A 55,640-nucleotide genomic window follows, 5' to 3' on the forward strand; every position below is an offset into this window, starting at 1 on the left:
ACTTTTTCCTGAATTGCGGATTAGTACGCATAAAAAGTATTATGCGAATGCGGTTGATAAACTCATTGCGACTATTGAAGACACTCAATTTGTCGAAGGACCTTCTCCTTTTAAAACGTGTAAGCACAAAAAAGGGTACGATAAAAGCTGTCTGTATCAACCTCTTGGTTTTTGGAAGGTCGAAGCCAATGCGCATTTTCCTTCTCTTGGAGAACGGGATATCTTAACTGAAACAGGTACGCTACAATGTGTAATAGGCGGTATAATCTCCATTCATCACCATGGTCAAGTTATTACGGCGGAGGAAGACCAAGAGCAACAAGAAACAGAAACAGCAGAAGAAGAAAACACTTGTGATGATTTAATTGAAGAAAAAGTTGGTGAAGCTAGTAGTCTTCAAACGCTCCGCTATGTTTCCAATGTCGATAGTATAACGTTAGTGAATTTAGACGAACTCCATTGGGGTGCGCTTAGTCCAGAAAATCCTCGTGCTTTGCGTGTGGGCCTTGGAGAAGAAATGATATTTAGAGCGAGTACACCTTTAGGAGAAGACAAGCAGTACATCAGCTGGAGCGTCACACAGTCTTGTGGTGATTCGAGCCTTTTCGAAGCAGGAAAAACGGGTCAGACTTTTCACGTTCAAACAACGGCAGAAAACGTCAATTACCAAGCACATCCCACCACCCATCGTGCTTTTAGCTGGGAACCTACTCAGACGGGTGTTTATCTTATATCTGCTGCACGAACGCCAAAAGAAGAGGCGACAAAAACATATTACGGCACTTTTTACTACTATATCGAAGTGGTCAATCAGGCCGTTCTTACCTTGTTGGAATTGAATCAACCCCCAACATTAACGCGCGTTGTTGGAGATCAAGTAAAGATTACACTGCATAGTACCATTCGCTTGTCACAGGAACGAGTCGATCAACTGCGAATCAAAGTTCGCGTAAAAGAAGGAGATTCACATACCCAAACCGCTGTTGTTTTCTGCTCAGCAGGTAAGCATCCATTTACTCAAGTCGGTACTGTCATTCAAGCAGTGTATACCTGCACCAATACCCATACCTATCAAGTGGAGGTTTGGGAAAATTCAAAGCGCAGCTTTGCAATCCCGCCTCAATATTTTCAGATATACGCCAATGCAGTACTCTCGATTTCTCCACAGGTAGAACGGATTCGCTTTGGTAGTCGGATTACATTTACAGCTGAGCTTCAAAACAAGCAAACTATCAATCCAACACAGGTTAAATGGTTGATACAATCTCCAGGTAGTAAGCAATTTCAACAGCATTTTATACGTCATACAACAGTGACTCTAGATTTTACTGCGGAAGGTACCTATGTTATTGCGTGTGTATATGGCAATTTTTGGACAGGAAAAGACAAAGCGACACAAACCATTCAAGTCATGGCTAATCAACTCGAACAGTTGACACTAAGCCCAAGCCATGCCTCTTCGACAACTGTTCAAAAGACTCAAAACCAAGTTTATCGAGTTTACCGTCAAGCTATTGTGACGCTTACTTTGGAAACAACTTTAGGGTATCAATCTCCAACAGCAGATGTATATGTGGAAGCTCATGAGTTACACCAACCAAATGTGTTTCAACGATTGCTTCACTATGTGTTCCCTGAAAAAGAAAATCAACCAGCTTCTATTATTCACGCCAATGTTGACGGTGAAATACGCTATATGCTAACTTATGTCAAAGGGCCTAAAAAGCAGGCGGGTTTTGACTTGTCTATGTATTATGCCAATCCAAAACTTCAACAAGCCATTCAGCGCGATTTGAAGGAACTGCAAGCAACTGAATCAGCAGATACGCTTGCCAATCAATCCTTAGAAGCGATTGAAATCTATCCTATTCACACCCAAACCGAGGGTATTGTATTGCAGTCTAACCTAGCTACGCTGGATCTTCAATTGGAAGAAGTTGGTTTGTACCGCTTGGAGGTGCTATTCAATAACCAAACGTATACTCATGAAATTGAGTGTATAGAAGGAAAAGTGAACCGCTGGGAATTTGTCAATGCGTTGGATCAACATCAGCCTACTTTAAGTTTCAATGAAGACTTTGCTATTGCATTGGAAATTACAGGTTTTGAGGATCAATCAGCGACAATTTGTTATTGGTATGATTCTCGCAATCGAGAACGAGATGTATTAGAATTGTTTCGCGATACGGTTGATTTTGACAGCCAAGGGAAAGGTACGCATGTGGTAAAAAGCTTCTCTGATTTTTGGAAGACTTTCGCTTGTCAGGTTCCAGAAGGTCAAGGGGAAGAATACGCGATCTTTTTTACCCTTTCAGAAGAAATTGGACTATCGAATGTCAAAAGGGAATTATTCGATAAAAAGGAAGCCCTTTTTGGTCATGTTTTTCCAGTGGATACGGTGAATACTTATGCGTATATTCTGAAGAAATACCGTATTGAAGCCTATTTTAACACGGCTAATCACCGCCGTTTGATTCGCCCCATACTGTACAAAGAACCCATTGAAATTGAAGTAGTACGCATACTGGGGCGCTATGATCAGGATGAAATCTTACCTGATACCTTGACGGTAACCCTATATGAAAATACCAATCAAAGCTTTTTAAAGTTGGAATTTAAAGATCGAAAGGCTACCTCATTTTCTCTTGCTTTTCCCAAAGGGCAACATACAATTTATCATCCCTTAGATACGGGGGATGAATTGATCTACAAAGGGAATACTCATAAAAAAGACAAGGGATTGGCAAGTACCCCTCGTGTGTTTTATTTAGGAATTAGCTATGAAGCCAAAACCAAAGGACCGTTGTATAACCAAAACCCATATACCGTAAAGAAAACAGCTGTGGAGGTATTATTTCCTAAAGGATATGAGCGAAATCGAGCTAATGATCACTTACTGATGCAGCCCTTTCAACCGGAAATAGAAGAAGGATTGCCTCGTACAGAGGCTCAAAAACGAGCGAAAGAAAATCTTCTTCGCCTAGCGACCTATCACAAGGACAATAAATTGGGCTACCTCTACCTGCATCAGCTTAAACTGGTTGAAAAATTTGTGTTTAGCCAAACTTTTAAGGAACACAGTATACCAATTGTCGTGGAGCGTAGACCGCAGGATAAAAAGGAGGTTGTACCTGATTCCCATTCCGATTGTCCAAGATGTAAGGCTCCTGTAACAAGCGCCCAATTGCTCCAGATATTTCCAGGATCAGATGCAGCTGTCCTGGAAGCCATTGCAAAAGCCTATACTGATTATATGACGGTTTTTGAAATGAATACTTGTTGGAATAAAGCGCATTTTTTTGCACAAGCGGTTGTAGAATCAGGTCGAAAAATAAATATCAAAAAAGGAGAATCCTTTGCTTACGACTTCAGTACAGCAGCTAAAAGGAGATATTTCTTGGATGTATTTTGTTCTGTTTTTTTTAAAGGAAAAAAAATAAAAAACAAATGGGTTTCTGAGAGGGATCCTCAAGCCTTATTCAAAGACGAAGACAATAGAGTATTTAAATCTGAAGCAGTGTATAATACATATGAAAAGATTCGAATAGCTACCAATGGAGCAAACAGAGAAAAAGAACAGCTAATTGCCAATTTTGTCTATGATGATCGATTGGGTAATAAGAAAGATATCTCAGGAGAAGGATGGCGATTTAAAGGTAGAGGGCTTTGTCAAATTACAGGTAGAGCCAATCATAGTGATGCGTATGATCACATCAAGGATCATCCTGCATTTAAAGGATTGCAATTGAATGTTCAAGAAGAAGCAGATGAAATTGTTGCTCTTTTAGATTCTAATCCTTATCTCATTACGGCGTTTTCTATGGCACATTGGAAAAATGTAGTATTAAATCATCGATCAAATGGAGAGGAACATACGGATAAAATATCTCCTTTTATTGGTGTTGATGTCGCTTGGGATGAAAAGAAAAAAGTCTTCAATACTGAAACTTCTATGCTATTTGAAACCAGCAACTGCACCTTTACTTACTTTCCTGATTATGGAGATGGCGTATTGGAAATGATGAAACGATATGTAGAGGAAGGATGGACCTATAGTCAACGAGGCTCTCGGAAAGGAATAAAGTACGACGATATTTTTGAAGTTGATTGTTCTGAAGTTGTAGCCTTGTATCTCTACCATTTAGGCGTCGTTCAAGAACCCATACAATTACATACCGGTGTGATGACTACAGAAAAAGATTTTCAAAAGGCTATCGGTAATACCAATATTGAACATGTTATAGGAAGTGAAAAAGCAGATTTTATTCCAGAACGAGGGGATATATTCGTGTGGAGACATAACGGAGAAGGGCATACGGGTATTGTATATGCATATAATCAAGTCACGAAAATAGTTACCATATTAGAAGCTATAGGCAAAAGTGGTAGCCAAGATGATGAGTCCTATCTAAAGCAATTAGGGTATAAAAAAATCACAAAAAAAGATCGAAAACAATATAGCAATAAAACTCGATTAGCTTATTATCAATCAGAAGGAAAAGCATTGCAAACACACGATGGATGGAAGGGATATTTTCGTCCTAGAGGATACAATAAAAGGTTATAAAAGTTATGAAAAGAATACTATTATTTTTATTTATGGGATTTAGTTTACTTACTTGTAAAAGAGATCTAAAAGAGAAAGAACAACAAATTGATGAACAACAAAATAACAAAAAAGAAAAAATACATTGGTATAATAAACCCAAATACATAGATGATACTGAACCAGATGTTAGAGAAGTTTTGGAAATGAGAACAAAAAAAAATCAAGAAAAAATAGCTATGCTTTGGAAGGCATTTAGTAGAATCGAAAAAAAAGATTCTACTGAAGATTATCTCACTATGGAAGAAATTAATCTAACCAATGATCTTTATTACGAAGCGTTAAAATCTAGAGGTTTTCGATTTCCTAGTGAAGAAGTTTTTTCAAAGCAAATAAAAAAAATATTTAACGTTGATATTTATGCAGACTATGCTGATAATCCAAGAATTGTTCGCAAAGGAGATTTTCTAATTTTATGCTCAAAGATTTATTTACCAGAATACCGACAAAGGGTTCCAACATTAGATTTTGCTGATAATACTTTCATTTTTGATTTAAAAAGAAGATTTCTAACAGAAATAGATACTATTAATGGTATAGTTAGTGCAGAAGTAGATGATTATAGAGAGGAATACAATATTTATTGGAGTAATTCACTTGCTATAAGTTATAATAACTATATATTTTATAATAGCAAGACAGCATTGAATGATGCCTATGATTATTTACCTTCAGACCTTGTTGATATTGGCTATGAAGATTTCCCTCCAAATTATCCAGATGTTTACAAAAGAATTCAAATCAAATGCATGGATGAATACAAAAAAATGAGCAAGCTTTCACGCGAGGGTTGGGATTACCGCATGTATGATCGTTTGTTTTTTTCTCGTGGGTTTGATGGAAAGCTGATTGTCAAGAAAAAAATGTTAGCTGCTGCTGTAGAATTAGCCAAAGAAGATGAAGCCTATATTCGTGTGCCTTTGGATTACTATTTTATTCAAATGACAACACCGTATGTGGCCAACGAATATGCTGCTGATTACAGCGAAGTAGACAATTACTTTACCCAACGAGAGCCGTACTATACCCCTGAAGAGCGTGCCATGATTTGGGTGTATACTTCTCTTTTGGAGTTACATCTCCCCCCGAGTGAAAAACTACCAGCGCCCTATATGTTTATTGGATTAACACTAAATTATCCTGAATTAGCTAAAGTGGCAGAAGAGCATAATTACTTTGGAGAAGATATGGAAGAAGTACTAAATATTATAGATAGAACCAACGGTTGGTGGTAAATCATGACCAAATATACTACAACGCTCTATTTTAATATTAAAAAAGAGCGTTGTAGTTTACTGTGATATAAAGGAAGGCTTGTTCCTATTTCTTAACTATTTTCTCTGTTGTTTTGATTCCATTAGCAAATGCAATAGAAAAAAGATACGTTCCTGAAGGCAGTGCTTTGCAATCAATAGTTGCTGTATTATTAGTCTCTAATACCTTACTACCACTCATATCATAAACGGTTACGACCTTCACTTCTTCTGGTGAATGAATCGCAACAACGTCAGAGGTAGGATTTGGATAAATCTGATAGCTTACTTTTTCAAACTTTTCTGTCGCTAATACGCCGTTAATTCCCTTTGCAAAAAAGAAAAGAGACAAGGGAAAATCCCCCTGACCATCTACAAAACGGGCATCAGGAACCGTAACTTTAAACTCATGTGTTCCCTTTTGCAGGTTTGCTATTTTGAAAATTCGATTGGGAATTACATCGCCAGGACACCAGTTATTCCAACTGGTCCAATCTGCTTCCGTTCTCGGTCGCGAGCCATAAATACCATTGCCCTGAGTATTATATTGGCGATACGGTTCACATGATTTTCCGCCAGGTTTGTACGTTTCAATCAAATCTCCATCCAAATACACTTGATGTGTACGACGAACATACTCCTCTCCTCCTTGGTTTGCGCCGTGATTAGACGTAATCAAATGGAAATACGATTCACGAATCGCATCATCTAACGTAAACTGGTAAATTTTTGTTGTTGTACCTGCAACATCTGTTGCGTTGTAATTATTAAAAGAATCTCTACTAGCCAAAGGCAGTAAAAAGAACGTATCATAGGCATTTCCGGTATCTTGTGATTTTATTTTCAATGTTCCTTCGAATACATCACTTCTACCTGCACATCCTGAAACCTCATTATTAGCTGCATAGGGCACACCAAATACATTGAATTCAATCCAGAAATCATAAGCTGCAAAAGATTGATCTTTAAACATCGGAACCAAATGTTGCAAATCAAAAACATAAGGTACTTCTGTCGGTTGGCGGTTTTTATTCATAAAAGGAGTTATAAAACGGCCAATTTCTATGGTTTTTTTATTTTGATCTGTCATCGGTTGCCCTTGAGGAACCAAAGAAAGAAAAACACCACCAATACGATCGTAATTATCACAAAGAGCTCCGATGGTTACCTCTACTTCCATAGTAGACAGAATTGCCTGACGCTCTTCGTTGGTCATCTTTTTAGCATAAAGGGCATTGTTCAATCGCACAACACCTGGCGGAACAGCTTCTTCTGAGGTCGCTGCATAACCATCGTAAAAAACAATTTTATCAAAAATTGTAGTTGTACGGGTATTCTCTTGTGCAAAACCAAAGTGACCAAATAAACAAGTAGCCACCAAGCTCAGCAAGGGTAGTTTTTTTTTCATTACTGTATAAATTAATAGATTTGTTCCTGTTTAATCCTCCTTACTTCGGGGTTTACCTCCTAGTCAACGTGTCATTTCCCGCTCTCAGCTTCCGTTCTTCACCCCTACTATTTCAACATTTTAAGCCAAAAACAAATGAAAAATCAAACAAAAAGCAACGTTCCTATCAAAATAAAATCACCCCTCTAAGCAATTAACTTAAAATTATACTAAAATAAACAAATAACCAAATTTTACACCCCATTTATCTGTTCTATTGAACTTCCCACTTTACTTGAATTTCATCCAGCAAAAAGCCCACAAAAGCGATGGGCTTCTTGTGGGCTTTTTACTTATCTTATTTAGGTGCTATTCCTCTAAGGTATATTTCATCCAGACATTGGGCTCTATATAACGTCCTATTTTTTGTTCTAAATCAATTTCAATGGGATTCAAAGCAAAATCAATCACATAGGTACCTGAGCTTTGGAATGATCGGTTCGTCCAATGCTCCCATTCTTGGATACTGCCTTCTACATGCATGGCTTTAGCACATACACTGACAATAGTAGCTCCATTTTTGCAATGGGTGCGAATCCACGGATCAAAAGGCCATCCTTCTTCATTCGTCCATCTACTATACTCTTCCATGGACTGAAGTGGATATTGATGCTTTAAATTAGGGCGAATAGGCAAAATAAAATGTTCAAACCCTTGCTCTTTAGCAATCGCTTTCATGAAACGCACCAGTAAACCACTAATCCCCTGTCCTTGATAAACAGGATTCACCCCGATTTGCAAAGCACATAAGGTATTGGGTTTCTTTCCTGCTTGTTTATCCAAAAAAGCACGTTCCAATGCCCAATCCCATCCTTCTGCTGGAAGATGTTCTATTTCTTCTGCTGTTAAACTCAATGGGACACAATTTCCATTTCCTACGACTTCTTGTTTGTCCATCAGGAAAAATTGATACAAAGGAAACTCTACATATAAATCTTCCCAATACTTGATGTTTACTTTATCCTGAAGTATAAATTCAGGCCATACACTAAAAGCATCCACTTTTTCTAATAATACATCATATTGTGGTAAATAAGTTTTCGATGTTCGTATAAAAGAAAAGTGGCTTGTATCTCTGTCCATGATTTTAAAATTGCGTATTACTACTCCGATTTAAATTTAACGAGCCAAAGATACTCTTTCTTCTCAAATTCATCACTCATTTCCTTCTTTTATCCCCTAACGCAAGCACTTCCCTCTTTTCTATTTTTCTTAACTAAAGCTTAAAGCATTATCTTTTTCTATATTAAAATAATTCACTAATTTAGAAGAACTTAAATACTTTAGGCATTCTTTTTAAAGCACTAAGATGGCTCCTTTTAAAAAAAATCCACCTAATAGTATGCGTGCATATTATTTTTTTCTTATATTTGAGTTTAACCAACTTGAAATGAAGGACAAAACAATAGACTATACTTTAAGAGCAACTTGGCAGGCCGTAGCTAGGATGTACAACGAAGAAGCTGCCAAATACGACGCCACCATGTCTTTAGCTTTTGCTCTGTTGAGTATTGATAAGAATGGTACACCTTCTACTCTATTAGGCCCTAATATGGGAATGGAAGCGACGAGTTTAACTCGTACATTAAAGAAAATGGAGGAAAAAGGATTAATCACAAGAGAAAAAAACCCTCACGATGGTCGAGGGGTTATCATAAAACTTACTCCTCTAGGTCTTGAGAAAAGAGAGCTTTCCAAAGAAAAGGTCAAGCGGTTCAACGAGGCGATACGAAAACATCTTACAGAGGAGCAAATCGCTAATTTCATTGCAGTTACAGAAACGGTAAATCAACTGATTGCGGATAAAGCCATATTTGATACGAAAAAGTAACCCAATAAAACAATAGAATATATAGAATAAGTATTAACCATAGGAATTATATAAACATATGAAAAGACGAATTAAAAAAGTGGCTGTAATTGGTTCAGGTGTTATGGGATCAGCTATTGCATGCCATTTTGCCAATATTGGTGTTGAGGTATTGTTAATGGATATTGTTCCCAATGCTTTAACTCCAGAGGAAGAGAAAAAGGGGTTAACCTTAAATGATCGTGTAGTTCGAAATAAAATTGCACAAACTCATTTGACAAATGCACTAAAATCAAAACCCGCTCCTATTTATACGCCTCGCTTTGCAGATCGTATTACAGTAGGAAATCTTGAGGATGATTTATCGAAAATCAAAGAAGTAGATTGGATTATCGAAGTTGTTATTGAACGATTAGATATTAAAAAATCTGTTTTTGAAAATATCGAAAAATACAGAAAACCAGGCACTTTAATTACTTCTAATACATCTGGAATTCCTATGAAACTGCTCGTTGAAGGGCGCTCAGCCGATTTTCAACAGCATTTTTGCGGTACACACTTCTTCAATCCACCGCGCTATTTACCTTTATTTGAAATTATTCCTGGACCTCATACGTCTGCTGAAGTCATTTCATTTTTCCAAAACTACGCTCGTATCTACTTAGGTAAAACACCCGTTTTATGTAAGGATACACCTGGTTTCATCGGAAATAGAATTGGAGTATACTCTATGGCTATGGTGATGCAACTTACACAAGAAATTGGACTAACAATTGAAGAAGCTGATACCTTAACAGGGGCTTTCCTTGGTCGTCCAAAAACAGGAACCTTTAAATTAGGAGATTTGGTTGGTCTAGATACGGCGATTAACGTAACACTAGGATTAAAACAAAACTGTCCGGATGACACGATGATTCAAGAAGTAAAAGACAATCAAGCCTTGAATTTCTTACTTGAAAATAAATTCTTAGGAGATAAAACCAACAAAGGATTCTACTATAAAGAAGTAGATAAAGAAGGGAAAACGAATCGTTTTGCTTTGGATTTAAACACCTTAAGTTACCGACCTTTAGAGCGTGCTAAGATTGAAGCTATTGAAACGGCAAATCAAGCTGGAGGTACAAAGGCAAAATGGTCTGTACTATTAGCTGATCCAGGAAAGGCAGGAACCTTAATTCGCAAGCATTTTGCTTCTTTATTTGCGTATGTTTCACAACGCGTTCCTGAAATCACAGATACCTTATTCTCTATCGATGATGCCATGCGAACAGGATATGCTTGGAAGTATGGTCCATTTGAAACTTGGGATGTACTCGGTTTACAAAAGGGAATTGAATTAGTGGAAAAAGAAGGCTATCAAGTTGCTCAATGGGTAAAAGATTTAGCCGCTACGGGTGCTACAAGTTTTTATAAAATTGAAAATAGCAAAAAGCTATTTTACAATCAACAAACGCAAACTTTTGATGCAATTCCAGGACAGGATGCATTTATCATTCTAAATAACATTCGCAATACTAATAAAGTATGGGGCAACAGTGAAGCTACCCTACTCGACTTAGGTGATGGTATCGTAAACTTAGAGTTCCACTCTAAAATGAATACAATCGGTGGTGGTGTTTTAGCTGGATTAAATAAAGCTGTTGAGATTGCAGAACAAGATTTTGATGGTTTAGTTGTTGGAAATCAAGGTTCAAATTTCTCTGTTGGAGCAAATTTAATGATGATTTTCATGATGGCTGCTGAACAAGACTGGGATGAATTGAACATCGCTATCAAAATGTTCCAAGATACTATGATGAAAATGCGTTATTCTGCTATTCCTATAGTTGCTGCACCACATGGTATGACCTTTGGCGGTGGATGTGAGTTGAGCTTACATGCGGACAAAGTCGTTGCTGCTGCAGAAACCTATATTGGTTTAGTTGAGTTTGGTGTAGGATTAATCCCAGGTGGTGGTGGTTCAAAAGAAATGACCCTTCGCGCTTCTGATTTATACCGCAAAAACGATGTGGAATTAAATACCTTGCAAGAGCATTTCTTAACCATTGGAATGGCTAAGGTTGCTACATCTGCTGAAGAAGCTTTTGATTATAATATTCTACAACGAGGGAAAGATATCGTAGTCGTAAACAAAGATTTGCAAATCGCACAAGCCAAACGCGAAGCGTTAGTTATGGCTCAAGCAGGATATACACAGCCTGTGAAACGAAAAGATATCAAAGTATTAGGTCGTCAAGCATTGGGTATGTTCTATGTAGGAACAGACAGCATGATGGCAGGAAAGTATATTTCAGAACACGATCACAAAATTGCAAATAAACTTGCTTATGTGATGGCTGGGGGAGATTTATCTGAGGCTACTTTGGTCTCTGAACAGTACTTACTTGACTTAGAAAGAGAGGCTTTCCTATCGCTATGTGGAGAACGCAAAACGTTAGAGCGTATTCAACACATGCTTAAAACAGGTAAACCTTTGAGAAACTAATTAACCAACTAATTACAGAAACATGAAAACTGCATATATAGTAAAAGGATATAGAACAGCTGTAGGTAAAGCTCCTCGCGGTGTTTTTCGATTTAAAAGACCCGATGAGTTAGCAGCAGAAACCATAGAATACTTAATGAATGCACTTCCTGAATTTGACAAAACACGCATTGATGATGTCATGGTAGGAAATGCAATGCCCGAAGCTGAACAAGGGCTTAATATGGGGCGTTTAATCTCCTTGATGGGATTAAAAGTAGATGATGTACCTGGGGTTACCGTAAACCGATACTGTGCTTCTGGTATTGAAACCATTGGAATGGCCGTTGCAAAAATACAAGCCGGAATGGCTGATTGTATTATTGCTGGTGGAGCAGAAAGCATGAGTTATATTCCTATGGGAGGATATAAACCCTCTCCAGATTATGGAGTAGCAAAAGCGGGACATGAAGATTATTACTGGGGAATGGGACTTACTGCTGAAGCAGTAGCCAATGACTATAAAGTATCTCGAGCCGATCAAGATGAATTCGCTTACCAATCGCATATGAAAGCCTTAAAAGCTATTGCTGATGGAAAATTTGCAGATCAAATTGTACCGATCACTGTAGACGAGGTTTTTGTCAACGAAAAGGGAAAAAGAGAAAGCAAATCATACACGGTTACACAAGATGAAGGACCTCGTATGGGAACTTCTGTTGAGGCTTTGTCTAAATTGAGACCTGTATTTGCTGCTGATGGATCGGTTACAGCAGGAAACTCATCTCAAATGAGTGATGGTGCAGCTTTTGTAATGGTCATGTCGGAAGAAATGGTCAAAGAGCTTAATATCGAACCTATTGCGCGCATGGTCAATTATGCTGCAGCTGGTGTTGAACCGCGAATTATGGGAATTGGTCCAATTAAAGCTATTCCTAAAGCACTGAAGCAAGCTGGATTACAATTAAAAGACATTGATTTAATTGAATTAAATGAGGCTTTTGCTTCTCAATCGCTAGCTGTTATTAGAGAATTGGGAATTAATCCTGATATCGTTAATGTCAATGGTGGAGCAATTGCCCTAGGACATCCCCTAGGATGTACAGGAGCAAAATTATCTGTTCAACTATTTGATGAAATGAAACGCAGAGGCTCTAAATATGGTATGGTAACCATGTGTGTGGGAACTGGTCAAGGAGCTGCTGGAATTTACGAATTGCTATAATCTACTATTAACCATAAAAAAAATTAACCATGAATACAGCTATAACAAGAGGAGGTCAATACTTAATAAAAGAAACAAAAAGTGAGCATATCTTTACTCCAGAAGATTTCTCAGAAGAGCAACTCATGATGCGTGATTCGGTAAAGGAATTTATCGATAAAGAGATATGGCCAAACAAAAATCGCTTTGAAAATAAAGATTATGCTTTCACTAAAGAATGCATGCAAAAAGCTGGGGAACTAGGCCTTTTAGGGGTTGCTGTTCCTGAAGCTTACGGAGGTTTGGAAATGGGATTTGTATCCACTATGCTTGTTTGTGATTATATATCAGGAGCAACAGGTTCTTTCTCTACTGCTTTTGGAGCGCATACAGGAATTGGAACAATGCCTATTACACTCTATGGAAATGAAGAACAAAAGAAAAAATACGTTCCTAAATTAGCTAGTGGTGAGTGGTTTGGAGCCTACTGTCTAACGGAACCAGATGCTGGTTCTGATGCAAACTCAGGTAAAACAAAAGCGGTATTATCTGAAGATGGTAAGTACTACAACATCACAGGACAAAAAATGTGGATTTCCAATGCTGGATTCTGTAATTTATTTATCGTATTCGCTCGTATTGAAGACGACAAAAATATTACTGGATTCATTGTAGAGCATGATCCATCTAATGGAATTTCTCTTGGTGAGGAAGAACACAAATTGGGAATTAGAGCCTCTTCTACTCGTCAGGTATTCTTTACTAACACGAAAGTACCTGTTGAAAATATGCTTTCTGAGCGTGGAAATGGGTTTAAAATTGCAATGAATGCCCTGAACGTGGGGCGTATCAAACTAGCTGCTGCTTGTTTAGATTCTCAACGTCGCTTAATTACAGAAGCAATTAAATATGCAAATGAACGCATCCAGTTCAAAGTACCTATTTCTTCTTTTGGTGCTATCCGCACAAAAATTGCTGAAATGGTAACAAATGCTTATGTAGGAGAATCTGCTTCATATCGTGCTGCTGGTAGTATTGAAAAGCGTATCAATCAACGTATTGAAGAAGGAAATACACACCAAGAAGCAGAGCTAAAAGGCGTAGAAGAATTTGCTATTGAATGTTCAATCCTAAAAGTAGCTGTTTCTGAAGATGTACAAGCTTGTACAGATGAAGGAATTCAAATTTTTGGTGGAATGGGATTCTCTGAAGATACTCCGATGGAAAGCGCTTGGAGAGATGCTCGTATTTCTCGTATTTACGAAGGGACAAATGAAATCAACCGCATGTTAGCTGTTGGGATGTTAATCAAAAAAGCAATGAAAGGTCATGTGGATTTACTTACTCCTGCTATGCAAGTTGCGGATGAATTGATGAGTATTCCAAGTTTTGATACACCAGATTATTCAGAACTGTTTACAGAAGAAAAAGAAATGATTGAAAAGCTTAAAAAAGCCTTTTTAATGGTTGCTGGTAGTGCAGTTCAAAAATTTGGTCCTGATTTAGAAAAACACCAAGCGTTAATGATGGCTGCTGCTGATATGATGATTGAAATCTACATGGCAGAAAGTGCAATTCTAAGAACTGAAAAATTAGCAAAAAGCAAAGGAGAGCAAAACATCAAAGAGGAAATCGCGATGGCTCAATTATATTTATACCATGCTGTTGACATTGTGGCTCAAAAAGGAAAAGAAGGTATTGCTTCTTTTGCAGAAGGAGATGAACAACGCATCATGTTAATGGGACTAAGAAGATTTACAAAATATGTAAATCTACCTAATGTAAATGCATTACGCGAATCTATTGCTAAAAAAGCAATAGAGGCTAACGAATATGTTTTCTAACGAAAACAAACGATTGGTTTAGTTTGTTAAAAAAAAGGCCGCTTCTTTCGTTCAATCGAAAGGGCGGTCTTTTTGATTTAGTATAATATGCATTTAAAAATACTTTACACTTATAGTAATCAAACAAACAATTCACATCATTATCCTTCATTCCGTATTGTTTTTATAAAAAAATACTAAAATAAATAATAAAATCATTTTTTATAAACAATAAATCTATCTTTATCTTATGATTTAAAATAGATAAAATGTATAATGGGAATTTAAATAAACTGGTATTATCTGATATCAGAGGAGAGAGAAGAGAGTTTATCGCCATGAAGTTGCAACACGCCTTACGGCTCGAAAATAGTTATACCATCCCCATGCAAAAGAATAACTTTTTTCAAATTATCCTCATCACAGCGGGAACAGGAATTCAATATATCGACTTACAAGCTTACGAAGTCAAAGCTGGGGATATTATTTTTATAAATACCTGGCAACAATACCGCTGGAGCTACAATGCCTCTACACAAGGTTATTTATTAAGTTTTACACCTAGTTTTATTACCCAATTCGTTTCTGACCACCTGTTTGTTCACGATCTTCCGTTCTTTAAGCGATTTACTAGCCATCATCTTGTAACCTTAGGAGATGAGTTAAAAGACACCTTATTGATTGCGATAGAACGTATACTGAAAGAATATGAAACTGAAGATGGTGAATACATTAATTTAATTCGAACCTACCTTTTAGAAATATTGCTCTTGTGTAAAAAAGAAATAGATCAAACATCGTTGACTAGTCTCAATTCTGTAAAATCCAACGAATTGATTAAATCATTTGAGTCCTTGATTGATAAACACTTTTATGAATATCGCTTTCCAAAAGAATACGCCAAGGTATTGCTGGTCACTCCCAACTACTTAAATGCGATGTGCCAGAAAGTAAAGCAAAAATCCGCTGGAGATATGATTCGCGATCGCATCTTAATTGAATGCAAACGACTACTCCTGCATACTAGCTTATCCGCTAGCGAAATTGCTTATCAATTGAATTTTAAAGATAATTCGTACTTCTCCAGGTTCTTTAAGAAGCACATTGGCATCGCACCCGATGAATTTAGACGAAGATAAGGTTAGTTGACAGTTTACGGTTGACGGTGAACGGGAAGAATAAACCGTTAACTATAAACCGTAAACTATAAACCGTAAACTATAAACCGTAAACCGTTAACTATAAGTCTCCCCATTCTATTGCTGGGTTGTACCACAGTTGACCGTCTTTGACCTCTAGTGGAGCTTCAAAATTATTGGTATACAAAGCCCCAGTTCCCAATCCTTGTGGCATTGGATTATGCAAGGTAAACGTCCATTGTGCAATTGCATTCAGTCCAATATTGCTTTCTAGTGCAGAAGTAATCCACCACTGAATTTGTAATTGTTCTGCGATATCAATCCACTCTTGACTTCCTTTAAAGCCACCAACTAAGCTGGGTTTTAAAATAATATACTGTGGGCGAATCGCTGTTAGCAAAGCAACTTTATCCGCATAGGTTGTTACGCCAATTAATTCCTCATCTAAAGCAATAGGCAAGGGCGTTGTTTGACACAGCGCCGCCATTTCCTTTATTTGATGTTGTTTGATGGGTTGCTCTATGCTGTGAATCTGCAGTTGCGCCAATTGTTTTAGTTTGGCTGGAGCATCAGCTACCGTAAACCCTCCATTGGCATCCACTCTCAATTCAATCTGATTTACGCTATAATGCTGTCGGATGTAGTGCAAGAGATTCACTTCTGCTTCAAAGTCAATCGCGCCAATTTTTAACTTTACACACGTAAATCCCTGCGCTAATTTTTCATCTATTTGCTCTTTCATAAAGGTTTCTTCCCCCATCCAAATCAAACCATTAATTGGAATAGCCTTATGTCCTTCCACAAAAGCAGAAGGAAAAAGAACAAAAGGATTAGTGCTTGCTAAAGATAAAAAGGCTTGCTCTACTCCGAATTGAATAGAGGGCCAATCGCGCAATGCTTCCCACAACCTTTCTTGTCCTAAATGGATATGTTCCACCACCCACTGTAATTTGGCTTCATAGTCGGGACGATCATCAAAACTAAGAGAGCGCAGTATCCCGCACTCTCCTATTCCGATTTTATCGTTTTCCTCTATTTTAAGCAACCAAGTTTCCTTTTCTGTCATAATACCTCTAGATGTTCCAGAAGGTCTCTTAAATTGAAGAATATGCTTGCTATATGTTGCTTTCATACTTTTATAGGGTTAAGCTCTCACCGATAGATAAAAGCATTAAATCTTTTCCTTTTTCAAAGAATTTGCGTTTTGCGTCTTCATGGTCAATTTCGATATAACCAAATGTATCAAAGTGATAGCCTAAGACTTTATCACATTGCACAAAATCTGCTGCAATTACAGCTTCATCAACTCCCATCGTAAAATTACTTCCAATAGGTAGGATGGCTAAATCTAATGCAGTAAACATCGGAATTAATTTCATATCCATCGTTAGTGACGTATCACCAGCGATATAGACATTCTTATTTTTACTCTCAATAACAAATCCTCCTGGTTGTCCTCCATAACTGCCGTCAGGGAAAGAACTAGAATGGATCGCTGGTGTATATTTTACTTTGCCAAAATCAAATTGCCAACTTCCTCCGTGATTCATGGGATGTGCATTAAATCCTTTAGCCTCATAATGCCCAGCAATCTCCGCATTAGAAACAATAATAACCTCTGGATTATTTTTCGCGATTAATTCCACGTCTGCAATGTGATCTCCATGTGCATGCGTTAATAGAATATAATCCGCTTTTATATCATTGACGTTAATTTCCTTTGCTGCTGGTAATGGATTGCCGGTAATAAAAGGATCAACCATCACATAAATATCTTCAATCTGGATACCTAAACAGGCATGTCCGTAGTACGTTATTTTCATAATTTTTATTTTATAAGATTAAAGCTAAGGAAAAAAGTACAGAAACCAAAAAAGTACTTAAGGCTACAATTTTCATTTGGCTATCTAGTTCTCTAGGATTGGTATTATTTTTAACAAAGACCAAGTGTTTCACAAAAGGAAAATAAGCCAGTACAAAAACAAAATTGATGAAAGGTTTTGCACTATAAACCGCATAGACAACAAATGCAATTAAGGCAAATGCAAGAATGAAGTAATGATAATACTTGGCATTTTGACGCCCTAATTTAACTGCTAGTGTATTTTTTCCCACCAATTTATCCGCATCTAAGTCGCGCATATTATTAATATTCAATACTGCGATACTCAAATTCCCTACTGCAACAGCCGGTAATATAATCCAAGGATTAAGCGTTTGTCCATACAAGTAAAAACTTCCTATTACACTGACTAAACCAAAGAAAATAAAAACAAACAAATCTCCAAGTCCTCGATACCCATAAGCTGACTGCCCCACGGTATATTTAATGGCTGCTGCCACACAGCTAATTCCCAAAACAAAAAAGAACAAAGAGGTAAAAAAATGATCTCGCCCAAAAGAAAGATAAATTAAAATCAAGGCAGAAACTAGAGATAAACCTGCAGTAAAAATGATTCCTCTTTTTAATTCCTCTTTTGTCAACAAACCACTTTGTAAAGCACGTTGAGGTCCTAGTCTATTTTCGTTATCCGTTCCTTTTACGCCATCTCCATAATCATTGGCAAAGTTGGATAATATTTGAAATAATAAAGTTGTGAGGATAGCAAAGAAAAAGATAAGGTAAAAATTTTCGTGGTTAGCATAGTAAGGAAATGCACAAGCAGTTCCGACAATAATTCCTGATATCGATAGAGGTAACGTGCGCAAGCGTGCAGCAGAAACCCATGTTTTTGTTTTAGACATACATATAAGCTTTCAACGGACAAATACCCTCATTTATCCACTTGCGCAAAATTAAGGATAAAACCAAGTAAATACAACTTCGTATTTAGTTTTGACACCTCCTTTATTTCTCTTTTTCAGCATCCCATTTTTTTTAAAAAAACTCGTCTAAAATTATCCTGACCAACCCTGAAATACAATAGTCTTCACGACCTCTTAAACAAACAAAATCCACTAGAATAAAACGACATTTTTCTCAGAATTAGTCCTAAATTATATTAAAGTTATCATTTAAGTAAAGACCCCTACTGTATTTTGACTAAATCAAAATCAGAAAAAACAAGCAAACCTCGTCTCTAGAAAACCACTTCAAGCAAGTTAGATTCAACGTAAAGTAAAGATGCAACACAAAATACACAATATATTAAAAACAAACGAATTACAACTAATTTTTACAACCCATAACAAAAAGTTATACATCAAATAAGTCTTAAAAACAGTCTAAAAGCCTTACTTCACCACTATATCACAATTTCTAAATCAGTAAAGTTACGCAAAAACAAAACTAAAACTAAAGGTTGCTAAATAAGGACAAATTACTTTTAACCCTTCTTGTTCCATCTGCTGTTTTAGTATGCTAAAAGGCAGCTACCCTCACCTTTTAATTCCCCTTGTTTTTTATTTTTAACCCTTGAATATTTTTCTTTTTTTCCCTATTTAGTACATCAAAAAAAGTTTTATTCTTTCTATTTTCTGCTTGTGATAAGCTAAAAAATACGCGATGACTTCCTTCTCATTCAGGCCTTTTTATAGCCCTATTGCTACCTTTTACCTTTCTGTTACTTTCTTATTTTTAAGCTTAGATTAACTCCTAAACCATCCAAATAAGCACAAAAAAAAAGGATGAGAATTCGATTCTCATCCTTTTAGATGTTAGATTTTTAGTCTGTCTTATTGTTTTTTCAAGCGATAATTTTCAGCTAAATTTCCTGTAATTTCATTTCCTTCTTGATCCAAAAGCAATAAACTTCCTTCGTGTACTGCTGCCTGTTTTTTACTTCCATCTTTCAATATAAGTGTAATTTTATTCCCTGTTGTATCCCATTCATACTTTCCTTCTTCTTCAAAATGTCCATCTTTTCTATCTTGATAATGGTCCACTAATTTGAAAGTTCCATCCTCGTTCAGTACGATTGTTTCATCGATTCCTGGACAATCTGCACATGGGATAGTTCCCTTATATGTACCTGCCCAATCTAATGAAGTTTTTGAATTATCAGCCATTACTTCTGTTGGAGTTACTTCTTCAACTGCCGTTGGTTCTGTTGTTTCTTTTACCTCTTTTTTACAGCTTGTAAGCGTTAAAACACTCATTGCTACTACTGTTAACACAGCTAAATTTCTTCTTTTCATCGTGAAATTTTTTTTAATAGTTTTATACATCAAATTTACAACTTATTTTCAATATTCGAACTCCATTTATCTTAATAAAAAGCAATTAATCCAAATTATTGTAAAACTACTGTTGATTTTCTATTCTTTTATATGTTAGTACCGTTTGATGATCTTCCGATTTCAATAGCAATAGATTATTATCGAATTGATATTCTTTTGTTTTCCAGAATGCTATTTTATAAGCCATAGATTCCACTTCCTCACAATACGTTTGAAATGGTGTAATTCCTGGCTCAAGATCAAGCGTTGAGGCTCCTAATGCTTTGATTGTTCCTTGTTGTAAATTACATCCATCTTCACCATAAATCTTGCTGTCTTTCAAATTAACAACAAAAAAAGGAGCTTTTAATGGAAACAAATCACTCACGGTTTCCCCCTTAGTTGTTGCCGTTTTAAAATCTATTAATTCCCAAGTTCCTTCTAATTGATGTATTGTACTTGCTTGTTCTTGTTTCAATACAATGGCGTCTTTTTGCCTAGTTTGACTTTTACATCCCACCGCTAAAACAACAAAAGTTATCCCGATAAGTTTAATTATTTTTTTCATGTGCATTGCTTTGTCGTCTATTCAATTCGCTCTAAATTCTCCTTATACAAGCCAACTAAAACGCTATTTCCATTTTGATCTACACGAAGTCCACCAAATTTAGCTTGTTCATATAACGTATCTTTTCCTTCTTGAAAAAAGTAGCTCTCTGCTCCAACAGCTAGACTAAATCCATCCCAATTGAAGTATTTTACGGCCACAATTGCTTCCTCCCCTTCTAGTTTAGGCAAAGCTGTACTAATGGCTTTAAAAGTACCTCTATTTTGCTCATCCAAGGTTAGAATCACATAACCGCGTTTGTGTATTTCATCTTTATTGCGGGTTGATTCACGCAATTCATTGTTGAGGGCGTAATTCAATTGCATATAATCGCCCTGTATTAAGGAACGCGGGTCAACTGGAGCTAAGGGCAATAATACGAATTTTCCTTCTTGAATGGTTTCTTCTTTTTGCAAGACAGCGCGTAGGAAAAACACAGCGAATACCACTAAGGTAACTGCAATGACACTATTTCTTTTATTTTTCACGGTTCCATTGATTATAAATTACAAATAGCCCTAAAAAGAACAGACCGCAGCCCATTAAGATTAGAGATTTAATAAGCAGGCTTACATTTAAATAGTAGTAGTATGCACCTAAAGAGAAAAGCAATGTACAAATAGCCAGTACGATTCCTTTGTAAAAGCGAAACTGAAAAGACCATACCAATAAGAAAAAACTAATCACTAAAGGCATACCAAAACCATGCATTAAAAAGGCCATTCCCAAGATTAAAACACTTGCTATTCCAGTGATAAGCATGGGTTTAGACAGAGTTACTCGTTGCCCAATTTGCTTCACTGTCCAATAGGTTAAAACAAGCAATACAATTCCGGCAAAACCTAAATAGATCTTGTGCCCCACTTCATGATAGTCAAAATATCTAGAACGGTTGATCCAATTGGCAGGATCAATCAAAGTGATATTATCCTGAATGATTTCAAAGAAAAAAATAAGGAATAAAGCATGTAGCATGGCACTATATCGCTGTGACCAGAACGAGTATTTTGTTTTCAGCTCGACTTCTTTATCAAACAAAACGTACAGACCAACTAAAAGCAGCCAAAACAACAGGAGTGCTCCATAGCCTAAATGTAGTAAGCCGAGGTAATATACCACACCATAATACAAGCCAATAATAGATAAGAACTGGATAATCTTGCTTTTGAATAACATAAATCCAGCAAAACTCAATATAATTACACAGAGAAGATTATTATTCTCGCTCCAACCAAAATCAATACAAGCCGCAATTACGCAAACAAATGCACTAATATACGTAGCAACAAATACCCCATCTCTCAAAGCGGGTTCTGTCTTTTTATTGCCAATAAAACTCAAAGCATAAAGCACTACTGCAAAGAGTAGAAAACTAATATATCCTAGTGAATCACCAATGGTAAGAAACAAAAAACCAAAGAAAAATCCCATGGCTAATAAACTTCCTAAAATAGCAACCACTTTCAAAAAGATATACTTCATGGAGTTTTCCTCCGCTATACGACTGGCTAATTGCTCCTCAACACGAACACCTTGTTCTTCTACTTGAAAAAGCAAGTCTTTCCACGAACTATTTTTCATCTTTCCACGCTTTTGATTTATTCGACACCAATTTAATAATGAAGAAGATTGCTCCTATAGCATACAACATGTAAACGAGCAGTCCTTCTGCTGCATCCTTAAATATTTTCATCCAAATCATTAATCCACAGCATACTGCTGCAATTAAAGCATAAGAAAACAAGAAAATCTGTTTTTGTATCCACCCCATTACTAGGCCACCGCCAATTAGTATTAGTGCAAGTACTAAGGCGATTACATTCCCCTCTAGCTCAGTTTCTCTATAATTTGCTTCATGACTGAAGAGCCACAAACTAAATCCGATAGTTGCTAATACGTAAATAGCGATGCATTGCACCTGTTTATATAAATTGCCAATTTGAAACTGTGGATGCAATCTTTTAATTTGCGGAAGCAGTAAAAGCGCGAAATTTATCAGGATTAAATAAATAACTCCCAAAAAAACAGAATCAACCTGTAGTACTTGTACTAAGGCTAATATCAATGTTGTATTGGCTAAAATGCTAAAAAACAACCATTGATACGTAGATTGACTTACAAGCGTTAGTGGAGTAACTACCATCAACCAGGTTAAAAATAAATCATAAGCATTGGCTCCTGTTTGATAGGTTTGCCCAAAAACAGCCAGTAATACCCCTATTAATACGGAAGTTGCTACGAGGCTAATTTTATTGATTGCCTCTTTGACACGCGTCGTTATCGCTCCATAGGCACTGATTAAGATACCCAATCCAATCAGAGCGAACTTAACACTCGCTGTCATCTGATCCCAATTAAAGGCAAAGAAGAACAGCATACCACTCACCAAAAAACCAATACCGCAAATGAGCAGGGCATAATACCCAAACTCCTTCCATTGTTGAGCAGAAGCTAAACCATAGGTTTGATACAGCGTTTTAAAGTGTTGTTCTTCTATTGATGAATGTTCTTGGAGTAAGAACAATTCATGCTTTGTTACTTTCTTTTCTTTTTCTTTCATATACAATTTATTATCCCCCAAAAAGTGTGTTTATACGCACTTTGTACTAGGATGCTAAGATTTGAGCAGCGTGATCTTTTGTTTTTACCTTGTCAATAATTTGACTAAGCACTCCCTCTTCATTGATTACAAAAGTCATACGGTGAATTCCATCATAGGTTCTACCCATAAACTTTTTAGGTCCCCAAACACCAAAGGCATGAAGTACTTCTTTGCTTTCGTCTGCTAGCAAAGGAAAAGGCAACTTATTTTTAGTTATAAACTTCTGCTGTCTTTCCGCAGAATCAGCACTCACGCCAAGTAATTCATAGCCTTGTGCTTTTAGTTCTTGATAATTGTCTCTCAAATTACACACCTCCCAAGTACATCCTGGGGTACTTGCTTTAGGGTAAAAAAAGACCACTAACTTCTTTCCTTTGTAATCACTTAATTGATGTTTTACTCCGGCTTGATCTATACCAACAAAATTTGGCGCTTGATCACCAACTTTTAAATGTGTCATTTTATTTTAATTTTTTGTGAATAGTAAAATTACTTTTTTTTTACTTAGGTCAATCATTTTCGATCGTCTCTTCTACTTTAACTTATTTTCAACGGGTATTTTTTCTTCTAGTCTTCTATTATTTCTTTCTTACAATCACTTACTCACATAAAAATCACCCCCTTATAAAAAAAATAAGTATTTAATTAAAATCATTCTAAATAATTCTATATTTGCGAACTATGTATTTTATTTTTAATAAGTCTAAATAATATTCTAAAAGACTTTTAATCGATCTTATTCTAGTTATGAATCGCATCTATCTCCTTATGCTGTCTTGTTCTAGTTTGTCCATGTTCGCACAAACCGAAGCGCAGTTAGACAGTTTATATCAAATCCTACCCACCGATCTTGGTGAAGTTTTTATCCGCGTCAACCAACCTGTTTTTCAACAGAAAGCGGATAAAATGGTATTTAATGTAGAAAATAGTAGCCTATCTGAAGGTAGTACTATTTTAGAAGTACTGGGTCGTGCGCCCGGCGTTGTTGTTTCTCAAGAAGGAGAATTGTCACTTCGTGGAAAAAAAGGAGTGAGTGTGATGATTAATGGTAAATTGAGTTCCTTGTCTTCCAAAGAATTAGCCAATTTACTACGCTCTACTAATTCAAGTGCAGTAAAAAATATTGAAATCATTGCCAATCCCTCGGCCAAATACGACGCAACGGGTAATGCGGGTATCATCAATATTGTATTGAAGAAAAGCGTGCTTGAGGGATTGAATGGCAGTGTTTATACTAGTGTTGGACGAGGAAGGAAAAACCGCATGAATACAGGGATGAACATCAACTACAACCACAAAGGTTGGAGTGTATTTGCGGATTACAGCTATACTTTTAGAGGCGAGGAAGAACGCAAAACCTTTGATCAAGATTTTTTTGATGCTTCTTCCCTACTTACTCGTCAAACCATGCAACACTACAAAACGAGTGAACCCTTGACATCCAATAATTTTAAATGGGGAACCGACTATCAATTCAACGCTAAAACATCTATAGGTATCTTGTTTGATGCTAAAATTGGGCGTTATGAAAACAAATCCAAAGGGATTAGCGATGTTTACACCCCTATTTCAACTCTGTATTCATCCATTGCCACAGATAATTACAACGACGAACATTGGTATGACTATACCTATAGCGTACATGGAACGCATCAATTTGCAGAAGAAGGAACGCGTTTAGATTTTGATATTGAATATGAACAATCTAAATTTAGGTCACTCCAAACGCAGCTCCAAGAAACGCGAGTAGCTACTGCGGATGCTTATCCCAACCGACGAGGAAAGATTCCTTCAACGTTGCGCGTTTTCAATGGAAAATTAGATTTTACAATTCCTCTTTGGGACAATCACACGTTAGAAACGGGTTGGAAATCGACGGTAAAAACCAACGACAATCCTTCTGTCTATGAAATAGAGGAAAACAACCAATGGGCAATTGATCCGATTACAACCAATCACTACGATTACAAGGAGCAAATTCACGCCCTATATGCCAATTATAAAGCCACTTGGGATCATTGGCAAATTCAAGTTGGGCTACGCAATGAATATACAGATCGCACCATCAACCAAAAAACGACAGCGGAGCACCATCAAATGGATTACAATAAATTATTTCCCAGTGCTTCCATTAAATATGAGACTGATCAGGCGCATAGCTACTATGCTTCCTATAGTAAACGCATCAACAGACCGAGTCATTTTGACTTGAATCCCTTCCGTTTTTACAACGATCCTTTCAATTATTGGCAAGGAAATGTAAACGTCAGACCCGAAATTACACATGCCACAGAGGTCGGATATAGCTGGAGTAAATATTTGATTGCTTCAATTTATTTTAGTCAGACCCATGATGTCATGACGCAAGTATATTCCTATGAACAGAATCAAACGATTATGGTTAAAACGCTAGAGAATCTGAGTAAATCTTACCATTATGGTGCTACTGTAACTGCCACTGCTAATCCCACAGATTTTTGGACCTTAAGCAGTATGTTTAACTTGTTTAACAACCAATACAAAGGAACCTATCAAGAAACGACCATTGACAGCAAGCAAGTTGCTTTTACACTGAATGCTCAAAATAGCTTTACTTTTTCAAAAGGAATAAAAGCCGAAATTAATGCACAGTATTTTTCTAAATCGAATATTGGCTTATACAAAAGAGATGCTTACTTTGATCTAACAATTGGAGCTTCTAAGAGTGTCTTCAAGGAGAAGGGTAGCATTAAACTAGCACTAACTGATGTATTAAAAACCAATAACTTCACAATTATTGGTGATAACTTCGATTCGAAGGTGAAACAGAAATACGACTTAGATAGTAGGATTGCAACTTTATCGTTTAATTATAAATGGTAAATTCAAAAACTACAGCAAAACTGTTTATTTTGTTAACAAATGTATTTTTGTTTTTTAAATTAATCAACATTTCATATACTTGTGTTAATCAATTTTAAAACTTTTTTATGAAAAAATTAACATTAGGATTAGCATTAATCTTATCTCTTGGCGTTTTTGCAAATAATGGTGAGATCAAAGGAGAAGATAAATCCGAACAAATTACATTTACACAAAAATGTTATCTCCTTAGCTTTGATGCTGTATATTACCAAAACTTCAAAGCTGTTAGTGGTTCTGCAGAACATCATGAAAAGTATTTTTATGGTACTTATGATGCTGCTGTAACAGAATCAGAAAACTTTAAAAATAGTTTCAATTACTATCCTCTTCTTAATTGGTCTAATGGGACAGGATGGAGTGTTCCTGTAAGCGAACCTCAAGAAATGTCAAGAACCAAATGTCTTGAAATAATACCCCTTAATTAATTTAGTACCTTAAATATAAATCGAGAATTGTAAAATACACGACTTACGATTTATCACGAAATGAAAAAGCCAACTCAATGAGTTGGCTTTTTTTACCATAAAATCTAGACGTGGCTACTTGTCTTATTTGATTTCCAACAGTATTGTTGTTTATTTTTAAGATCCCTTTTACACCCTTCTTGTTCGAAGGCGTCTTCTTGAAGTGGGGAACTTGCGTTTTATTTTGAGTTGCAAAGTAGTTCAAATAAACTGAATGTCAAAGTCTTAAAATAGTTTTACTAAAAAATATAAATAAAATAATATAAATCAAATTATAAACTTCACTTTAACACTATACCCATAAACTTTACTCAAAAAAGCACAATAATTAGTAGGAACGCTATAAAGGCAACAACAAAAATTGTTCTATTAATTGAATAAATGCACCATATTCTGTTTGGTTCTTCTTGACTAAACGTTCCCAAACGAGTACAGGTACTTCTATTTTTGTATTATTACTATCTGTATACACACGACTTCCAGATAAATTCTTCGTTAAGGTAGCTGACTTATTACTTCCTTTAAACGTCATATCTCCAGAAAAATCGGTTTGAATATCCCAGGACTTTTGCTCTCCTTCATTTTTTACTTGGAGGATTCCGAAAATATCTTCTTTCGCTGTTATTTTTTTTCCACGATTATCTTCAATCGTCAATTTTCCTAAAATATCAATACCATAGGTAGCTTCATACCCACTAATCTGCATATAATCCAGTATTAAATCTTGAAAAAACATAGATTTAACATCCAGCTCATTGTAATTAGGTCCCATCTTCTTTTCCAAATAGGCTTTATTAAATTTGAGGGTGTTATGATTTGAATCAGTAAAGGTCAAGTCATCAAAAATATTTCTCTTCAGTTTAGCGTTATACTGATCTGCTTTATAAACTAAATCATTAAAAATATCTTGTTGAATACGCTGTCCATAGGTCGCAAAAGAACAAAGGATAAAAGCAATACTCCATCCAAAACTAAAGCAGTGATTTATTTTATTCTTCATGATGTCCGTCTTTATTTTTGCGTTAACTTTTTTGCTTGTTCCCAATATACGTCCATTTCTTCCAAATTCATCTGAGACAAGGCTTTATTTTCTTCTTGGATCAGCTGTTCCATCGTTTGGAACCGCGTCAAAAACTTGTGGTTTGTCTGACTCAACGCATGTTCAGGATCTATACCTACAAAGCGAGCATAGTTAACTAAAGAAAATAAAATATCTCCGAATTCCTTTTCCATCAAAGCCTGATTACCCGCCGCTTCTTCTGCTTTGAATTCTTGTATTTCCTCTTCTACTTTCGCCCATACCTCCATTTTATCACTCCAATCAAAACCAATGCCACTTGCTTTCTCCTGCATACGCAATGCTTTGATTATCGCAGGTAAACTGGTGGGCACACCTTCTAATACTGATTTTCGTCCCGCTTTCAATTTAAGTTGCTCCCAATTTTGTAGCACTTCTTGTTCGTTTTCTACTTTGGTATCTCCGTATATATGAGGATGTCTATAAATAAGTTTCTCACAAATGCCATCCGCAATTGTTTTCACATCAAATAATCCTTGTTCACTTCCTATTTTAGCATAAAATACAATGTGCATCAACAAATCTCCTAACTCCCCTTGCATTTCTGTTGCGTCTCCAACCGAGATACTATCCGCTAATTCATAGACTTCTTCAATGGTCAAAGAACGCAACGACTCAAAGGTTTGTTTCTTATCCCATGGACATTCAACCCTTAACTCATCCATAATGGTTAACAAACGTCCAATAGCTTCTAATTTTTCTTGTTGTGTATGCATAGCGAATTGTATTATTTTCCTTGTAAAAATAAAAAAGCTCGTTGTATAACGAGCTTTTTATCTATTCTTTTTTCTTATTTGCTTTCTTCAACTGCTTCTTGAAAAGCCTCTTGAATTAATCCTCTTTTTTGTACGATATTATACCAGTTCAATACTTTTTTAATATCTGAATTGTAAACGCGCTCTGAATCATAGTTTGGCAATACTTCTTGGAAGTAAGCAACTAATTCTGGATCAGAAGCTTTGTGAGAAATAGCCTCTCCATTGTTTTCCTTTGTTGCGATATTTTTAAATACGTCAAAAAGTTTAATTTCTCCTTCGTGCGTATATATTGAGATTTCAGATAATAAACTAACGTTGTTTTTTAATCCTACTGTGCTTCTTTTCCCGTCAACTAATGATTCTGCAATAAATCCTGTGCGTGTTTGAACAATTAACTCAAATAATCCTGGCTTACCAGAAATAGCTAATACTTTTTCTAAACTCATTTTCTAAAATTTTTCTTTTGTAACAAATATCTTAATTACTTCTTAATTTCCAATTTTTTATCTACCTTTTTTAGCAGCAAATTTCATTTTATAGTCTGTAAACACTTTACCTTCCATAATATTCTTCAATCGCTTCGCAATTAATTTCTTTTTAAGGCTTGATAATTTATCTGTAAACAGAATTCCTTCAATGTGATCGTATTCATGTTGAATTACACGTGCTGCCAATCCATTGATTGTTTCTGTGTATTTCGTGAAATTTTCATCGCAGTATTCAATTGTAATCTGTTCTTTACGTACAACAAGTTCATGTACATCTGGAATACTTAAACATCCTTCATTAAATGCCCACTCTTCTCCTTCTTCCTTAATTATTTTAGCATTGATGAATGTTCTTTTATACTTCGTTAAAAACTCTTTCTCTTCTGGTGTATTATCTTCAATCTCTGCAAATGGAGCACAATCAACTACGAATAGACGAATAGGCAATCCCACTTGAGGAGCTGCTAATCCTACCCCACTAGCCGAATACATCGTATCGTACATATTAGCAATTAATTCATCTAGATTTGGATAATCTTTTGTTATGTCTTCTCCTACTTTGCGTAAAACAGGATCTCCATAACCAACAATAGATAGTATCATAGTTGTTCTTTTGTAACTTTATTGATTAAAACGATTGCAAAATTAGTCAAATTTATAGTATTCTAGCAGACTACAAAACTTTTTTCGATTTAACTTTCTACCTTATTGGCCTATCTTTTAGTCCTAAGAAGAGAAATAGTTTGGTATGAAACTATTGATATCTCAATTAATACACTGATTATTAATTTTTTAAAGGATCTATTATTGTATTTCCTTCTACATTTCATTTGCACTTCACTTGCTTTCCTCTTTTTTTCTAAAAAAATAAATCCTCCCTACTTTTCTCTCTCCGGGCCAAACTAAATCAGAAAAAGCTTTCCGCAATAGAAAGCTTTGGTATCAGTAGATGTTATAGTTCTTTGTCTTTTAGAAATGCGACAAGCTGACTTACCGCTTTTCCCCTGTGGCTTACTGCATTTTTTTCCTCTAGGGTTAATGCTGCAAAGGATTTTGTCATACCCGTAGCTTGAAACAAAGGATCGTAGCCAAAACCTCCTTCTCCTTGTTCTTCTTTTAGAATCTCACCTTCAACAATTCCTGTAAATAAGTGTTCTTCTCCATTGTAATGTAAGGCAATCACCGTTTTAAAATTTGCTTTTCTATTGGTTTTTCCTTCTAATTCACGTAGTAATTTTGCATTGTTTGCTTGATCATTTTTATCCTCTCCAGCATATCGTGCCGAATACACGCCTGGTGCACCTGCTAAAGCATCTACTTCTAATCCTGAGTCATCTGCAAAACAATTGAAGCCATAGTGTCTTTTGATGTAATTTGCCTTTAGTAAGGCATTCCCTTCTATGGTATCTGCCGTTTCTGGTATATCCACCATACAACCAATATCTTCTAGACTCAATATTTCTATTGAATCGGGTACTTGATTTTTAATTTCTTTGATTTTATTTTTATTGTTTGAAGCAAATATGAGTTTCATTGCACTTTATTTAAGTTGAGTAGCCAAAATTACAAAATGAAAAGGAGACTTTCTTCTTGAATGAGTACAAAAAAAAAGAACAAACTCATTACAAGTTTGTTCTCCTCATTCACCTTATCAATTACTAACCTAGTAAAAGAAAATTTTACATCTTATTTGATAAGAGATTCTGATAAAATTTTAACTCAACCATTTTATATCAAAAATAGAATCTCATACGTATAAATAAGCGTTTGTTGTTTCCCTTCACAAGTTTTAACCTGATACAATAGTACTTCTAAATCAGCGAATACTAGTCAAAAGAATACTCAAACGGATGAAATCAGAACTCAACCGTTGATAATGTTCACTCAATTGGTTATGGGTTAAGGGAATAAAAAAAGGAGTTGTATACAACTCCTTTTTTATTTATTATTCTCAATGGTGTGGTTGACAGAGTTAACAGTTAACAGTTGACAGTTCACTGTGAACCGTTTGTATAGTCCACATCTTTTCACCTTCTCCTCTCACCACCATCTATTACTTCTTATATTCTTTCACCACTTGATTGATACGACCGAAAATTGTTTTTCCTTCGTTGTCCATCATCTCAATTTCAATACGATCTCCGAATTGCATAAATGGCGTAGATGGTTTTCCGTCTTTAATCGTTTCTAAACATCTAACCTCAGCTAAACAACTTGATCCTGTTGGGCTTCCTTGATTTGCAACAGTTCCTGATCCAATTACAGTTCCCGCCATTAACGAACGTGTTTTTGCAGCATGTGCTACCAATTGTCCGAAATTAAATGTCATATCGATTCCTGCATTTGGTGAACCAACCAATACGCCGTTTAACGTAGAGTGTAAAGGTAAATGTACTTTTCCGTCTTTCCATACTCCCTCTAATTCATCGGGTGTAACAACTACTGGAGCGAAAGCTGTCCATGGTTTAGATTGATAGAATCCGAATTGTTTTCCTAATTCTGCTGGAATTAAATTTCGCAACGAAACGTCATTTAATATGGTGATCAATTTAATGTGTTTCAAGGCTTCATCCGCACTTACTCCTGGAGGAACGTCATCTGTAATAACCGCAACCTCTGATTCAAAGTCAATACCCCATGCTTCATTCTCGATTTCAATATCGTCTGTTGCTCCGATAAAAGCATCAGAAGCTCCCATATACATCAATGGATCTGTCCAGAAAGACTCTGGTAATTCTGCGTTTCTTGCTTTGCGCACTAATTCAACATGAGTTACATACGCACTTCCATCAGCCCAGTGATAAGCTCTTGGAATCGGTGCCATTACTTTAGCTGTTGTAAAATCAATGGTATTAGATAGTTTTCCTGCGTTTAAGTTGTCATATACTTCTTTTAAAAGTGCCTCTTTTGTTGCCCATTGATCTAATGCCGCTTGCATGGTTGTTACAATTTCACTTACGACCACTGCTTTTGTCAAATCTTTTGAAACAACGACTAATTGACCATCTCTTGTGCCATTGTTGATACTAGCTAATTTCATGAATTTATGTTTTTAGTTTTTATTGTTGGTTTACTCTTTTTCTTCTTTTACCTGCGGTTCAAAAAAGAAAAGCCGAAGGTATAAAAAAAATAGAGAATACTATAATTTCGTTTTGTTTCCCCTTTCTGAATGTGTCCTACTTCTATAACACCTGATTTACAAGGAGTTTGATTGTTCTTGCTACTCCATCTTGATCATTGGTTGGTATTTTATGCGAAACCATATCTAAAATTACGGGATGCGCATTCCCTACCGCATAGGTATTGGCCTGTATACTCAACATCCCTTGGTCATTTAGGTTATCGCCAAAAAGGTGTAGACGTTCTCCTTGAATACCGTATTGTTCTTGTAAAAAGACAATAGCATGTTCCTTGGTTGCCTTTGCACTAGAGATTTCCAGTACAAATTGATTGGGAATATACTGATCTTGCATCAACAAGCATTGAAGCTCTGCTCCAAAGTGTTCTTGAATATACAGCTTTAAAGGAACTAACGTCTCATATTCCTCAATAAACATCAGAACGAGATTTTGCGTATCCCTTGTTTTTTGCTGCTCAGCCAAGTAATCTACTTCAATGAATCGAGGATCATTTGGGCGTTTATCCATAAAGTAAGTTAACCCTTTACTGGGATTCCTTTGATAGAAAATCCCTTCCTCAAACGATTCATTTAAGGTAAAAATAAAAGGCGATATCCCTTGTGCTTCACCCCGTTTTAATACGGCTTGTACAGCAGCAGTTTCCATTCCTTGAATCTTTAAAATACGTTGAACTTGCCAATCGTAAATAACGGCTCCATTATTTAAAATCACGGGGAAATTCCAAGGTACTTGTTGGATAACGTTGACCGCACTAGTTAATCCCCTTGCTGTAGCAAAACCAAGTTGATGAGGGCTTGTTTCTACAATTTCACGTAATAGTTGCTCACTTTCATCGCTTAAAAACCCTTTACTATTGAGTAAAGTTCCATCTAAGTCGGTTATAAAAATATGTTCCATTTTGTTTTATTCCTTGAGCATGCTGATGAATACCTCCAACATCAATTCATCTGTTGTCCAAGAGGTAATCAGTCGAACCGCAGCATAGTCAGCATTAATGGGCTTCCATACATAGAAGTCGAATTTTTCTTGCAAACGTTCAATCAATGCGACAGGTAGAATAGGGAAAATCTGATTACTAGCTGGTTCTACTAAAAACGTATGCCCTTGTTCTTGAAAGGCCTGCGCCAATTTCATGGCCATATCATTGGCGTCTTTGGCTAGTTTGAAGTATAAGTCGTCTTGAAAAAGTGCTAAAAACTGAATGCCTAATACTCTTCCTTTAGCAAAAAGTGCTCCCCTTTGCTTGAGGCTATAGTCAAAATCAAGCGCTAATTTTGGTTGAGGAAATACAATAGCTTCCCCAAATAAAGCACCATTTTTGGTTGCACCAATATAGAAAACATCTACCAATTCAGCGATCCGCTCTAAGGTTAGATCATTCGTAGGTGCAGTTAAAGCGTGTCCCAAGCGGGCACCATCCATAAAAAGAAGCAATCCTTCCGCTCTACAGCAATCCGATAACGCTTTCAATTCACGCTCACTATAAATCGTTCCAACTTCTGTCGTATTCGAAATGTACACTAGTTTGGGTTTTACTACATGTGGGCGCAGTTGAAATCCCGCTACTGTCTGTTTAATTTGATTAGGGGTAATCTTCCCATCTTTGCTTTCGATGGGAATTACTTTGTGTCCCGTAGCTTCAATAGCGCCAGTTTCATTGGCATAAATATGTCCTGTATTCGCGCTAATCACCGCTTCATATGGGCGTAATAAAGAAGAAATCACCAATAAATTGGCTTGCGTTCCACCAGATACAAAATAAATTTCAGCCGAAGGGTGATTCATTTTTTGACGCAACACTGCTTTGGCTTCTAGTGTATAGTCATCGTGTCCATAGCCGTTTTGTTGTATAAAATTGGTTTCTAGTAATTTATCTAAAATAGCAGGGTGAGCACCTTCTGCATAGTCTATTTTAAGGTTGTACATGTCACAGTTTTTAGTCAAGTAAAAATAGGACTTTCTCTTGCAACATACCATGATTCAAGGGAAAACTTTAGTAAAAAAAGAAACAGTGCTTCTTTGTTTCGTATAAAAAGTGTAATTTTAAATAAAAATCAAAAGATATGAATCACAAGAAAGTATACGCAGGAAGCGAAGTCATGGTTTTAGCTGTTCGAAACCTATTAGAAGAACACAACATTGCCTACATCATTCGCGATGATATTGAAGCAGGACGCAGTGCAGGCTATGGTACCTTAGGTAAAGCTGTTCACGTTTTTGTAGAAGAACAAGATGTAGAACGCGCCGAAGCGTTGTTAAAAGCAAATAATTTAGAGGAATAATCAAAGGATTATTCAATCGAAGAATAACAAAAAGGGGCGAACCAATGGTTCGCCCCTTTTTGTTCCTTTAATTATATTCGTTAGGGTTTTGCTTGATTTTTATCTTTCACTCGAATCTGTGGGTTAATCATCGCACCACAGGAAATTCCCGTAACTCTAAGGGTAGCTTGTTGTGATTTTGTTCCATCTCGTGCTTCCACTACATAGTGTACCTCAGCTACATCCCCAGGCTCAAAATACGCATGATCTAAGGTCAAAGTTACCTCTTCTCTACTCGATGAATAACGCCATTCTCCAACATTCGACTGCGTATAGGAGCTCCCCACTTCATTTCCATTGCTGTTAATAAATTGAAACGAACTTGCGTTCACCGAAAAATCAAGATCATCAAACAGTGGAATTGTTATTTCAGCTCCTCTACTTCCTCCCGTATCACTGACACACATATCTGCTTCTACATCTTCTAGAATCAATGCATTAGGAATGGAGACTTTAACATTTCGGATAATGGTTTTCTGTTGTGTAAAATTACCCGTTGATGCCGTAAAACCTACTTTTACTCGCTCTGGAATCGGCGCTCTAAAATCGTAGAGATTGTTCATCTTATCAAAGGTCTTAAACGACGTTTCATATCTAAAATTGTCAATAAGAGTGATTTCATTGCTTCCTTCTTTAGCCTTTACGGTCACGTATAGGGCTTCTCCATCGCTAGCAGGTTCTAATTCTACAATTATTTTTTGGAAGTTTGGATTGGCTTGTGACCCTCCATTTCCTACATCAAAATTAGCACCATCTGTATTACGGTCAAAGATATACTCACCTGTACGGTAGTCTAAACTCGCCATGGATAATTCCCCTGCATTCACTGAAAATCCTCCGAAATACTTGGTGTACAATACTGGGTTTCCGTTGTATCCTGCTGCTGTATAATAGGTAGCATGTCCTCCTCTTAGGGTAATATGATTGCCTTGATATCGACCGAAATCATTCTGATAATACCCTGCAGCTTGGAATCGAGCAGGTGAAATTCCCTCACGTCTATGTTCATTGGTTTCAAAAAACTTTTTAAATCCCCCACCTATATCAAAGCCCACGGCGAGATAAGCACCTTTTAAACTTGGTTTTCTTCCAATAATACCATTGGCTTCATTGTAGGCATATCCCAAGGCTTCAAAGCCATATCCTAAATCTAGTCTTTCATTCGCATCATAGAGAAACAGCGCCATTCCTTCTCCTTTTCCATAGGCTGATTGAATAGTTGCCATGGCATATTCAAACTCTATGGTTACACCTTCTCTCAGGTCAATTTCCAAATTATCAATGGCAAAAGCACTGTGGGCTACCCTCTTATTGGTTAGCACTAGTCCTTCTGAGGTATAACGCTCATAACCCGAAGGTGAATTCCCTCCTGTATCCGATTGTTCCACAATACCAGGAGGTGGCGTTCCATTTCCTTCGGTTAACGGTAAATTATAGGATCCACTTCTCGTATTCTGTGCTTGTAGCGTAAGTAAACTAAAGCAAGCAAGCACGGCATAATAAAACTTTTTCATTTTTTGCTTATTGTGCTTCCAGTAGGATTACCCCTACTGAAAGCCATGAATACTTATTTTACTTCTAAGACGATATTAAAGAAGGTTCTTCCTGTTGGTTGCGCACCACTTCTCATTCTATAGGTCATTACCCCTTCATTACTCATTTGTACATCATAAAAGACATTGGTATCATAATACGTCACGTGATAGTTCAATTCATTTCGCCCCGCAACAGGTAAAGAAGGATAGGATCCTGCTCCTGAATTCGATACCATCGGACTTGAAAATTGGTCTCTATACTCATCATATACTTTTAGTGTTCCAGAACCACCAGAGACAATTTCTACATACATCGCAGGTAGGTAAAAGAATTTAGGCATTCCTCCATTGTCATTTCCACCTGATTGTGCTTCTTCAAAAGAAGCTCCTCCATTTCCATCGGCAGTTAAAACATAACCCGAACGCGCATTTCCAGAAGCGATTTTTTCCTCTTCAATTCCTTTATCTTTCACCACACTACTGTGTACAGCATCTACGCGTAATTCATTGTATCCCACAGCATCAGATGCTATTTTTTCATTGGTAATGGCATTGTTTTTAATCACTGACCCATATACAGACTCACTATCTAACTGATTGAATCCTACAGCGTTATTATCGATTTTATCTCTTGTAACTGCTTGATTTCGAATCACACTTCCATACACAGAACTACTCTGTAATTGGTTGTATCCCACCGCATCATTTTCAATATGTCTGGTATCAATGGAACGATCCTTAATATCCAATCGAACATCGCGTAGTACTGCATTGGATCCATTGGTCACTTTCACAGGTCCGTCCCCATACAATTCGCCTGATCCCGTATTACCCGAAGCGGCTTTAAATTCTGCTCCTCCTGATCCATCTGCGGTTAACACATAACCTGAACGCGCATTTCCTGAGCTGATTTTCTCTTCTTCCACACCTTGATCTTTCAAAATAGAACCATATACCGCGCTTCCTTTTAATTCATTATATCCAACTGAATTACTAGCTATTTTCTCATTTGTTACGGCATCATCTGCTAGTTCTGCTGTTCCTACCGCTTTGGAGTCAATTTTAGCACTAGTTACAGCGCGATCTGCTAATTCAGCCGTATCCACTGCTTTTATCGCAATCTTAGCATTGGTAATGGCTTCATTTTTAATCTCTGCCGTTCCTACTGCATTATCTGCGATGTGTTTGGTTTTGATGGCTCCCCCTTTAAGATCTAATTTCACATCTTTCAAGACCGCTTGGTTTCCATTGTCAATGTCAAAGACGTCACTTTCTTTACTTGTTAAATTACCTTTAGTAAGTGTAGCTCCCGTAGGGGCTTTAAACGCTACACTTCCATTAGATTCTACAGTTAATACATGTCCTTGCGTTGCGTTTTCTGCGTTCATTTTAGCCACCGTCACGGATTTACCCGCTAAAGCACGCGTACTCACAGCTCCGTTTGCAAAGTGTTGTTCTTCTATATTTTGAATATAGATGTGATTTTTTCGAATGGCAGAGTTGACAATTTTACCATCGGTAATGGTATTGTTGGCAATTTTCTCCCCCGTTACCGCACCAGTATCTAATTCAGCTGTTCCTACAGCTTTAGCTGCAATTGTTCTGGCATTTACAGCGCCATCCGCAATTTTAGCATTGTCAATTCCCTTGTTCGCTACACTAATCGTCACATCTTGTAGCGCTGCTTTCACACCTCCGTCAATGGTGATACCTGCTCCCTCTTGTATGGTTTTTCCAGCTCCAGACATAGCTTCAGTAATACTCGTAAATTCAGCTGCTCCTTGTCCATCTGCGGTTAAAACTAATCCTTTACTAAGCCCTGAAGTTCCTATTTTATCCTGGGTTACTTCTTTGGTACCGATGTGTTTATTGCGTACTCCTCCTTGGGCAATTTTAATATCCAAAGCTTGTAAAGCTGCTTTGTTATTCGCTGTTACTTGTAATGATTCATCAGAGGTTACTGCTTTTCCTTGCGTTGTAGCTAAGTCACTCAGCGTTTTAAAGGTTGTATTTCCGCTTCCATCTGCTGCTAATACGGCACCATTCGCTGCGTTTGCTGTACCTACTTTGGAGCTGATTTTTTCATTGTTTACCGCGAGGTTATCAATGTGTTTGTTTTTTACTCCTGCAGTAGCAATAGCAATTGTCGTTTCACTTAATAATGCTTTGTTATTCGCTGTTACTTGAATGGAGGTATCAGAACGCAAATCTGCTCCATTACCTTCAAAAGCATTTTCATTTAAAACTTCATAGGCCACGCTTCCATTGCCTTGAGCTGTTAAAACACTGTGCGCCACTGCATTTCCAGAAGACATTTTACCAACTGTAACTGCAGCATCCGCTAATTTTATTGTTTCAATTCCACCATCTTTAATATCGATCGTGGTCTCCGCAAGTACAGCATTTTTACCTGTTGTTCCTTCTGTAAATGCTAAGGCAGTTCCTAAATTCAAATCTACTCCACCTGCCTGTACTGCATTTTTCAACACATAGTCAAAACCACCCTGTCCATCTGTAACCAATAGATGATCTATTGGTACATTCGTTACACCGTCTTTAGAACTCAGTTTATTTTTTGCAATGCTATTCTCTGCAATGCTGAGTTTTACATCTTTCAACAAGGTATTCACTCCATTGCCATTAGTCATTTGGATGATATCATCTGTGGTTAAATTACCAGCAGTATCAGTCACAATATCACCTAATTCTCCCCAAACAACCTCGTTATTATCTCCACTAATCAACACGCTTTTTGCTGTTACACCTTGTGAAGATAGTTTTGTTGCTGTAATCGTTTTTTCTGCTACTTGAGCATTCGTTACCGCTTGATCTGCTAACTGTGTTGTTCCAATTCCCTTAGTCTTAATACTTAAGTTTACATCTTGCAACACTTTATCCACACCATTTTCAGAAGCGATGATGATACCATCGGTAGTAATATCTCCTTTGTTGGTAATGCGATCTGCTGTCAGTGGCAAATAGCTCACGGATGTTCCGTTTGCACCAACTGTAGCTACAGCACCTTCTTGAGCACCACCTCCATCTAGTTTTGTTGCTTTGATAGAGTGATTATTTACACTTAATTGAACATCTTCTAGAACTTTGCCAACTCCATTATCAGAAGCCGCAATAATTCCATCGGTGGTAATATTTCCTTTTTCCGTTAATATCGCTGTGGATAAGGGTTGATAGCTCACATTTCCTGCTTCATTGGCCAAAGCCACGCGATTTGCTTCCCCAGTACCTGCAGTTAATTTCACTGCCTGGATGGTTTGATTAGCAATATGTCCATTTTTAATCGTTTCCGTAGCGATATGAGTTCCTTTTACTCCCCCTTCATTAATTTTCAGCTTCACCTGTGTGGTGTTTCCTCCAAACAATACATTTTCTCCTTCTTCTACGACAAGAGAAGAATCACTAACTAAATCCCCTTGCATCGCTGGGGCAACAACAGTATTTGCTGCAGTAAATTGCACATTTCCGGAACCATCTGCCGCTAAGATTGTTCCTCTTGCTGCCTCTTGGGACGTAATTTTATCCGTTGTTACGGCAAGGTTTTTCAGGTGTTTCGTTTCAATTCCACCTGTTTTTACTTGTAAACCTACTTTTTCCAATAAAGCACTGGAAGCCTCGCCATCACCCGTAATTTCCAAGGAAGTATCTACCGTTAAAGGTTGTCCTGTTACTGCTACCGTCATGGGTTGATACGCCACAGAACCATCCGCTTGTACAATAGCCACATAGCTTGCTTTATCTACTCCTGCCCATAATTTATCAGCTGTAATGGCCTTTGGTGCTACTTTGCTATTGGTTACTCCTCCTTCTTTCAGACTGATCGTCATTGCTGTCAAAGCAGCTTTTGTTCCTCCTTCAATTTCAATCGATTGGTCTGAGGTTACATCTTTTCCTTGAGCCGCAACTACATTAAATAGTTCTTGTTTAACAGCTACATTAGCGAACAGTTCGGTTATATTTTCAATCACCGTTCCTGGAATATCAATAATTGCCAGTGGTTCGGTTTGGGACTGATCATAAAAAGCATAAGCTCCACTTCCTTGATCTACAATGGTCAAGGTATTGGCATCGAAGGAAACCCCTGCACCAACAATGGTTCCATTTGCGTCAATATCTGCTTCGCTATAGTATACAAAAGTTCCGTTATCCTGTACATCTAGTACTGTTATTTTTTCATTCTCTTGTACAATTTCCTTGATAATCGGATCAGATTTATCCACCCATTGGGCTTTTCCTGTGGCATTGGTAATCAGCACTTGTTTGGCACTACCTCCTTTTATTTTTGCAGGTGTTACCGCCTCGTTTGCAATACTCAACGTCATGTCTTTGAAAACTGCATCCGCTACTGTCGCTTGCCCATTCACTAAGATTCCATCTCCAGATAAAGGCGCTTTTTCTATATCGAGGTTTTCTAACTGTTCAATTTTTTGGGTTAAACTAATAATAGCCTCCTCCACATTGTTATAGGAGATTGAATTATCTTCAAAGACAATCGATTTAGCTCGGGTATCAATCGTTGCTAAAAGAGTTTGTCCTGTTCGATCTGCTTTATCTCTAAATTCATACACAAAAGGTTGAGGTTGTCTAATGGAAAGGGTATTCGCATCAAAGTCCACTCCTCTTGCATTGGGTTTGATATTCCCTTCGCTATCTACCTGTTCTTCATTATAATAGGTTAATGTTCCGTCTTCATTGTCTACCAAACGTGTAATTGATTCATTGGATTCCACGATAATTTTAATCAATTCATCGCTTGTACCTATCCATTTTACTACCCCCTGATTATCGGTTGCTAAGATTTTATTGTTCCCCTCTGGAGCAATTTTAGCCGTTGTCACTGCTTTATTTCTCAATTTTAAGGTAGAAACAGCCTCATCAGCTAATTTTGTTTCTGTGATTCCAAAATTAGTTACATCTAACGTTACATCTTGTAGAGCAGCATGCTCCCCTCCTGTAACCGTAATAGAAGGTCCACCTGTAATTTGTTTTCCTCCATCTCCTAAAACATCCCCCAAGGTTTTAAACGCAGCTCCTCCTTGACTATTAGAAGTTAGTACTAAACCTTCTCCTACATCTAAAGAGCCTATTTTATCAGCCGTAACAGATTGATCCTTGAGGTGTTTAGTTTTGATTCCGCTTTCCGCCACATCTAAACTCACCTCTTGTAACACTGCTTTATTCGCTGTAATTGTTAAGGTTTGGTCTGCGGATCTCATCACTTTTCCTTGTTCAATAGCAATATCTTCTAGCGTTTTGAAGCTTGCATTTCCTGATCCATCCGCGGCTAAAACAGTTCCATCAGCTGCTGATTCTGTATTGATTTTGTTCGCCGTTATGGTTTTCTCTTTCAGGTGTTTATTTTCAACCCCCTGGCTTGCAATTCCTATGGTCGTTTCATGTAAAACAGCACTGTTATTTTCGGGAATTTCAAGAGAGCCATCTGATTTCAAATCCGCTTCAGAACCTATAAATGCATTGGGATTAATTTTTTTATACGATACATTTCCTTGGCCATCTGCTATTAATACGGCATGCTCTTCCTCTCCTATTGAGGATATTTTTGCAGCTGTAACAGCTCCATCTGCTAATTTATCAGTTGTAATCCCACCTTCTTTAACCCCTATTTTCGTATCGGCCAATACAGCTGAAACGCCATTGCCTTCAACAAATTCTAAGGCATTATCCAAAGTTAAATCTTCTCCTGCTTGTACAATCGTTTCTCTATCTACATAAGTGAATCCACCTGTTTCATTAGTTACCATGACCATACCAGGTTGTGAGCCAGCATTACTCAACTTGCCGATTTGAATGGTTTGATCTTTAATTTGAGTATTGGTAATACTATTCGCCTTAATCCCTAATCCAACATCGTTAAACAAAGCATTTACACCATCTCCCGTTGTAATTTCTATGATGTTATCTGTAGTTAAATTACCCGCTGCATCTGTAACAATATCATCTAGCTCTCCCCATTTCACTACACCTAATTCGTCAATTACCATGACGCGTTTGGGTGGTTCATTTCCTGCGGAAATTTTATCTACCGTAATAGTTGTAGGTGCTATTTGGGCATTGGTAATCGTTTCATCTGCAATTTGAGTTGCAGTTATCGATTGATTGGCAATGCTTAACGTAGCCTCTTTCAATAAGGTATTCTCTTGTTGAGTCAATCCATCAACGGTGATGATTCCATCTGTTTTTAAAGCGGCTTTATCAGTAATATTTTCGCCTTTTAATTCTTGATAGGTTACTGTACCATCAGCATTTACAGTAGCTACTGCTCCCTCTGCTGCACCTGTACCATCTAATTTAACAACCTTAATCGACTTGTCCTTTACACTTAATACAACATCTCCTAAAACTTTTCCATTTCCGTCATTTACTGCTAATACTTCATCAGTTGTAATATTGCCTTTCTCCGTAATTGACGCTGCCTTAATTGGCAAATAGCTCACTGTACCATCAGAATTCACCGTTGCTACGGTTCCCACTTGTTCTCCAGTAGCATTCAATTTCGCTGCTTGAATGGTTTGCGTTGCGATATTTTCATTGGTAATTGTTCTATTTCCAATGTGATCGCCTTTTACCCCTCCTTTATTGATGGCTATCGTAACTTTTTTCGTTGAGTCACCAAATAAGACATTCTCACCTCCGCCTATTATATTGATTACACCTGCTTCACCTGCTAAATCTCCTTGCATAGCGGGTCTTACTGCTTCATCTGCTGGTTGAAAATGTGCTTTTCCTAAACCATCAGCGGTGAGTAAGGTCCCTTTTAATGCAGTTTGAGAATTGATTTTTGCTGGAGTTACCGCACGATCTGCCAAGTGATTGGTTTTTACTCCTTCTTCCTTAATATTGATTGCTACTCCATGTAATACCGCTTTTTCTCCTCCAACAATGGATAGAGAAGCATCTGTGCTTTGCATCTGTGCTCCCTTATTAGCCACCGTAGTATAAATGGAATTTTGAACGTGTGTATCGTTTAAAATTTCTTCGATATTGTTAATGACACTTGCCGTAACATTAATGGTGTTAATTGGTATTGTATCACTGGATTGATCAAAAAACTGAAATACACCAGATCCATTTCCTTGTGTATCCAGCACTTCTTCAATACGCAACGTATTCGCATTGAATGTAACCGCATGTTCTGGATGAACTAACACTCCCTCTTTATCAAAACAAGCTTCATTATAGTAAGTGAAGGTACCATCCTGATTATCTTCTACATAAGTAATGGCCTGATTTCCTTTCAAAATCTCTTTAATTACAGCGTCTGTAGCGTCCATCCATTGCACTTCTCCACCATCATTAGTCACCAACAGTTGTCCTTTTTTTACTCCTGGCGCTATTTTTTCAGGCGTCACCGCTTGAGGAGCCAAAGTCATTGTCGTTACTCCCTCTGGTGCAATATCAAGCTTCATTGCTTTTAATACCGCCTTATCCCCATCCGTAATTGCGATCGATTGATTGGGTGACGTAACGTGTTTTCCTTGTGCGGCTACGGTTTCAAAAATCTCTTCGCGTACCTCTTCTTTGTTCAAAATCTCCGTAATATTCTCAATTACAGTTCCCAAGATATCAATTTCTGCTAATGCTATTCCTGTTCTGGTATTTCCATCGCGGAATACGTATTTTCCTAAACCATTATCTTCGATTGTCAATGTATTGGCATCAAATGAGACACCTGGTCCCGTAATTTGTCCGTCTTTATCTACATTTTCTTCGTTGTAATAAACAAAAGTTCCCTTGTCTTGATCTACTTCTAAAAGGGTGATTTTTTCGTTATACGCTACAATATCTTTGATTACTTCATCTGATGCAGCGACCCATTCAACCTGTCCATTTTTAGTAACTAAAATATACTTATCTCCACCTGGTGCTATCTTACCTGGCGTAATTCCCTGAGGCGCAACTGATATTTTCGTTTCATGCAATACCGACATCTCTCCGCCTTCCACTAGAATAGAAGCATCTTCATTCTTCAATTCTTTTCCCTTTGTTGCAATTTGTTGGTAGATTTCTTCCACCACCGTATCATGGCTCAAAATGGCTGTGATATTTTCAATTACAGTTCCTACAATATCAATTTCTGCTAAAGGTGTACCTGTTTGGGTCTTTTTATCTCTAAAAATGTACTTTCCATTTCCATCATCTGTAATCGTCAACGTATTGGCATCAAAATGCACACCAGCACCAATTAAATTTCCTGTCGCATCAAAATCACTTTCATTGTAATAGACAAACGTTCCATCATTGGCAGTAGCATCCAAAATTGTAATGGTTTCGTTTTGTGTGACCACTTCCTTCATGATGTCATCTGTCACAGGAACCCATTGTACTTCTCCATTTTTAGTTACCAATAGATGCTTATTTGCACCTGGCGCAATTTTATCCGTTGTTACTGCTTGATTATTTATTTTGGAGGTTGTAACCGCATTGGCTGCTAATTTTCTTTCGACAATTGCCCCATCTGCAATGGTCAAAATCATTTCTTTTAATACTGATTCCGCCAAGCTTGTTTCTCCATTTATTAAAATTCCTTCTCCATTTAATGTAGCGGGTCTGTTTTGAGCAACTTCAATCTTGTTTATGATATTCTCAATCACGTTTTGGAGGTTATCTCCTTCGATAACTGTACTACTGTTATCAAAATAAATAGCATTAGCACGCGTACTGATGGTCATCAAAGGATGTGCCAGGGAAGTCATCCCATCGTAGAAGTCATAAATACCACGTTGGTCATTTCCTTCTCTTTCTTTAATTCGCAAGGTATTGGCATCAAATACAATTCCTCTATTGCGAATGGGTGCTCCTGTTTGACTGTCAATAGCATTTTCGTTATAATACGTAAATGTACCATTGTGGTTGTCTTCTAAAATCGTTACGCGTTCATTTGTACGTACCGCTTCTTGAATGACTTCATCCGTCACCGCTACCCATTTTACTTCTCCTGCAGCATCTGTAACTAATAGTTGTTTGGTACTTCCTGGTTTTATTTTCTCTGTTGAAATACTGCTGTTTTTTACCTTAAGCGTTGTTGGATGTAAAACGGCTTTTTCACCTCCTACTACCTCAATAATTTCATCACCATCTAGTGCTTTGGCGTGTAAACTAATAGCCTGAATAATTTCATTCACCACCGATTCATCGTGCAGAATTGTGCTAATATTTTGAATGACATCCGCTGGGACATCAATTACTGTTTGAGTTTGATTTTCTGAAGTATAAGTATATTTTCCTTGTCCATTGGGTTGAAGTGTTGTTACAATATTCACATCAGCCAAAGGCACAGCTACCGTATTATTTTTAGAATCGCGCAAGAATAATGTTTCCTCTATGGGATTAACCGCTAATTCTTCGTTTTTAGCTACATCTTTGAGAAAATCATCTGTAGCGGTAATTAAGCGAACCCAACGATTGGCAAACCAATAGTAATACCCTGGTTTTAATTCCTCATTATCAGTGGTATTAAACACCAACAAACTAGCAGGTGTTTTTCCTCCATTTAAATTTGAACTATCGTTAATAGCTAGCAAGGGAATTCGCGGAATAAGAACTCCTTTATAATGTCCTGTTTTTGCTTCAACGTCTAAAAGTGCAGCTGGATTTGGATTGGCTGTACCAATCCCCACCTGTGCAAAAGTCATTCCTGACACCATAAGCAACGCAACTGAAAGTACATTTTTTTTCATAAACTACTATTTATTTCAATTATGTATTTTTTTTAAATAAATAAACCCTTAAAAAGCTTAATTTTCTTCATTATTGTTACAATTATCAAACATTGTACCAAATGAGAACTTTTTTTATTTTTATGTTATTTTCACAACAAGAAGATAACTTTACCTCTCTATACAATTCACTAAAAATCAACACATTGTATTTGAAAAAAGAAAACAATCCCTTTTTTAAAAAAATGTTCAAAAATTAAACACATACAGCAACTAAATTCTTTTTTAGCCCTTCTGTTTTGCGAACTATTTTTTCTCCTTTATTTTATCCACTCCTTCTTTTTCCTCTCTGTTCTCTTTTTATTTAACGTATAAAACTTAAAAAGACACCCATACAACGTTTCTCAATTAATTAAAACATGGAATTATTACTCTTAATTTAAATTAAAAAAGAATTTATCTTTAAATTAAAACCATAAATATAAATAATATATAAATTATTTTACATAAAATAGTTTAACAAATTGTTTTCTTTAAGCTATTCAAAAGAGTAAAAAATTAACAATTACCTTTGTTTCCTCACGCTGCTCTAGATGTCCCCATTTCTTTGTGTAAGTTCACTTTTTGTACAAGGGCTTTCGTCAATCTTTAGGTATAAAAAAAGCTGACCTCTGAGAATTCAGAGGTCAGCCAGGAAATTAAATGGTTAAAATAATTATTTTGCTTTAATTCTACTTAAGGTTTCTTGAGAAACCCCAAGATAAGAAGCGACAATTTTATTCGGTAATCGCTGTACTATTTTGGGATTTTGCGCAAGTAACTGTTGGTAACGCATCGTTGCATCCATCGTCACTAGAGCAAAAAAGCGACTGGTATTATTGATGTAAGCAAATTCTAAGTATTTGCGATAGAATTTTTCCCATTGAGGAACTAACTCCAGCAATTCATAGAAATGAGTATGCGCAATCACATACACATCAGAAGCTTCCAAGGCTTGCATATATTCTTCTTCACTTTGACCTTGGATGAAGCTAACTAAAGTAGTTGCAAATTGATTTTCAAAGGCGAAGAATCTCGTCGTATCTTGTCCGGTTTCATTAATATAAAAGATGCGCAAACACCCCTTACAGACAAAATACATTTTTTGCGTTTGATTTACACCTGTATTTAATTGCTCTCCTTTTTTCACTTTTTCATAGGTAAAAAAAGAAAGAATTACATCAAGTTCCTCATCGGTAACATCAATACGCTCTTGTATGTAATCAATTAGTTGCTTCATTCTCCTTTAATTTTCACTAACAAAAGTACGATAATACACAACATCGGCAATTGTTAGTACTGTCATTTTGTGTTCGATGGCAAATTCAATAGCTTCTGGTAAACGAGCCATCGTTCCGTCATCATTCATCAATTCACATAATACGGCTTCTGAAGGGAGTCCCGCTAATTTCATTAAATCCACACTTCCTTCTGTATGGCCATTGCGCTCCAATACTCCACCTTTTTTTGCGCGTAGTGGGAATATATGTCCAGGTCGAGCTAAGTCCGTTACTTTTGCATTTTTATCACTAGCGGCGCGAACTGTTGTTAAACGATCTGCAGCAGATAATCCCGTGGTTACCCCTTTGGCAGCTTCAATCGTAATCGTAAAAGGCGTCTGAAATTGGCTCGTATTCTCTGTTACCATATATGGTAATGCTAAAGTATCCGCTTTTTCATTGCTTAAACACAAACAAATAACCCCACTACAGTATCGAATTAATAAAGCCATATCTTGCTCAGACATCAAATGAGCTGAAAAAATCACATCGGCTTCATTTTCTCTATCCTTATCATCTAAGAGTAAAACTCCTTTGCCTACTTTTAAAAAACTCAATGCACGTTCTACTCTCTCTTGGCTTGTTTTTCCAAATTCTTGAAGTTTCTCTTCCATTTTACTTTTTAATTAATTGTTCTGCGTATTTTCTCGCTCTTGGAATAATGACAAAAGCTGATGCATAAGCGACAGGCAGCATCACACTCCACGCTTTTAAGAACAGAAAAAACCATCCTTCCTGAAATCCATAATTTCGAATTAAACCTACAAATGCCATAATTAACGTCATCGGAATTACAACAAACAAGGTATTCACATACTTGTAATACTTCGTATTCATCTTCTATAATTTTTGATTGGACAAAGTTCTTGGTCTAGCATACCAAAAGCATTGACCTAAGTCAAAAAATGTTTTTTTGTCCAGTTGTTTTTTGTGAAATTGTAACATTTATCAATAAAAAACTTGGAGCGTTGAATGAAGTTGCTTCCTCTTTCCTTCCTCTTTCCTTCCTCTTTCCTTGGATATTCTTTCGACATTCCTTCGACAAAAGCACAAGTTTACCTAGTATTCTCCTAGCATTGTCCAAGGAATGTCCAAGGAATGTTCAACAAAACGACTACCCATCCTTTACTCAGTGCTTATTTCTTCATTTTCCATTAAAAAAAAAGACTATTCATCAAGAATAGTCTTTCAAAAATAAGGTTATTAATTCCCTAGTTCATCAGCATGTAATGTTTGTGAGATTTTTTCAAGATTCAAACTATTGGCCATAGCGGAGAAGATTTCATAATAGGTCTGCTTATTGTCATACAAAACTTCGTGAATTCCACTTTCTACTACTTGCCCTTTTTCCATTACAACAATATGATGCGCATCAATAATTTGCGAGATACTATGAGAAACAATAATAACCGTTCTATTTGCCTTAATGGCATCTAAGCTTTTCTTAATTTGTTCCGTCGCAATGGCATCTAAACTAGCTGTAGGCTCATCCAAGAAAATAATTGCGGGATCTTTTAGGAATAAACGCGCAATGGCAATACGCTGTTGTTGTCCTCCAGATAACAATCGAGCATCTGCATCATACCCTTGGGGTAAGTCCATGATTTGCTCATGGATATACGCTTTTTTTGCGGCTTCTTTGACTTCTTCTAAGGAGGCTGTTTCATCGCCATAACGAATATTTTCTTCTATACTTCCTTGGAAAATATGATTCTTCTGTAGTACTAAACCAATGTGTTTGCGCAGTTCTTTCGTATCGTATTCCCTCAAATCAATGCCATCTAATAGAATTTGTCCTTGATTGGGTTCATAAAACTTATCTAACAAATTGATTACCGTACTTTTCCCTGCTCCACTCAACCCAACTAATGCAGTTGTTTTATTGGGTTCAATTAGCATCGAAACGTCTTTTAATGCTTTTGTTCCGTTGGGATAATTGAAGGATACATTTTTCAATTCAATCCGTCCAACTATTTTTTTAGGAATATACGTCCCAGAAGATTCTTCCTCCTGCGCTTCTATTATTTCAAAGAAGCTTTCCGAATAAATCATCGCATCATTGACATCATCATAAATGCGGTGCAATTGACGAATAGGCGCCGTAACGTTATTAAAAAGCAAGACATGAAACATGATGGCTCCCACACTCATTTGTCCTTTCAATACAAAATAGGTAGTCAGCAAAATAATCACTACGAGACCAAATTGCTCTATAAAACTCTTAACGGAATCAAAGACAAAACTAGTTTTACGTGTATACAATTGATTTTCTGTCATATCGTATTGGATTTCCTCGTGTTTTTTTGATTCCAAAGGTTCACGCACAAAAGATTTAATCACGGTAATTGAATTGATTAACGAGATAATGCCATTATTTTTATTTTCTCGATAGCTTCTCATCTTGCGTCTGAATCCTGTTAGTTTTTTTGCTTGCAGTTGACTTACATAAAAATAGAGCGGAATCATCGCTGTACTGACCAATCCGATATATATATTAGCCGAATAAATGAAAAACAAGGCTACAATCGCATTAGCAAATAAGGGTAAAATATCAATAAAGAAATTCTGTACTAAACGCGTAATACTGCTAATTCCCTGATCAATTCGAGTTTGTAATTTTCCACTGTCATTTTCTTCTGAAGTATAAAAAGCCATTTTGAAGGTTAAAATTCGCTCAACCACCAATTGTGAAATATCTCTTGAGGTATAAATACGCAGTTTTTCACCAAAATAGCGCTGTCCAAACTGAATACAACTAAAGATAATTTCTTTGAGAATTAAAATAACGCTGCTCCATAATAATACTTGATACCCCCAATCCAGTGTTTCTTCCTTATTGACTACGAGATTGAGTGCATCTACCAAGTAACGCAATACTAAGGCATTAATTTGAACCGCTATAGATCCCACAGCAGTTAATAATAATGTTCCTATGACTAATCCTTTATAGGGCGCTATAAAAGGTTTTATTTTTTTTAATATGGTATATAAATTCATGTTACAAAGGTATCATTCTCTTTGTTTTTGATTCTTGACTTGTGTCAATAAATCAACAAGAGATTTTGCTGTTGTCTTGTATTTTTTACTGTACATTTAAAACAAAATAGAAAATCATGGTTATTCGTCCTGCAGTTTTAGCCGATATAGAGGCCCTTCAATTGCTCTATCAAAAACAATTTGTTGATTTACAACGTCATCAACCGTATTCGTTTAAGGCCGATCTTCCTGCGCTTTGTTTTTTACAAGAGACGATAGAGCAGGCTGATTGTGAATTTATTCTCGCCGTTGATCAAGGAAAACTCGTCGGAATGGCGGCTCTTTTTATCGAACAAACATTACCGTATGAGTGTTTTGTTTCCCATCGTTACCTCAATTTTGCTGATCTGTATGTTGAAGTAGACTATCGCAATCAAGGACTTGGCAAGCAACTCATCCAAGCCGTAAAAGAATGGGCCAAACAAAAAGAAGTTGATTATATTGAGCTACTCGTTTTAAAGCAAAACAACCGGGCCTTACAGCTCTATCTCGAACAGGCATTTGAAATTGTTCACACCACGCTACGCTATCGCTTAGACTAGATTTTCTTTTTTATTTATTTAGAATAAATATAAACAATTATCTTTGTCTTTTTATATCAAACAAAGAAAAAAGAATGAAAGTATCGTTGCTGTACCTGTTAGGATGTGTTGCAGTCTGGCTATGCCCTACTGCTTTAATTGCCCAAACGCCAATAACAATTGGTCAATCGTACACCCTTAATTCTCGCGTTTTAGATGAAGAGCGAGAAATACAGATCTACCTTCCTAAAACGTATAGGGATAATACCTTAAGCCCCCAACATTATCCTGTTGTTTATCTGTTGGATAGTGAAAGTAATTTCCATTATTTCACAGCCTATATTGAGAAATTATCCAAATATCCTTATCCTGCAATCCCCGAGATGATTGTCGTAGGTATTGTCAATACGAATCGCACCAGGGATTTAACTCCGACAGTGCGAAATGAAAGTGTTATGAATGCAGAGCAAAAAGCAAAGATCAAAGGAGAATCAGGAGGAAATGCCTTGTTTTTTCAGTTTTTGGAACAGGAAGTCAAACCATTTGTACAGCGGGAATTTAGAACTCATCCCTATACTATTTTAGTAGGCCATTCTTTTGGGGGTATCACCGCTTTAAACCATTTATTGAACTATACGACGATGTTTCAAGCCTATATTGTGCACGATCCTAGTATTTGGTGGGATGATACTTATATCCTTCAATCCTATCAAGCCAATGCATCGAAAGATTTTCAGCACCGTAAACTCTTTTTAACTCAAGTAGGTGACAGTGAAAACAAAGGTCATTTAGAAGAACATTATACTGCTATTCAAGCATTTAATCAGTATTTGACTCAGCATGCACAAAAAAACCTAACGTATCGCTTTCAACAATATAAAGGTGAAAATCACGGGAGTATTCCGATGAAAGGAAACTTAGATGGATTGCGTTATATTTTTGAACATTACCCCTTAAATTTCAAAGAAATCCAACATAATCCAGACTTAGTTCGCACTACGTTTAAGCGTTTAAGTGAATCCTTACATGTTGACTTTCAACCCAATGAAGCTTATTTGAAGTATATTATTTCATACTATGCTAAACAAAAGAATACAGCGCTAGTTGACTATTTTATCGCCTATTGCTTGGAATTATATCCAACAAGTAGCATCGGTCAGGATATGCAATCCAACACCTAGTGATAAACGATTCCCTCAAAGATTGAGAATCTTCACCCAATATCTATTGTATGCTCCAACTATTATGATGTAATTTATCTTTTATACACAAGATACAGTAAGTCCCCACTACTGCTTATTTACATTTATGTTGTTTCTATTGAATAAGCAAAGTATTATAAAAGCAAAAAGTCTACAATCTTGTAGACTTTTTTTATTCTTTACGTTATAATCTCAACAATAACTTCTCTGTTTCAACTCCGTCAATTCCTTCATGAGAGGTATGAAAAACCACCTTTCCATCAGCAATAATCAACAGTTGAGGCGATTCATGTTGCACTTGAAATCGATCCGCAATATCTAAAGAAACCAAGCGGTCCTTTTTTACATCTACCATATAACAAGCAACTTCTGTGGGATTTGTAAAGGAGCGTTCAAAATTTCTCAACGCCATTTTACTAATGTAACATGTTGTACTATTTTTAAAAATAATACAAGGTTTTGTTGATGTATTGGCTATTACTTCCGATAAAGCAGCAGTTTCTGTTAGTTCAATCCAGTTCATAAGACATTTTTTCAGTTAAATAGAATTATCCTTTCCTAATTAATGACGTTTTGTCACAATTATATACAAATATAGGGAATATTTTGGACAGAAAGTCGTAAATTTAAGATTGGAATACATCTTGTAAAAAGTATGATACAACACAAAAAAAATTAAAATATGAACTTGAACAATTTTACAATAAAATCACAGGAAGCCTTACAACGTGCACAGGTTATTGTACAGGGTTTAGGCCAGCAACAAATAGAGAATGAACATTTGTTCAAAGCTATTTTAGAAGTAGATGAAAATGTTACTCCTTTTATTTTAAAGAAACTAAATATCAATGTGAGTGCATTTGAATCTGCGTTAGACGCAACGATTCAGCGTTTTTCTAAAGTGGAAGGTGGACAAATTGGTTTATCTCGAGATGCGGCTACTGCTTTAACTGAAGCACAGGCGATTGCTACGAAGATGAAAGATGAGTACGTATCCATCGAGCATTTATTGTTGGCGATATTCAAATCAAAAAGTACAGTAGCACAAATGCTCAAAGATCAAGGGGCTACGGAAAAGCAATTGGAAGCGGCCATTCAAGAAATACGCAATGGAGCACGTGTAACTTCTGCTTCTGCAGAGGAGACCTATAATTCACTGAACAAATACGCCAATAACTTAACGAAGTTGGCTTATGAGGGTAAATTGGACCCTGTAATTGGACGTGATGAGGAGATTAGACGTGTTCTGCAAATTCTGAGCCGTCGTACGAAAAACAACCCGATGTTGATTGGTGAGCCTGGAGTGGGTAAAACAGCAATTGCAGAAGGTTTAGCGCATCGTATCGTTCAACAAGACGTACCAGAGAATTTGAAAGATAAACAGATTTTCTCTTTGGATATGGGAGCCTTAATTGCGGGTGCCAAATACAAAGGAGAGTTTGAAGAGCGACTAAAATCAGTCGTTAAAGAGGTTACCACTTCGGAAGGACAGATTATCTTGTTTATTGATGAGATTCATACCTTAGTTGGTGCTGGAGGTGGTGAAGGTGCAATGGATGCGGCTAATATCTTAAAACCTGCTCTAGCCCGTGGAGAACTACGTTCTATAGGTGCAACCACTTTAGATGAGTATCAAAAATACTTTGAAAAAGACAAAGCGTTAGAGCGTCGTTTCCAAAAGGTTATCGTTGATGAACCGGATACTGAGAGTGCGATTTCCATTTTACGTGGTATCAAAGAAAAATATGAAGCGCACCACAAAGTACGCATCAAAGACGAAGCGATTATCGCTGCGGTTAATTTATCTGAACGCTATATTACCAATCGTTTCTTACCAGATAAAGCCATTGACTTAATGGATGAAGCTGCGGCTAAGTTGCGTATGGAAATTAACTCTAAGCCTGAGGAATTAGATGTTCTAGACCGCAGAATTATGCAAATTGAAATTGAAATTGAAGCCATCAAACGCGAAAATGACGAGGATAAATTAAAACTTTTAGGTTTAGAGTTAGCCAACTTAAAAGAAGAACGCAATGAGATTTTTACAAAATGGCAATCTGAAAAAGAGGTTGTTGACCGCGTACAAACATGTAAACAAGAGATTGAAACCTTTAAGTTAGAAGCAGAGAAAGCGGAACGTGAAGGCGATTATGGAAAAGTTGCGGAATTGCGTTATGGAAAAATAAAACAAGCACAAGAAGAGCTTGAAAAAGCACAAGCACAACTCGAAGAAAATCAAAAAGGACATTCCTTAATCAAAGAGGAAGTAACTAGTGATGATATTGCTGAAGTAGTAGCCAAATGGACGGGAGTGCCAGTAACTAAAATGCTGCAAAGTGAACGAGAAAAACTCTTACACTTGGAAGGTGAGCTACACAAACGCGTAGTTGGACAAGAAGAAGCTATTGAAGCGATTAGTGATGCCGTACGTAGAAGTCGAGCTGGTTTACAAGACCCTAAAAAACCAATTGGTTCGTTCTTATTCTTGGGAACCACTGGGGTTGGTAAAACTGAATTAGCTAAGGCTCTAGCAACCTATCTCTTCGATGATGAAAATGCGATGACGCGTATTGATATGAGTGAATACTCTGAGCGCCATAGTGTAAGTCGATTGGTTGGTGCACCTCCAGGATATGTTGGATATGATGAAGGAGGACAATTAACAGAAGCCGTGAGAAGAAAACCGTACTCTGTTGTGCTTTTAGATGAGATTGAAAAAGCGCATCCTGATACGTTTAATATTCTTCTTCAAGTATTGGATGAAGGACGTCTAACAGATAATAAAGGACGTTTGGCTGACTTTAAGAATACGATTATCATCATGACGTCTAACATGGGTAGTCACATTATTCAAGAGAAATTTGAACAAATCAACGACCTTGAACAAGCGTCTGAAGAAGCGAAAGAAGAAGTATTGAATGTATTGAAACAATCGGTGCGTCCGGAATTCTTGAATCGTATTGATGAAGTGGTCATGTTTACTCCTTTAACGCAAGACAACATCCTTCAAATTGTTGATATTCAACTCCAAGGAGTGATGAAAATGCTAAGTGAGCAAAACATACACTTAGAAGCTACAAAAGAAGCAAAAGAATTCTTAGCTCGCAAAGGGTTTGATCCACAATTTGGAGCAAGACCTGTAAAACGAGTAGTTCAACGTGAAGTGCTGAATAAGCTTTCGAAAGAAATTTTGGCAGGTAATGTCAAAGCAGAGAGTATGATTTTACTCGATTCATTTAACGATGAATTAGTTTTTAGAAATAAATAATATTTAAGGGGGCGAATTTCATTCGCCCCCTTAAATATATTCAAAAAGTAGCATCTAGGCGTAATTACTAAACCTAAACTATTATGCTATCAAATCATAACATCCATAATAATATAACATTTCATAGTATTACCTTCTACACATAAGAATATGAATGTTAACGTATTCTTCACTTAAAGAATTTAATATAATGGATAATCTAACAGGATCAATTTCTGATGCCATAGCAATATGAAATTGTGCATTTGGAGGAAGTACATCATTAACCAATTCGACTGCTTCAAAAGGAGTAAAATCCAAATCATTAACGGCTTTAAATCCAGGCGATAAAACACCATAATCTCTTAAACGCGTACCCGAAGGAATAACTTCTCTATAACTTGGGGGATTTTCCATGCCATGTATAAAACTCATCGTATTAAACGGTAATCTTTCCCCCTCTGGCGTATGATATATAATTTGTCTGTTAGTTGTAAAATGTGAACTAAGGTTTAGGGTTTGATTTGGTCCTTTCATTAGTTCTTTATTTCCAGGAAAATATGCAGTTCGTCCTGCATGCCCTATAATATATATAGTATCTGAATTCGGGACATTTTTGGGGCGTACAATTGCATATCGTGATCCTTCTCGAGTATATACATCTGTCACGCCATATTCTTCAACGCCAAATTTAGGTATTTTTTTACTCGTCATCTGAGGAGCTCCTGTCTTCGGTTTAGAATAAGCTCCCGTTGCCGAACCCGCAATACCCAATCCCAGCGAAGCCCAACCTAAATTAGCTGCTAGTTCCGAATCTTTACT

The 55,640-nt window shown here is 36.8% G+C and carries 39 protein-coding genes and 1 pseudogene; 13 read left to right on the forward strand and 27 right to left on the reverse strand.

The annotated features are described in order from the left end of the window. A partial coding sequence (locus tag AWV75_RS16580; RefSeq protein ID WP_060875429.1) for a PAAR-like protein occupies positions 1 to 4,567 on the forward strand: 4,567 nt, incomplete at its 5' end. Between the two features lie 5 nt (positions 4,568 to 4,572). Next, positions 4,573 to 5,841 (forward strand): hypothetical protein, encoded by a 1,269-nt coding sequence (locus AWV75_RS16585; protein ID WP_060875430.1) that lies wholly within the window; start codon positions 4,573 to 4,575, stop codon positions 5,839 to 5,841. 85 nt (positions 5,842 to 5,926) lie between these two features. Here the strand turns inward: AWV75_RS16585 and AWV75_RS16590 are convergent, their stop codons facing one another. Together AWV75_RS16590 and AWV75_RS16595 are read right to left on the reverse strand one after the other, a co-directional pair. Further along, on the reverse strand, positions 5,927 to 7,267 hold the full coding sequence (locus tag AWV75_RS16590; protein WP_060875431.1) for a peptide-N-glycosidase F-related protein: 1,341 nt from the start codon (positions 7,265 to 7,267) through the stop codon (positions 5,927 to 5,929). Between the two features lie 348 nt (positions 7,268 to 7,615). Next, positions 7,616 to 8,389 (reverse strand): GNAT family N-acetyltransferase, encoded by a 774-nt coding sequence (locus tag AWV75_RS16595; RefSeq protein ID WP_060875432.1) that lies wholly within the window; start codon positions 8,387 to 8,389, stop codon positions 7,616 to 7,618. A gap of 307 nt (positions 8,390 to 8,696) precedes the next feature. Between AWV75_RS16595 and AWV75_RS16600 the strand changes: the two genes are divergently transcribed. The 5 genes from AWV75_RS16600 (at position 8,697) to AWV75_RS16620 (ending at position 15,746) form a co-directional block, all read left to right on the forward strand. Beyond that, positions 8,697 to 9,137, forward strand: coding sequence for a MarR family winged helix-turn-helix transcriptional regulator (locus tag AWV75_RS16600; RefSeq protein WP_172462224.1), 441 nt, complete (start codon positions 8,697 to 8,699; stop codon positions 9,135 to 9,137). A gap of 58 nt (positions 9,138 to 9,195) precedes the next feature. Then, positions 9,196 to 11,601, forward strand: a complete 2,406-nt coding sequence (locus AWV75_RS16605; RefSeq protein WP_060875433.1) for a 3-hydroxyacyl-CoA dehydrogenase/enoyl-CoA hydratase family protein — start codon at positions 9,196 to 9,198, stop codon at positions 11,599 to 11,601. Positions 11,602 to 11,623: 22 nt separating this feature from the next. Then, complete coding sequence (locus AWV75_RS16610) at positions 11,624 to 12,805, forward strand: acetyl-CoA C-acyltransferase (protein WP_060875434.1); 1,182 nt, start codon at positions 11,624 to 11,626, stop codon at positions 12,803 to 12,805. Positions 12,806 to 12,834: 29 nt separating this feature from the next. After that, the gene (locus AWV75_RS16615; protein WP_060875435.1) at positions 12,835 to 14,628 is read left to right on the forward strand and encodes an acyl-CoA dehydrogenase family protein; all 1,794 of its coding nucleotides are present in this window, start codon (positions 12,835 to 12,837) and stop codon (positions 14,626 to 14,628) included. A gap of 248 nt (positions 14,629 to 14,876) precedes the next feature. Continuing rightward, positions 14,877 to 15,746, forward strand: a complete 870-nt coding sequence (locus tag AWV75_RS16620) for a helix-turn-helix domain-containing protein (protein ID WP_060875436.1) — start codon at positions 14,877 to 14,879, stop codon at positions 15,744 to 15,746. A gap of 100 nt (positions 15,747 to 15,846) precedes the next feature. On the opposite strand, the gene AWV75_RS16625 is transcribed toward AWV75_RS16620, so the two are convergent. The 9 genes from AWV75_RS16625 to bcp form a co-directional block, all read right to left on the reverse strand. Next, positions 15,847 to 16,878 (reverse strand): o-succinylbenzoate synthase, encoded by a 1,032-nt coding sequence (locus AWV75_RS16625; RefSeq protein ID WP_060875437.1) that lies wholly within the window; start codon positions 16,876 to 16,878, stop codon positions 15,847 to 15,849. 4 nt (positions 16,879 to 16,882) lie between these two features. Beyond that, positions 16,883 to 17,569 carry a metal-dependent hydrolase gene (locus AWV75_RS16630; RefSeq protein ID WP_060875438.1) on the reverse strand — a complete coding sequence of 229 codons (687 nt, stop codon included), beginning with the start codon at positions 17,567 to 17,569 and terminating at the stop codon, positions 16,883 to 16,885. 10 nt (positions 17,570 to 17,579) lie between these two features. Next, positions 17,580 to 18,491 carry a 1,4-dihydroxy-2-naphthoate octaprenyltransferase gene (gene menA, locus AWV75_RS16635; RefSeq protein WP_060875439.1) on the reverse strand — a complete coding sequence of 304 codons (912 nt, stop codon included), beginning with the start codon at positions 18,489 to 18,491 and terminating at the stop codon, positions 17,580 to 17,582. A 930-nt stretch (positions 18,492 to 19,421) separates the two neighbouring features. Beyond that, entirely contained in the window at positions 19,422 to 19,883 is a 462-nt protein-coding gene (locus tag AWV75_RS16640; RefSeq protein WP_060875440.1) for a copper resistance protein NlpE, read from the reverse strand. 106 nt (positions 19,884 to 19,989) lie between these two features. Further along, the gene (locus tag AWV75_RS16645) at positions 19,990 to 20,472 is read right to left on the reverse strand and encodes an META domain-containing protein (RefSeq protein WP_060875441.1); all 483 of its coding nucleotides are present in this window, start codon (positions 20,470 to 20,472) and stop codon (positions 19,990 to 19,992) included. 17 nt (positions 20,473 to 20,489) lie between these two features. Beyond that, positions 20,490 to 20,999 (reverse strand): GDYXXLXY domain-containing protein, encoded by a 510-nt coding sequence (locus tag AWV75_RS16650; protein WP_060875442.1) that lies wholly within the window; start codon positions 20,997 to 20,999, stop codon positions 20,490 to 20,492. Then, a complete protein-coding gene (locus AWV75_RS16655) occupies positions 20,989 to 22,092 on the reverse strand; it encodes a DUF4401 domain-containing protein (RefSeq protein ID WP_060875443.1) in 1,104 nt (367 codons plus the stop codon). The genes AWV75_RS16650 and AWV75_RS16655 overlap by 11 nt, the downstream gene beginning before the upstream one ends. Then, positions 22,082 to 23,071: a DUF2157 domain-containing protein gene (locus tag AWV75_RS16660; RefSeq protein WP_060875444.1), complete on the reverse strand. Its 990-nt coding sequence runs from the start codon at positions 23,069 to 23,071 to the stop codon at positions 22,082 to 22,084. Before AWV75_RS16660 ends, AWV75_RS16655 begins: the two co-directional genes overlap by 11 nt. Before the next feature lie 46 nt (positions 23,072 to 23,117). Continuing rightward, positions 23,118 to 23,573: a thioredoxin-dependent thiol peroxidase gene (gene bcp / locus AWV75_RS16665; protein WP_060875445.1), complete on the reverse strand. Its 456-nt coding sequence runs from the start codon at positions 23,571 to 23,573 to the stop codon at positions 23,118 to 23,120. A 287-nt stretch (positions 23,574 to 23,860) separates the two neighbouring features. Between bcp and AWV75_RS16670 the strand changes: the two genes are divergently transcribed. Then, positions 23,861 to 25,975, forward strand: coding sequence for a TonB-dependent receptor domain-containing protein (locus AWV75_RS16670; protein WP_060875446.1), 2,115 nt, complete (start codon positions 23,861 to 23,863; stop codon positions 25,973 to 25,975). Positions 25,976 to 26,082: 107 nt separating this feature from the next. Further along, the gene (locus tag AWV75_RS16675; RefSeq protein ID WP_060875447.1) at positions 26,083 to 26,442 is read left to right on the forward strand and encodes a hypothetical protein; all 360 of its coding nucleotides are present in this window, start codon (positions 26,083 to 26,085) and stop codon (positions 26,440 to 26,442) included. 379 nt (positions 26,443 to 26,821) lie between these two features. Here the strand turns inward: AWV75_RS16675 and AWV75_RS16680 are convergent, their stop codons facing one another. The 8 genes from AWV75_RS16680 to AWV75_RS16715 form a co-directional block, all read right to left on the reverse strand. Continuing rightward, the gene (locus tag AWV75_RS16680) at positions 26,822 to 27,481 is read right to left on the reverse strand and encodes a hypothetical protein (protein ID WP_060875464.1); all 660 of its coding nucleotides are present in this window, start codon (positions 27,479 to 27,481) and stop codon (positions 26,822 to 26,824) included. 11 nt (positions 27,482 to 27,492) lie between these two features. Continuing rightward, entirely contained in the window at positions 27,493 to 28,275 is a 783-nt protein-coding gene (gene mazG, locus AWV75_RS16685; RefSeq protein ID WP_060875448.1) for a nucleoside triphosphate pyrophosphohydrolase, read from the reverse strand. A 74-nt stretch (positions 28,276 to 28,349) separates the two neighbouring features. Next, a complete protein-coding gene (locus AWV75_RS16690; RefSeq protein ID WP_002992276.1) occupies positions 28,350 to 28,763 on the reverse strand; it encodes a DUF5606 family protein in 414 nt (137 codons plus the stop codon). Between the two features lie 57 nt (positions 28,764 to 28,820). Then, a complete protein-coding gene (gene def / locus AWV75_RS16695) occupies positions 28,821 to 29,408 on the reverse strand; it encodes a peptide deformylase (RefSeq protein ID WP_002992275.1) in 588 nt (195 codons plus the stop codon). A gap of 349 nt (positions 29,409 to 29,757) precedes the next feature. Continuing rightward, complete coding sequence (locus AWV75_RS16700; protein ID WP_060875449.1) at positions 29,758 to 30,339, reverse strand: non-canonical purine NTP diphosphatase; 582 nt, start codon at positions 30,337 to 30,339, stop codon at positions 29,758 to 29,760. Between the two features lie 519 nt (positions 30,340 to 30,858). Continuing rightward, the gene (locus AWV75_RS16705; RefSeq protein WP_060875450.1) at positions 30,859 to 31,845 is read right to left on the reverse strand and encodes a fumarylacetoacetate hydrolase family protein; all 987 of its coding nucleotides are present in this window, start codon (positions 31,843 to 31,845) and stop codon (positions 30,859 to 30,861) included. Between the two features lie 142 nt (positions 31,846 to 31,987). Then, positions 31,988 to 32,842, reverse strand: coding sequence for an HAD-IIB family hydrolase (locus AWV75_RS16710; protein ID WP_060875451.1), 855 nt, complete (start codon positions 32,840 to 32,842; stop codon positions 31,988 to 31,990). Between the two features lie 6 nt (positions 32,843 to 32,848). After that, entirely contained in the window at positions 32,849 to 33,871 is a 1,023-nt protein-coding gene (locus AWV75_RS16715) for a threonine aldolase family protein (RefSeq protein WP_060875452.1), read from the reverse strand. 137 nt (positions 33,872 to 34,008) lie between these two features. Between AWV75_RS16715 and AWV75_RS16720 the strand changes: the two genes are divergently transcribed. Then, positions 34,009 to 34,227 (forward strand): putative signal transducing protein, encoded by a 219-nt coding sequence (locus AWV75_RS16720; RefSeq protein ID WP_060875453.1) that lies wholly within the window; start codon positions 34,009 to 34,011, stop codon positions 34,225 to 34,227. Positions 34,228 to 34,307: 80 nt separating this feature from the next. Here the strand turns inward: AWV75_RS16720 and AWV75_RS16725 are convergent, their stop codons facing one another. The 6 genes from AWV75_RS16725 to AWV75_RS16755 form a co-directional block, all read right to left on the reverse strand. Further along, positions 34,308 to 35,780: a hypothetical protein gene (locus tag AWV75_RS16725; protein WP_156424211.1), complete on the reverse strand. Its 1,473-nt coding sequence runs from the start codon at positions 35,778 to 35,780 to the stop codon at positions 34,308 to 34,310. Positions 35,781 to 35,833: 53 nt separating this feature from the next. Further along, complete coding sequence (locus AWV75_RS16730) at positions 35,834 to 45,514, reverse strand: beta strand repeat-containing protein (RefSeq protein WP_060875455.1); 9,681 nt, start codon at positions 45,512 to 45,514, stop codon at positions 35,834 to 35,836. Between the two features lie 694 nt (positions 45,515 to 46,208). Further along, positions 46,209 to 46,772: a Crp/Fnr family transcriptional regulator gene (locus AWV75_RS16735; RefSeq protein ID WP_060875456.1), complete on the reverse strand. Its 564-nt coding sequence runs from the start codon at positions 46,770 to 46,772 to the stop codon at positions 46,209 to 46,211. A 6-nt stretch (positions 46,773 to 46,778) separates the two neighbouring features. Next, positions 46,779 to 47,426, reverse strand: a complete 648-nt coding sequence (gene ribB, locus AWV75_RS16740) for a 3,4-dihydroxy-2-butanone-4-phosphate synthase (protein ID WP_060875457.1) — start codon at positions 47,424 to 47,426, stop codon at positions 46,779 to 46,781. Position 47,427: 1 nt separating this feature from the next. Beyond that, positions 47,428 to 47,649: a DUF2798 domain-containing protein gene (locus AWV75_RS16745; RefSeq protein ID WP_060875458.1), complete on the reverse strand. Its 222-nt coding sequence runs from the start codon at positions 47,647 to 47,649 to the stop codon at positions 47,428 to 47,430. Positions 47,650 to 48,015: 366 nt separating this feature from the next. Continuing rightward, entirely contained in the window at positions 48,016 to 49,809 is a 1,794-nt protein-coding gene (locus AWV75_RS16755; RefSeq protein ID WP_060875460.1) for an ABC transporter ATP-binding protein, read from the reverse strand. Positions 49,810 to 49,925: 116 nt separating this feature from the next. Between AWV75_RS16755 and AWV75_RS16760 the strand changes: the two genes are divergently transcribed. Next, positions 49,926 to 50,390: a GNAT family N-acetyltransferase gene (locus AWV75_RS16760; RefSeq protein WP_060875461.1), complete on the forward strand. Its 465-nt coding sequence runs from the start codon at positions 49,926 to 49,928 to the stop codon at positions 50,388 to 50,390. A gap of 74 nt (positions 50,391 to 50,464) precedes the next feature. Then, the gene (locus tag AWV75_RS16765) at positions 50,465 to 51,550 is read left to right on the forward strand and encodes an alpha/beta hydrolase (RefSeq protein ID WP_060875462.1); all 1,086 of its coding nucleotides are present in this window, start codon (positions 50,465 to 50,467) and stop codon (positions 51,548 to 51,550) included. A gap of 205 nt (positions 51,551 to 51,755) precedes the next feature. On the opposite strand, the gene ytxJ is transcribed toward AWV75_RS16765, so the two are convergent. Then, the gene (ytxJ, locus tag AWV75_RS16770; protein WP_002992253.1) at positions 51,756 to 52,094 is read right to left on the reverse strand and encodes a bacillithiol system redox-active protein YtxJ; all 339 of its coding nucleotides are present in this window, start codon (positions 52,092 to 52,094) and stop codon (positions 51,756 to 51,758) included. 159 nt (positions 52,095 to 52,253) lie between these two features. On the opposite strand from ytxJ, the gene clpB reads away from it, so the two are divergent. Then, positions 52,254 to 54,839, forward strand: coding sequence for an ATP-dependent chaperone ClpB (gene clpB / locus AWV75_RS16775; protein WP_060875463.1), 2,586 nt, complete (start codon positions 52,254 to 52,256; stop codon positions 54,837 to 54,839). A 129-nt stretch (positions 54,840 to 54,968) separates the two neighbouring features. Here the strand turns inward: clpB and AWV75_RS18920 are convergent. Next, a pseudogene (locus tag AWV75_RS18920) lies at positions 54,969 to 55,640 on the reverse strand (RHS repeat domain-containing protein); the annotation flags it as partial.

This window comes from Myroides odoratus (assembly GCF_001549985.1).
GTDB classification, from domain to species: domain Bacteria; phylum Bacteroidota; class Bacteroidia; order Flavobacteriales; family Flavobacteriaceae; genus Flavobacterium; species Flavobacterium odoratum_A.

Coding starts and splice junctions, on each gene's coding strand:
- AWV75_RS16765 (WP_060875462.1), top strand. CDS start 50,465: ATGAAAGTATCGTTGCTGTACCTGTTAGGATGTGTTGCAGTCTGGCTA.
- AWV75_RS16730 (WP_060875455.1), bottom strand. CDS start 45,514: ATGAAAAAAAATGTACTTTCAGTTGCGTTGCTTATGGTGTCAGGAATG.
- AWV75_RS16720 (WP_060875453.1), top strand. CDS start 34,009: ATGAATCACAAGAAAGTATACGCAGGAAGCGAAGTCATGGTTTTAGCT.
- AWV75_RS16615 (WP_060875435.1), top strand. CDS start 12,835: ATGAATACAGCTATAACAAGAGGAGGTCAATACTTAATAAAAGAAACA.
- menA (WP_060875439.1), bottom strand. CDS start 18,491: ATGTCTAAAACAAAAACATGGGTTTCTGCTGCACGCTTGCGCACGTTA.
- AWV75_RS16655 (WP_060875443.1), bottom strand. CDS start 22,092: ATGAAAAATAGTTCGTGGAAAGACTTGCTTTTTCAAGTAGAAGAACAA.
- AWV75_RS16755 (WP_060875460.1), bottom strand. CDS start 49,809: ATGAATTTATATACCATATTAAAAAAAATAAAACCTTTTATAGCGCCC.
- AWV75_RS16675 (WP_060875447.1), top strand. CDS start 26,083: ATGAAAAAATTAACATTAGGATTAGCATTAATCTTATCTCTTGGCGTT.
- AWV75_RS16585 (WP_060875430.1), top strand. CDS start 4,573: ATGAAAAGAATACTATTATTTTTATTTATGGGATTTAGTTTACTTACT.
- AWV75_RS16645 (WP_060875441.1), bottom strand. CDS start 20,472: ATGAAAAAAATAATTAAACTTATCGGGATAACTTTTGTTGTTTTAGCG.
- AWV75_RS16620 (WP_060875436.1), top strand. CDS start 14,877: ATGTATAATGGGAATTTAAATAAACTGGTATTATCTGATATCAGAGGA.
- AWV75_RS16605 (WP_060875433.1), top strand. CDS start 9,196: ATGAAAAGACGAATTAAAAAAGTGGCTGTAATTGGTTCAGGTGTTATG.
- ribB (WP_060875457.1), bottom strand. CDS start 47,426: ATGGAAGAGAAACTTCAAGAATTTGGAAAAACAAGCCAAGAGAGAGTA.
- AWV75_RS16745 (WP_060875458.1), bottom strand. CDS start 47,649: ATGAATACGAAGTATTACAAGTATGTGAATACCTTGTTTGTTGTAATT.
- AWV75_RS16760 (WP_060875461.1), top strand. CDS start 49,926: ATGGTTATTCGTCCTGCAGTTTTAGCCGATATAGAGGCCCTTCAATTG.
- AWV75_RS16710 (WP_060875451.1), bottom strand. CDS start 32,842: ATGGAACATATTTTTATAACCGACTTAGATGGAACTTTACTCAATAGT.
- AWV75_RS16680 (WP_060875464.1), bottom strand. CDS start 27,481: ATGAAGAATAAAATAAATCACTGCTTTAGTTTTGGATGGAGTATTGCT.
- AWV75_RS16660 (WP_060875444.1), bottom strand. CDS start 23,071: ATGAAAGAAAAAGAAAAGAAAGTAACAAAGCATGAATTGTTCTTACTC.
- AWV75_RS16725 (WP_156424211.1), bottom strand. CDS start 35,780: ATGAAAAAGTTTTATTATGCCGTGCTTGCTTGCTTTAGTTTACTTACG.
- AWV75_RS16630 (WP_060875438.1), bottom strand. CDS start 17,569: ATGAAAATAACGTACTACGGACATGCCTGTTTAGGTATCCAGATTGAA.
- AWV75_RS16690 (WP_002992276.1), bottom strand. CDS start 28,763: ATGAGTTTAGAAAAAGTATTAGCTATTTCTGGTAAGCCAGGATTATTT.
- AWV75_RS16705 (WP_060875450.1), bottom strand. CDS start 31,845: ATGAAATTAGCTAGTATCAACAATGGCACAAGAGATGGTCAATTAGTC.
- AWV75_RS16625 (WP_060875437.1), bottom strand. CDS start 16,878: ATGAAAGCAACATATAGCAAGCATATTCTTCAATTTAAGAGACCTTCT.
- AWV75_RS16590 (WP_060875431.1), bottom strand. CDS start 7,267: ATGAAAAAAAAACTACCCTTGCTGAGCTTGGTGGCTACTTGTTTATTT.
- ytxJ (WP_002992253.1), bottom strand. CDS start 52,094: ATGAACTGGATTGAACTAACAGAAACTGCTGCTTTATCGGAAGTAATA.
- AWV75_RS16640 (WP_060875440.1), bottom strand. CDS start 19,883: ATGAAAAGAAGAAATTTAGCTGTGTTAACAGTAGTAGCAATGAGTGTT.
- AWV75_RS16610 (WP_060875434.1), top strand. CDS start 11,624: ATGAAAACTGCATATATAGTAAAAGGATATAGAACAGCTGTAGGTAAA.
- AWV75_RS16715 (WP_060875452.1), bottom strand. CDS start 33,871: ATGTACAACCTTAAAATAGACTATGCAGAAGGTGCTCACCCTGCTATT.
- AWV75_RS16600 (WP_172462224.1), top strand. CDS start 8,697: ATGAAGGACAAAACAATAGACTATACTTTAAGAGCAACTTGGCAGGCC.
- clpB (WP_060875463.1), top strand. CDS start 52,254: ATGAACTTGAACAATTTTACAATAAAATCACAGGAAGCCTTACAACGT.
- AWV75_RS16595 (WP_060875432.1), bottom strand. CDS start 8,389: ATGGACAGAGATACAAGCCACTTTTCTTTTATACGAACATCGAAAACT.
- mazG (WP_060875448.1), bottom strand. CDS start 28,275: ATGCATACACAACAAGAAAAATTAGAAGCTATTGGACGTTTGTTAACC.
- AWV75_RS16670 (WP_060875446.1), top strand. CDS start 23,861: ATGAATCGCATCTATCTCCTTATGCTGTCTTGTTCTAGTTTGTCCATG.
- AWV75_RS16700 (WP_060875449.1), bottom strand. CDS start 30,339: ATGAAACTCATATTTGCTTCAAACAATAAAAATAAAATCAAAGAAATT.
- bcp (WP_060875445.1), bottom strand. CDS start 23,573: ATGACACATTTAAAAGTTGGTGATCAAGCGCCAAATTTTGTTGGTATA.
- AWV75_RS16735 (WP_060875456.1), bottom strand. CDS start 46,772: ATGAAGCAACTAATTGATTACATACAAGAGCGTATTGATGTTACCGAT.
- def (WP_002992275.1), bottom strand. CDS start 29,408: ATGATACTATCTATTGTTGGTTATGGAGATCCTGTTTTACGCAAAGTA.